The organism is Parabacteroides sp. AF39-10AC (assembly GCF_003635405.1).
GTDB lineage: Bacteria > Bacteroidota > Bacteroidia > Bacteroidales > Tannerellaceae > Parabacteroides > Parabacteroides distasonis.
The window spans coordinates 57,672-114,466 of the sequence record NZ_QTLP01000015.1 but is presented as its reverse complement, the minus strand read 5'-3'; the positions used below and the strand labels follow the sequence as shown (position 1 = coordinate 114,466).

The following is a 56,795-nucleotide window of genomic DNA, read 5'->3' as shown; positions in this document are numbered from 1 at the left end:
TCTTTGTATGAGGTCATTTACCAAATGGTAGGTGGTTTACGTGCGGGAATGGGTTATTGCGGGGCTCATAATATCGAGGAGTTGCATAAAGCTCGTTTTACTCGAATCACCAACGCTGGTGTGCAAGAGAGCCATCCGCATGACGTAGCGATTACGCAAGAGGCTCCGAATTATAGCCGCGGTGAATAGTAATACAAGTTTTACGTTTTATAAAAAACACTAATTTAATGGGATAGCATACTTTTCTTGTCGGCTCTCCGTTAGATTAGTGTTATTTTTGTAATGTATATTCGTGCTATGGTAAAAGAATTTTTGATGAAAAAGTTACTTATTTCATTAGGGGTATTCGCTTGTGTGACAGTTAACGCTCAAATCGCATCCGATTCGGTCGTTATGACGGTCGCTGGAAAACAAGTGCCTTTATCTGAATTTATTTTTATCGCGGAGAAGAATGGAGAGGTAGATTTATCGAGTACAAAGTCCGTCAAAAGCTATGTCGAGCTATTTAAAAATTTTAAGCTAAAAGTAGCGGAGGCGGAATCTTTAGGGATCGACCAGACATCCTCATTCAAAAGTGAGCTAGATGGATACCGGGCTCAGTTGATCGATAGCTATATGTCGGATAAGGAGGGTGAGAAAGCGGCTGCTCGTGCGGTATATGACCGGGGAGATCACTCGGTAGAGTTGACCCACATCTTATTCCGTTTGCCGGAGAAGACGGTCTCCAAAGATACGGTAGCTGTATATCAAGAAGCCATGCGAGTATACGAACGTCTCCAGAAAGGAGAGGATATGGAAACAGTCGGAAAAGCTTTGGCCGAGAAGGATAAGGAGCATGTCGCTTGCGAATATGTACGTTGCTTGCTCCCGATGCAATCCCTAAAAGTGTTTGAGGATGCCGCCTATTCCTTGCCGATTGGCGTGGTGTCTGAACCGGTTCGCACGAAATTAGGATTTCATTTGATAAAAGTCCATAGTCGTAAACCCAATCCGGGGCGGGTACATGTCGCTCATATCTTGATCGCCTTCCCGAAAGATTCCGCTATTCAGGACTCATCGGCTTTTCTGGCAAAAGCGCAAGCTATCTATAAGCAAGTACAAGAGGGTGCGGATTTCGGTGAGTTGGCGAAAGAGTATTCGGGGGATGCGGCTTCCGCTAAAAAAGGGGGGGTATTACCTTGGTTCGGGATCGGCGAGATGGTCCAGCCTTTTGAGCAAGCCGCTTTTGCGTTGAGCAAGCCGGGTGATTTATCCGGGGTGGTGGAAACTCGTTTTGGTTACCATATCATTAAGTTGATCGATAAGAAAGGACGCCCTTCGTTTGAGGAAGAGGAAAAAGCCTTGTCGAGACGTATGGGGCAGGGTGAACGTAACTTCGAGTTATATAAAGCTTTCGACGATCGTATGAAGAAAGAATACGGATACGTTTTCTATCCGGAAGCCTATGCGGAGCTGCAAGCGTTATGTAATGATTGTTTCCCCACGGACGAGGCGTTTTATGAGAAAGCGAAGGATATGAACAAGACGCTTATGCAATTGGATGGAAAGGATTTCCCGCAAGCGGAGTTCGCTTATTATATCCAACGTTGCCCGTTCTCGACAAAAACGTATGCGGGTGATTTTATGCAAGAGGTCTATGATTTGTTTATCCGCGATATCGTAACGACCGCCGAGCGTAAGAATCTGGAGACAAAACATCCGGAGATCCCTCATTTGATGCAGGAGTACCGGGATGGGATTCTGTTGTTTGAGGTCAGCAACCGGGAGATCTGGAGCAAACCCTCCGCCCAGCAGAAGGTGTTGGAAGCGAAGTGGATCGCGGATTTGAATAAAAAATATCCGGTGACTGTCAACTGGAAATTATTGAAGAAACTAAAGAAATAAAATAAAGATAGATATGAGGATAGTCTTCATGTTCCTAGCGTTCGTTGTGTTGTTGGGTGCCTGTAAAGGTTCTCAGCCAGCTGATACTACGGATGTCTTGGTTAGCGTGAAAGGACGTACCCTAAATCGTTCGGAGGTGAATAAGCTAATACCCCGGGGGATTTCCTCCGCAGATAGTCTGTTGCTGGCCGAGAGCTTTACCAAGAAATGGGTAAAGGATGTATTGGTGTACGATGTGGCTTTGCGTAACTTGGGGGATGAGAAAGAGGAGGTCGATAAATTGGTAGAGGAGTACAGGCGTTCCTTGGTTCGTTACCGTTATCAGGAACGATTGGTGGAGGAGAAGCTGAAAACTGATATCCGGGAAAGTGATAAATTAAACTATTACGAGGAAAACCAGAAAAAGTTTATCTTGGATAAAGGCTTGATCAAGGGATTATTCTTGAAAATCCCGGTTGATGCCCCGGGACTTACCGACGTCAAAAAGTGGTACAAATCCACAGATGTGGCCTCTTTAGAAAAAATTGAGAAATATAGTGTGCAAAATGCCACGATTTATGAGTACTTTTACGACAAATGGGTTGATTTCGATGAGGTAATGGATAATATACCGATCCATGTGTCGAATCCGAATGCGTTTCTGAAGGCGAATAAGTATGTTGAGGTGGCGGATAGCAGTTATTGTTATCTGTTGAATATCAAGGAATATTTGCCTTCCGGCAGTGTGGAGCCATATGATTATGCCAGTCCGCACGTCACGGAAATGCTGGTCAACCAACGAAAAGTTGAATTCTTGAAAAAATTTGAAGACGAGTTATATAACGATGCGATCCGGAGCGGTGACGTGGAATTCCATTCCGAGCCGTGATCTCTAATTTTATAAATGGGTAGACATGATGAAAAAGATTTTAAGTGTATTCTTTCTTGCCTGTTGTTCTTGCATTGTAATGGCGCAAGACAATGTGATCGATGAAATTGTGTGGGTGGTAGGAGATGACGCTATTTTACGTTCGGATATTGAGACGCAGCGTTTGTATAATCAAAACGAGGGGGTCCGTTTGGATGGCGACCCGTATTGCGTGATCCCGGAGCAGATGGCGATACAGAAACTATATCTGAATCAAGCAAAGATCGATAGTATCACCGTGAACGAGAACCAAGTGATCCAGAGCGTGGATCAATGGATGAACATGGCTGTGAACCAAATCGGGTCTCGCGAGAAATTGGAGGAATATTTCGGTAAGAAATTTTCCCAGATCAAGGATGAGCGTAAGGAGATGGTGCGGGAGCAGCAGGTAGTGCAACAGATGCAGCATCAATTGATCGGCGAGATCAAGCTGACACCTTCCGAGGTGCGTAAATATTTCAGCCAGTTGTCTCAGGATAGCCTGCCGAACATCCCTACGACAGTAGAGGTGCAAATCGTTACCTTGGAACCGAAGATTCCGTTTGAGGAAACAGACGCTATCAAGGCCCGCTTACGTGATTTCACGGAGCAGGTTAATTCCGGTAAGATGGAATTCTCCACGTTGGCTCGTTTGTACTCGGAAGATCCGGGTTCGGCGTCTCGAGGTGGTGAACTGGGTTTCATGAGCAAGACACAGCTGTTGCCGGAGTTCGCGAACGTCGCGTTCAACTTGAAAGACCCGAAACGTGTCTCCCAGATCGTACAGACGGAGTATGGTTACCATATCATCCAATTGATCGAGAAGCGTGGAGACCGTATCAACTGCCGCCATATCTTATTGAAACCGAAGGTTTCCGATAAGGAGTTGGCGGATGCTACCACTCGTCTGGATTCATTGTACAATGATTTGCAGGCGAATAAGTTCACGTTTGAGGAAGCCGCTACATTCGTCTCTTACGACAAGGATACACGTAATAATAAGGGTTTGATGGTAAACCAAGATTACGAGAGCAGCAATATGGGAACCCCTAAGTTCGAGATGCAAGAACTTCCACAGGAAATCGGTAAGGTGGTATATGACATGAAAGTCGGAGAGATCTCCAAGCCTTTTACCATGTTGACGAACAAGCAGAAAGAGGTAGTAGCTATTGTTAAGCTGAAAGCTCGGACGGAAGGACATAAGGCGAATTTGGCCGATGACTTCCAAGCTTTGAAAGCGATCGTAGAGGCTAAGAAACGTGAGGAATTATTGAACGACTGGATCACGAAGAAACAAAAATCAACCTACGTGCGTATTAGTGACGGTTGGAGGAATTGTGATTTCAAATATCCGGGTTGGATTAAGGAATGAGACTAATTAACAGGTTATTTCTAGCGCTCTTATCGTGTGCTTTATCGGTTGGCGTATTCGCGCAAACGGAAGATAGCACGGTGGTAGCCGCCAAAGATAGTGTCGCTCCCAAGAAGACGAAGGTCTTTTTGGAGCATGCGAATACGCTTTCGTTCGATAAGGAGAGGAACGCCGAGGCTCAAGTACTGAATGGTGATGTTTGTTTTCGCCATGATAGTTCGTATATGTATTGCGATAGCGCATATTTCTTTGAGCAGACCAATTCCTTGGAAGCGTTTAGTAATGTTCGGATGGAACAAGGGGATACCTTGTTCGTGTATGGAAATTACCTGTTTTACGATGGAAATACCCAGATCGCTTATTTGCGGGAGAATGTCCGCATGGAGAATGGGCAGGTTACCTTGTTTACGGATAGCTTGAACTATGAGCGAATCCCGGATATCGGATATTATTTCGACGGAGGTCTGATTGTCGATTCCTTGAATCAGCTCTCTTCTTTTTACGGGCAATATTCGCCTAGTACGAAATTGGCTATCTTCAATGATAGCGTCCGTCTGGAGAATGAGCAATTCACGTTGTATTCCGATACCTTGCATTATAATACGGACTCGAAGATCGCCACGATACTCGGACCATCCATTATCGTGTCGGATAGCGGCACGATCTATTCTTCCAGGGGTTGGTACGATACCGTGAATAATACCTCTTTGCTATTGGATCGTTCTCAGGTGGTTTCCGGCGACCGTATCTTGACGGGCGACTCTATCGCCTACAACCGGGAACTGGGTTTTGGGGAAGCGTTCGGTAATATGAGTCTGCAAGACACGGCGCAGCATGTCATGCTGGAAGGCCAATATGGCTTTTACAATGAGAAGACCGAGTATGCTTTCGCTACGGATAGCGCCCGTTTCTTGGAATTCAGCCAAGGGGATACATTGTTTCTGCATGGTGATACCTTGAAGATGACTACGGTGGACTCCCTTTACCGGGAAGTAAAAGCTTATTACGGCGTCCGTTTCTATCGGACGGATATGCAAGGTGTTTGCGATTCGATGCAGTTTAATACAAGAGACTCTATATTATATATGTATACGGACCCTATCGTTTGGAATGAACAGTATCAGATCTATGGGGATACGATCTTGATATTTATGAATGATAGCTCGATCGATTTCGCTCACGTGAAGCAATTCGCTTTCGCGATACAGCAAATCGATTCTACTGCGTTCAATCAATTAAAGGGAAATGACTTGAAGGCTTATTTCGAGGGACAGGTCGTGAATCAGATCGATGTGTCGGGCAACGCCGAATCGATTTTCTTCCCATTGGAGAAGGACGGTTCGATGGTCGGCATGAACGAGACCAAGAGCGGTTTCCTTACGATCTGGCTAAAAGACAATAAGTTGGATAAACTGAAGATCTGGCCGACTCCAACAGGTACGATGACCCCTATTCCTGATTTGAAGCCCGACCAGAAATACTTGAAAGACTTTTATTGGTTTGATTATATCCGTCCGAAAGATAAGGATGATATTTATCAGGTCGTGAAAAGAAAAGCTCAAGATGCTCCGAAAAGAAGCAATAAATTCGTACATTAGCGTCGTATTCATAATTAATAGGTAAAGCTATGGCACTTTTCTCGTTTTATAACATGCGTAAACCGCGTCAATATGATCATAAGCCTATTTATTGGGACCCCCATAAGGAAGCCTTGGAGGAACGTATAAGTAAGGTCAAACGTGAAATGGGTGTAGAGGAATCGTTGGAGGAATATAAGCCGCATATCAAGGGAACTTTTATTGAAGGCACCTCACATTTGAAGAGAAGCGTGGGGCGGGGCGAGGATTCCCGGGCTCGTAAGTATAAGAATGTGAAACTGGCGGTAGCCTTGGCTGTCTTGGCTGCTTTCTTTTGGTATTTGTTCTGGTAATGAGCGATATCATTCATTTACTTCCGGATCATATCGCCAATCAAATCGCGGCGGGAGAGGTGATTCAACGTCCGGCCTCTGTCGTTAAAGAGTTGGTCGAGAATGCGGTGGACGCTGGCGCTTCCAATATCCAAGTGAACATTAAGGATGCGGGTAAGACATTGATACAGGTGATCGATGACGGGAAAGGTATGTCCGAGACGGATGCTCGCATGGCTTTTGAGCGGCACGCTACTTCTAAGATTTCTACGGCCGAGGATTTATTCTCTTTGCATACGATGGGTTTCCGGGGTGAGGCATTGGCCTCTATCGCCGCTGTCGCCCATATAGAGTTGCGTACCCGGGCTAGGGGGGCGGAGCTTGGTACCTGCCTGTCCATCGCGGGGTCTAACTTGGAGAGTATCGAGCCGGAGGCTTGTAACGAGGGAAGTATCTTCTCGGTAAAGAATCTTTTCTTTAATGTTCCCGCCCGCCGGAAATTCTTGAAGTCGAATGAGACGGAATTCCGGAATATCATCAATGAGTTCGAGCGAATCGCCTTGGTGAATCCGCAGGTGGGTATGTCTCTTTATCATAATGACGCGGAGATATTCAATCTGCCCGAGTCGGGGTTACGTCAGCGCATCATTAATATATATGGTAAGAGTTTAAACCAGAAGTTGCTCTCTCTGGATGCCCAAAGTTCCATGGTGACTATTTCCGGTTTCGTGGGGCGTCCGGACTCGGCGAAGAAGCGAGGGGCATTGCAGTTCTTTTTTGTGAATGGTCGTTATATGAAGCATCCTTATTTCCATAAGGCGATCATGCAGGCCTATGAGCAATTGATTCCTGCCGGGGATATGCCGAATTATTTTGTTTATTTCACGTTGGATCCCTCCTCGATCGATGTCAATATCCATCCGACAAAGACGGAGATTAAGTTTGAGAACGAGCAACCGATCTGGCAGATCTTGATGGCCGCTACCCGGGAGGCGTTGGCTAAATCGAGCGCTATCCCTACGATTGATTTCGACGTGGAGGATGCGATCGATATTCCTGTTTACAACCCGGTCAAGAAAAGTGAGCCTAGTACTTATAAGGCCCCGAAAGTGCAAGTGGATTCCAGTTATAATCCGTTTGACACTACTTCCTATAAAAAACCGGAATTCGATTGGTCTAAATTATATCAAGGGTTTGAGAACGATCGAGTGGCTGCCCAACTGGAGTCCGAGAGTTTCGAGGATGCCCCGATCGAGGAATTGCCGGCCGAGGCTTCGAACCCGGAAAACCTGTTTACGGAGGTAAGCAATCCTTGCTATCAATATAAAGGGCGATATATCGTGACATCCTTGAAATCGGGTCTGGCGATTATTGACCAGCATCGTGCGCATGTGCGTATCTTGTTTGACCAATACCTGTCGAATATCCGTCAGCAGCAAGGTGTATCCCAACAAGTCTTATTCCCGGAGATCGTAGAGTTTACCGCTGCCGAGGCGGCTGTACTGCCTTCCTTATTGGAGGATTTGCGCTTCGTCGGCTTTGATCTGAGCAATCTGGGAAATGACAATTACGCGATCAATGGCCTGCCCGCTGGTATAGAGAACCTTGATCCGGTGAACTTGGTAAAGGATATCGTGGACCGGGCGATCGAGACCGGATGCGAGGTGCATGAGAAGATCTGCGAAGCCATCGCCTTGTCTTTAGCGAAAGCCGCCGCTATCCGTCCCGGCAAATCCTTATCCTCGGAAGAGATGGATCATCTGATCGCCTCCCTATTCTCTTGTCCGGACTCGAACCTGACCCCGGATGGAAAGACGATTATCTCCATGCTGACAGATGAGGAGCTGGAGAGAAGATTTAAGTGCTAGGGATGATTTCGATGACATAGGTTTCACTGGCCGCATTTGCTTGTGCTACAGCTAAATCCTGTGAAACGTGTGAAGGGTGAGCGGCACTACTTGATAAAGATTGCCGTAGCGGGTGTGTTTACGCTCTATATGGAGGGCGGTCAGTACCTTTCCGAAATTGCTTGCCGTGCTACCGCGCATGGCTGCTGGGTTCTTTTCCTTTAATATCTGGAAAATGGAGGCAGCTGATAGTGGATGTACATTTAGGTCTCCCGGACATGCGGCCCGGAAGCAGGCGTGGAACACATCTTCCTCGATCGGACGTTTATAGAAAGCCTCATTCGATCGCATGATCGCCTCCTCCTCTCCGGAGGTGAACCAATGGCGCTCTCCTTTTTGTAACTCGTCTTTCAGCTGGGCGTAGATTTGATCATGCTCGATACCTTCGCAATTAATCTTGCTTTGCACCTCCACGCATAGGAAACGGCGGCTTCCCGTGGGGTCGCTTAATAGGTTCTTCTGGTTCGTAGTGCCAATAAATGAGGCTAGGCGGGGTAGGGGGTGGAAATGCTTGGCGTGTGCCTTGCGTACGTTCATCCCGGCCATCTGCATCCAATTTTTCAGCAAAGCCATTTTACGGTCGGGCAACCGGTCGAACTCATCGAGGTTGATGAGTCCGAACCCATCCATTGCGAGGCCAAGGCGAGCATCCAGCGATGAAATCCCTCCACCCATAACGGTTCTGAGGAGACCCGTCGTGCCAGATCGCTTACCCGGTCTTTCCCGTCCCATTCGGGTAACCGCTCCATATATTGCCGGAAAGGATGATACTCTTTTACTTCTTTTGAATATACGAAACGATTCACATCCCGATCCCAGCAATCGATCCCTGTCCGTCTTGCCTCCATGCAAATGCTATTTAGGTCACGTTGCGTCACCGGATAGAAGCGATCCGCTTCTGATCGTTTGTATCGATATTCAGTCTCCTCGCTCAACAAGTTGAAACGGAACTCAATGATTTCTTGGAGGAAAGTCTCCAGACTCTTTTGAAGGATTGAGTTATTGTCGCTAAATCGTTTAGCTTTACCTTCGGTTTGGTGTGGTATGGTGATTGGCCCGTTCGATTTTAAGAAGCGAAGCCATAGCTGGCCTAAAAAATCCAATACAGTTTTCATGATACTATGTTTTAGAGGTTATTTTTACCGTTTTCTTCTGCGAATATAGGTTGTTAACTTGAAGTTTTCCAAATATTTATATTATCATTTGAAATAAAAGTAATTTGTCCAAAATACTAGGAAGAACTCTTGTTTAGGTGGTATGGATGTAGTACCTTTGTTAAGTACTTATAATCTTTTCACCTATGTGAAAAGAACGTATCACAATCATGAAACGATCGTTTCACATAGGTGAAAAGATCATATCACCCTTGTGAAATGACTAATAGCATACGATGTTCCTATGAATAACCTTTTAATCTCATACTAGATATATGGCAGCAAAATATGACTTTTACAAGACTCCGGTATCGAAGGATAGCATGAAACGTCCTCGTTTTCACGCACGTATCGTATCATCTGGCACGATCGATACGGATGATCTGGCCAAACGTATCCATGGTCGATGTACGGTCACGCCGGCAGACGTGGCCGCCGTGCTTATCTCTTTAAGCGAGGTGACAGCGGAATATTTGCGTGAAGGAAAACGTGTACATATCGATGGGTTGGGGTATTTGCAAGTCACGTTGCAATGCCCGGCCGTACAATCCACGCACGAGATACGTGCGGAGTCCATCCGTTTCAAGTCCGTGGCTTTCCGTCCCGAGGTAGAGCTGAAAGATAGCTTGAAGACGATGACGCTGGAACGAGCCAAGTACAAATCCCATTCCCGCCAATTAGGACCTGAGCGCATCGACCAATTGCTCGCAAGCTATTTTGCCGAGCATGAATATATGACCCGTGTCGCTTTCCAGCGGCTTTGCGGACTGACGAGTAGTACGGCCAGCCGCCGTCTGCATCAATTCGTCGAGGCGGGTAAATTGCGTGATATCGGCACCCGTCACCAGTCGCTTTACGTGCTGGTTAGGTAAATCGTCGATCCGATCCCATTGCTTTCACAGGCTTCACAGGAACTCGTTTGATTTAAGGGGATTGAGTTTGTGTGAAGCCCGTGACGCATGAAACTTATCGGTAAATAGAGATGGTAAATGTTAAATATTAATAAATACGACAAGAGCCTACCTTGCCAAACGGGAACAAATATGTACCTTTGCACCGTTTTTAGTGCGGAGTATACGAAAAAAACAGGCACAACTTATTGATTGTCCGAAAATAATGCGTAACTTTGCGGCTCGAAATAGGAAAAGATTAGATAAATAATAATAACACATTCAAAGTTTAAAAAAAGAAAGAAATGCCTACAATTCAGCAATTAGTTAGAAAAGGAAGGGAAACTTTGGTGGAGAAGGGTAAATCACCCGCATTGGACGCTTGTCCTCAAAGACGTGGCGTTTGCGTACGTGTTTACACTACGACTCCGAAGAAACCTAACTCTGCAATGCGTAAAGTAGCGAGAGTACGTTTGACAAATGGTAAGGAAGTTAACTCCTATATTCCGGGAGAAGGACACAACTTGCAAGAGCACTCTATCGTATTGGTACGTGGTGGTCGTGTAAAGGACCTTCCGGGTGTGCGTTATCACATCGTACGTGGTACGTTGGATACAGCGGGTGTTAACGGCCGTACGCAAAGACGTTCCAAATATGGAGCTAAGCGTCCGAAACCGGGTCAAGCAGCAGCTGCCGCAAAAGGTAAGAAGAAGTAATTAATTACATGCCTTCAAACTGAGATTTAAATTTAAGTATTAAAACAGGTTTGAGTTATTTGGATAGGCTATAAGGTTGAGTAAATGGTTCAGCGGAACCGTTGAAGACAAATTAAAGGCAACCAACGACAAGAACAAATTTTTGAAAACAAAATGAGAAAAGCAAAACCAAAGAAAAGACAGATCCTTCCGGATCCTGTTTTCGGTGATGTAAAGGTTACGAGATTCGTTAACCATTTGATGTATGATGGCAAGAAAAATACTGCCTTCGAAATTTTCTATTCCGCTTTGGAAACCGTTAAGGGCAAATTGCCTAACGAGGAAAAGTCCGCTCTCGAAATTTGGAAAGCTGCGCTTGATAACATTACTCCTCAAGTCGAAGTTAAGTCACGCCGTGTAGGTGGTGCTACATTCCAAGTCCCTACTGAAATCCGCCCGGATCGTAAAGAGTCAATTTCTATGAAGAACCTTATTATCTTCGCACGTAAACGTGGAGGTAAGACTATGGCTGACAAGTTGTCTGCAGAGATTGTAGATGCTTTCAATAACCAAGGTGGCGCATTCAAAAGAAAAGAAGATATGCACCGTATGGCTGAGGCTAACCGTGCGTTCGCTCACTTCAGATTTTAATTTTTAAGGCAATAAAAAGAATATGGCAAACAACGATAAGCAATTGATGTTCACTAGGAACATCGGTATCATGGCTCACATTGACGCTGGTAAGACAACGACTTCTGAACGTATCTTGTTTTACACAGGTTTGACACACAAGATCGGTGAGACTCATGATGGTACTGCTACAATGGACTGGATGGCGCAGGAGCAGGAGCGTGGTATCACGATTACTTCCGCTGCTACGACTACATTCTGGAACTATTTGGGCAACCGTTATAAAATCAACTTGATTGACACTCCGGGACACGTAGACTTCACGGTTGAGGTTGAACGTTCTCTTCGTGTATTGGATGGTGCTGTTGCTACATTCTGTGCCGTAGGTGGTGTTGAGCCCCAGTCTGAGACTGTATGGCGTCAGGCTGATAAATATAATGTACCTCGTATCGGTTACGTTAATAAGATGGACCGCTCGGGTGCTAACTACTATGAGGTAGTACGCCAATTGAAGGACGTATTAGGAGCTAATCCTTGTCCGATCCAGATCCCTATCGGAGCTGAGGAGACTTTCAAGGGTGTTGTCGACTTGATCAAGATGAAGGCTATCTTCTGGCACGACGAGACTATGGGTGCCGAGTATAGCGTAGAGGAGATCCCGGCAGACTTGCAAGCTGAGGCTGAGGAGTGGCGCGACAAGATGCTTGAGGCTTTGGCTGAGTGCGACGACGCTATCATGGAGAAATACTTCGATGATCCTTCTACGATCACGGAAGAGGAGATCATGGTTGCTATCCGCAAGGGTACGTTGGCTATGCAGATCAACCCGATGACTTGTGGTTCTTCTTTCAAGAATAAAGGTGTACAGACTCTATTGGACGCAGTTTGCGCGTTTTTGCCTTCTCCTGAAGATACGCCGGCTATCGAGGGTACGGATCCTTCAGATCCTGATAAAATAATCACTCGTAAACCTTTGTTCGAGGAGCCATTGACGGCGTTGGCATTTAAGATCGCTACCGACCCGTATGTAGGTCGTTTGTGCTTCTTCCGTGTATACGCAGGTTCTATCAACGCTGGTTCTTATGTGTTGAACACTCGTTCCGGAAAGAAAGAGCGTATCTCACGTTTGTTCCAGATGCACTCTAACAAGCAGAACCCGATGGAGGTGATTGGTTGTGGTGATATCGGCGCAGGTGTTGGTTTCAAGGATATCCGTACAGGTGATACACTTTGCGACGAAAACCATCCGATCACATTGGAGTCTATGGAATTCCCGGAACCGGTTATCGGTATCGCAGTAGAGCCTAAGACTCAGAAAGACATGGATAAGTTGGGTATGGGCTTGGCTAAGTTGGCCGAGGAGGATCCTACTTTCCGCGTACAGACAAACGAGGAGACAGGTCAGACCGTTATTAGCGGTATGGGTGAGCTTCACTTGGATATCATCATCGACCGTTTGCGTCGTGAGTTCAAGGTTGAATGTAACCAAGGCCGTCCGCAGGTTACTTATAAGGAGGCTATCACGCAGCCGGTTGAGCTTCGCGAGGTTTACAAAAAGCAATCTGGAGGTCGTGGTAAGTTCGCAGATATCATCGTTCGTATGGAGCCGGCAGACGAGAGCTTCGAGGGTACTTTGCAATTCATCGATGAGGTGAAGGGTGGTAACATTCCTAAGGAATTCATCCCGTCCGTACAGAAAGGTTTCGAGAAGGCTATGAAGAACGGTGTGTTGGCAGGTTATCCGCTTGACAAGTTGAAAGTGACTTTGATCGATGGTTCTTTCCACCCGGTAGACTCAGACCAGTTGTCATTCGAGATCGCCGCTATCCAAGCGTTCAAGAACGCTTCCGCCAAGGCAGGTCCTGTATTGATGGAGCCGATCATGCAGATGGAGGTTGTTACTCCAGAAGAGAGCATGGGTGACGTTATCGGTGACTTGAACAAGCGTCGTGGACAAGTTGAGGGTATGGAGACTAGCCGTACGGGAGCTCGTATCGTGAAGGCTAAGGTTCCATTGGCTGAGACATTCGGTTATGTGACAGCTTTGCGTACGATTACTTCAGGTCGTGCTACATCTTCAATGCAGTTCTCACACTACGCTCAAGTATCCTCTTCTATCGCTAAGCAAGTATTGACAGAGGTGCAAGGTCGCGTTGATTTGATCAAATAATATTTAGAAACATATAATAAATATGAGCCAAAAGATCAGAATTAAATTGAAGTCTTACGATTATTCTCTGGTAGACAAGTCTGCCGAGAAGATCGTAAAGACGGTAAAGGCTACAGGTGCTATCGTTAGCGGTCCTATACCTCTTCCTACGCACAAACGTATCTTTACAGTGAACCGCTCTACTTTCGTTAACAAGAAATCTCGTGAGCAGTTCGAACTCTCTTCTTATAAGAGATTAATCGATATCTATAGCTCAACTGCGAAGACAGTTGACGCTTTGATGAAGCTAGAATTACCTAGCGGTGTAGAAGTAGAAATTAAAGTGTAAGTTTTTAACAATTAGTGAAATGCCAGGATTATTAGGAAAAAAAATCGGAATGACATCCGTTTTCAGTGCCGAGGGAAAAAATCTTCCATGCACTGTTATCGAAGTGGGTCCTTGTGTGGTTACACAGATCAAGACTTTGGAGAAAGATGGCTATGAAGCTGTACAGTTGGGTTTCCAAGAGAAGAAAGAGAAGCACACGACACAGCCTGAGATGGGTCACTTCAAGAAAGCCGGTGTAGCACCTCAAAGACACTTGGCCGAGTTCAAGAATTTCGAAACTGAGTACAAGTTGGGTGACGTGATCACTGTAGACTTCTTGGAAGACGCAGGTTTCGTGGATGTAGTGGGTACATCAAAGGGTAAAGGTTTCCAAGGTGTAGTAAAACGTCATGGTTTTGGTGGTGTAGGTCAGACTACTCACGGTCAGCATAACCGTGCTCGTAAGCCGGGTTCTATCGGTGCTTGTTCTTACCCCGCAAAGGTATTTAAGGGCATGCGAATGGGCGGCCAGATGGGTAACGAACGTGTAACCGTTCAGAATCTTCAAGTGATCAAGGTAATGCCGGAACACAACCTTTTATTGGTAAAGGGATCTGTTCCAGGAGCAAAAGGTTCAATCTTATTAATTGAAAAGTAATGGAACTGAGCGTATTTAATATTAAAGGTGAAGATACCGGAAGAAAGGTAACTTTGAACGATGCGATCTTCGGCATTGAACCCAACGATCATGCTATTTACTTGGACGTAAAGCAGTATTTGGCAAATCAACGTCAGGGAACGCATAAGTCTAAAGAGAGAAGCGAAGTATCTGGTAGTACACGTAAGCTGATCCGTCAGAAAGGTGGTGGTGGCGCACGTCGTGGTGATATCAACTCTCCGGTGTTGGTTGGTGGTGGCCGTGTATTCGGTCCGAAGCCTCGTGATTATGAGTTCAAGCTGAACAAGAAAGTAAAATCTTTGGCTCGTAAGTCAGCATTGAGCTACAAGGCAAAGAACAATGCGATTGTTGTCGTAGAGGATTTCACAATGGAAGCTCCTAAGACTAAAGAATTTATAACAATTGCTAAAAACTTGAAAGTGGCTGATAAAAAGTTACTTATGGTTTTACCGGAGAAGAATAATTTAGTATATTTGTCCGCTCGAAATTTAGAGAAGGCAAGTGTAATAACTGCTTCTGAACTAAATACATACGCTGTGTTAAACGCTGTTAATTTGGTTTTAACGGAAAGTTCAGTCGCTGTTGTTGAACAAAATTTTAAAGCATAAGGAGTAGAATAATGGGAATTATTATTAAGCCTATAGTAACTGAGAAACAAACAGCGATCACAGAGAAATTTCCGAATCGCTATGGTTTTCGTGTTTCTCCTGATGCCAACAAATTGGAGATAAAGAAAGCTGTAGAGGACATGTACAGTGTTACAGTAGTTGATGTTAACACCATCAACTACTCTGGAAAGCGTAAAAGCCGTTATACAAAATCAGGTATCATCAACGGCAAGCAAGCTGCTTTCAAGAAAGCGATCGTAACGTTGAAAGAAGGAGAAACAATTGATTTCTTTAGTAATATCTAAAAAGAGAAATGGGAATACGTAAATTAAAGCCCACGACACCGGGGCAGAGACACAAAGTTATTGGTGCATTTGATAAAATCACTGCAAGTACACCAGAGAAGTCTCTTGTAGTAGGTAAGAAGAGTACAGGTGGACGTAACAACACTGGTAAGATGACAATGCGTTATATCGGTGGCGGTCACAAACAAAAGTACAGAATTATCGATTTCAAGAGAAACAAAGATGGCATTCCTGCGACAGTAAAGTCTATCGAGTATGATCCTAACCGTTCATCTCGTATCGCTTTGTTGTATTACGCTGACGGAGCAAAGAGCTATATCATCGCTCCGAACGGATTGGAAGTTGGCCAAACAGTGGTTTCAGGTAGCGACGCCGCTCCTGAGGTAGGTAATACTTTGCCTATGGCAAATATTCCCGTTGGTACTATTATTCACAATATTGAGCTTCGTCCTGGACAGGGTGCCAAAATGGTACGTTCCGCAGGTGCATTCGCTCAGCTGACTTCAAAGGAAGGCGCTTATGCGATTATTAAGATGCCTTCTGGTGAAACTAGAAAGATTCTTGCGGCTTGTAAGGCTACAATTGGCGCAGTTGGCAACTCAGACCATGCTCTTGAAAAATCAGGTAAGGCCGGTCGCTCTAGATGGTTAGGTCGTCGTCCTCGTAACCGTGGTGTTGTTATGAACCCGGTTGATCACCCAATGGGTGGTGGTGAAGGTCGTTCTTCCGGAGGTCATCCTAGATCCCGTAATGGCTTATATGCTAAGGGCTTGAAGACTAGAGCTCCTAAGAAGCATTCTTCAAAGTATATTATTGAAAGAAGAAAGAAATAATCTGATTAATTAAGTAAACTATGAGTCGTTCGCTAAAAAAAGGCCCGTATATTAATGTAAAGCTTGAGAAGAAAGTTCTGGCAATGAATGAGTCAGGAAAGAAAGCCGTAGTTAAGACATGGGCAAGAGCTTCAATGATTTCGCCTGATTTCGTAGGCCATACTATTGCAGTTCATAATGGAAATAAATTTATTCCTGTTTTCGTAACCGAGAATATGGTAGGTCACAAGTTGGGAGAGTTCTCACCGACACGTACTTTCCGCGGTCACGCCGGTAACAAGAAGAAATAATATCGGTAGTAACAGGAATTCAGGAATCTGAAAATAAAAAGAATCGAATAAAATGGGTGCTAGAAAAAGAATATCAGCTGAAGCAAGAAAAGAAGCCCAAAAGACCATGTATTTCGCGAAGTTGAACAATGTTCCTACCTCTCCTCGTAAGATGCGTTTGGTAGCAGACATGATTCGCGGTATGGAAGTATTCCGTGCGCTTGGTGTTTTGAAGTTTTCTAACAAGGAAGCTGCAGCAAGAGTAGAAAAATTGCTTCGTTCAGCAATCGCAAACTGGGAACAGAAAAATGAACGTAAAGCAGAAGCAGGAGAGTTATGCGTATCTTCAATCAGCGTTGATTGCGCTACTACGTTGAAGAGAATGCGTCCGGCTCCTCAAGGAAGAGGTTACAGAATTCGTAAACGCTCGAACCACGTAACTCTGTTTGTTGATACACTTAGTAAAAACGATAGTCAAAATTAATTTGTAGATGGGACAAAAGGTTAATCCGATTAGTAATCGTTTAGGAATTATCCGTGGTTGGGATTCCAATTGGTATGGCGGTAAGAATTACGGGGATACTTTGCTGGAAGATAGCAAAATCCGTAAATATTTGAATGCCCGTCTTGCAAAAGCTAGTGTATCTCGTATCGTTATTGAACGTACGCTTAAGTTGATCACGATCACTGTTTGTACGTCGCGTCCGGGTATCATCATCGGTAAAGGTGGTCAGGAAGTTGATAAGTTGAAGGAAGAGTTGAAGAAGATCACTGATAAAGAAGTGCAGATCAACATCTTCGAGGTGAAGAGACCTGAATTGGACGCTGTTATCGTAGCAAACAACATCGCACGTCAGCTTGAAGGTAAAATCGCATATCGTCGCGCGGTAAAGATGGCTATCGCCTCTACCATGAGAATGGGCGCCGAGGGTATAAAGATTCAAATCTCTGGTCGTTTGAATGGTGCTGAAATGGCTCGTTCGGAAATGTATAAGGAAGGAAGAACTCCGTTGCACACTCTTAGAGCAGATATCGACTATGCTTTGGCTGAGGCCTTGACAAAAGTTGGTTTGCTGGGTGTTAAGGTTTGGATCTGCCGTGGTGAGGTTTATGGCAAGCGCGATCTTGCTCCTTCTTTCACTGCTGCCAAGGAGACAGGCCGTAGAAACGACAATGCCGGTGGCAACAGAGACAAGAACTTCAAGAGAAAAAGAGCTAATCGTTAAACGTTAGAATTTAAGTAGAGATGTTACAACCAAAGAAAACCAAGTTCAGAAGACAGCAGAAAGGTCGCATGAAGGGCGAAGCTCAACGTGGCAACCAGCTGGCCTTCGGTTCTTTTGGAATAAAGTCATTAGAGAATAAATGGATTACCGGTCGTCAGATCGAGGCTGCCCGTATCGCCGTTACACGTTATATGCAACGTCAGGGTCAGGTTTGGGTTCGTATCTTCCCGGATAAGCCAATCACGAAGAAGCCTGCAGAGGTTCGTATGGGTAAAGGTAAAGGTAATCCCGAGGGATTTGTTGCGCCTGTTACTCCGGGTCGTCTGATTTTCGAGATCGAAGGTGTTCCCTTTGATATCGCTAAGGAAGCGTTGCGCCTTGCCGCACAAAAACTTCCGGTTACAACCAAGTTTGTTGTGAGACGTGATTATGACATGCAAAATCAAAATGCGTAATTGTTATGAAGATTGCAGAAATTAGAGAACTAAGCACGAAAGAGTTGCTAGAGAGAGTAGATGCAGAGGTTGCGGCCTATGATCAGAAGAAGATTAACCATAGCATCTCGCCTATGGATAATCCTTCTCAGATTAAACAGCAACGCAGATTGATTGCGCGCATGAAAACAGAATTGCGCCAGAGAGAACTTAACAACAAATAATTGAGCCTGATGGAAACTAGAAATTTAAGAAAAGAAAGAACGGGCGTGGTAACGAGCAACAAGATGGATAAAAGCATCACGGTTGCCATTAAATGGAAGGAAAAACACCCCATTTATGGAAAGTTCGTTAATAAGACGAAGAAATATCATGCTCACGACGAAAATAACGAATGCAACATTGGCGATACCGTAAAGATTATGGAGACTCGTCCTTTGAGCAAGACTAAAAGATGGAGATTAGTTCAAATAATCGAAAGGGCTAAGTAAGATGATACAACAAGAATCAAGACTAGTAGTAGCAGATAACAGTGGAGCTAAGGAAGCTTTGTGTATCCGTGTTTTGGGCGGTACGAGAAAGCGTTATGCCACTGTAGGTGATGTGATCGTAGTAGCAATCAAAAGCGTAATCCCAGCTAGCGACGTTAAGAAGGGTGCTGTTTCTAAGGCTATCATCGTTCGTACTAAGAAAGAGATCCGCCGTCCGGATGGTTCTTATATCCGTTTCGATGATAACGCTTGCGTATTATTGAATGCCGGTGGCGATATCCGTGGTAGCCGTATCTTCGGTCCGGTTGCCAGAGAGCTTCGTGCAACAAACATGAAAATTGTATCACTTGCACCTGAAGTGCTTTAATCTCGTAAAATTTAAAGTAATGAGTAAATTACATATCAAAAAAGGCGATATAGTATTTGTTAATGCCGGCGAGGACAAAGGTAAGACAGGTCGTGTTTTACAGGTACTTGTAAAAGATAATCGTGCGATTGTCGAAGGTATTAATGTGGTATCAAAGCATACCAAGCCTAATGCGAAGAATCCTCAAGGAGGAATCGAAAAGAAGGAAGCTCCTATTCATCTTTCTAACCTTAACGTGGTTGACCCGAAATCTGGTAAAGCTACACGTATCGGCCGTAAGTTGAATGAGAAGGGTGCTTTAGTGCGTTATTCTAAAAAATCAGGGGAGGAAATTAAGTAATGAGCAATACTGCCAGTCTTAAGAAAGAATACCAAGACAGAATTGTTCCTGCCTTAACGAAGGAGTTCGGTTACAAATCCGTGATGCAGGTACCTGTTTTGAAGAAAATCGTGATTAATCAGGGATTAGGTATGGCTACGGCTGACAAGAAGATCATCGATATCGCTATCAGCGAGTTGTCTACGATCACCGGTCAAAAAGCTGTCGCTACCGTATCTAAAAAGGATATCTCTAACTTTAAGTTGCGTAAGAAGATGCCGATCGGTGTGATGGTGACATTACGTCGTGAGCAGATGTACGAGTTCTTGGAGAGACTTGTTCGTGTCGCTCTTCCTCGTATCCGCGACTTCAAGGGAATTGAGAGTAAGTTAGACGGAAGAGGCAATTATACACTCGGTATTCAGGAACAAATCATTTTTCCTGAAATAAATATCGATAATATTACCAAAATATTGGGAATGAATATTACCTTTGTGACCTCTGCGAAAACAGACGAAGAAGGTTATGCTCTTTTGAGAGAATTTGGATTGCCTTTTAAAAACGGAAAAAAAGACTAAGTAGTTATGGCTAAGGAATCAATGAAGGCCCGTGAGGTTAAAAGAGCAAAGCTTGTTGCTAAGTATGCCGCTAAAAGAGCTCAGCTTAAGGCAGAAGGTAACTATGAGGCTTTGCAGGCTTTACCTAAAAATGCTTCTCCTGTACGTTTGCACAACCGTTGCAAGATTACAGGACGTCCGAAAGGGTATGTACGCCAGTTCGGTATTTCTCGTATCCAATTGCGTGAAATGGCATCTAATGGTTTAATCCCGGGTGTAAAGAAAGCAAGTTGGTAAGAGTTTTTTTAGTTTAAATATTGTCCGGGTGGCCGGATCAATTTAATTAATTATTTATATGACAGATCCTATTGCAGATTATTTGACAAGATTGCGTAACGCAATCAAAGCGAAGCACAGAGTTGTTGAGGTGCCGGCGTCAAATTTAAAGAAAGAGATCACTAAGATCCTTTTCGACAAGGGCTACATTCTTAATTTTAAGTTTGTAGAGGATGGTCCTCAAGGTACGATCAAGATCGCCTTGAAGTATGACCTAGTAAACAAAGTTAATGCGATTAAGAAACTTGAGAGAGTTTCTACGCCCGGTTTGCGTAAGTACACTGGTTACAAAGAAATGCCGAGAGTATTGAATGGTTTAGGTATTGCTGTTCTTTCTACTTCTAAAGGTGTGATGACTGACAAAGAGGCCCGCGATCTGAAGATCGGTGGCGAGGTATTATGTTACGTTTATTAATTAGGAGGGAAGAAGAATGTCAAGAATAGGAAAATTACCAATTCATGTACCGGCTGGTGTTACAGTTACAATTAAGGATAATGTAGTAACAGTTAAAGGCCCTAAAGGTGAACTTGTACAGGAAGTGAATCCTGATATTAACGTTACTTTGGAAGACGGAGTTATCCATTTAACAAGACCTACTGATGATAAGAATCATCGTGCGTTACACGGTTTGTATCGCTCTTTGATCAACAACATGGTTGTTGGCTGCTCAGAGGGATATAAGAAGGAGCTTGAGTTAGTAGGTGTTGGTTACCGTGTTTCAAATACAGGTCAGTTATTGGATCTTTCTTTAGGTTATACTCACAATATCTATTTGCAGTTGCCGAAGGAAGTGAAAGTTGAGACGAAGTCTGAGAGAAATAAGAACCCTCTTATTATCCTTGAATCGGCTGACAAACAATTATTAGGTCAGATTTGCGCGAAGATCCGTTCATTCAGAATGCCTGAACCGTATAAAGGTAAGGGTATTAAGTTCGTGGGTGAAGAGATTCGTAGAAAGTCTGGTAAGTCAGCAGGTAAGTAATCTACGTAAACTGAAATTATCATGACAACGAAGCTAGAAAGAAGATTAAAAATAAAAGCAGGCGTACGCGGCAAAATCTCAGGAACTACTGAGCGTCCGCGCCTGACTGTGTTTAGAAGCAACAAGCAAATCTACGCACAGGTGATAGATGATACTACAGGCAAGACTTTAGCCGCTGCTTCATCTTTGAAATTAGATGTTAAGGCTCCGAAAAAGGAGATCGCTGCTAAGGTTGGTGAATTAATCGCTAAAGGCGCTCAGGAAGCTGGCGTTCAGACAGTGGTTTTCGACCGTAATGGTTACCTGTATCACGGGAGAATTAAAGAATTAGCAGATGCTGCACGTAACGGCGGCCTTAAATTTTAATGAAGATGGCAAATAATAGAGTTAAATCGACCAACGACTTAGAGTTGAAGGACAGACTGGTTGCAATCAACCGTGTAACTAAGGTTACAAAAGGTGGACGTACATTCAGTTTTGCTGCTATCGTTGTAGTAGGAAACGAGGATGGTATCGTTGGCTGGGGATTAGGTAAAGCCGGTGAGGTAACGACAGCTATCGCTAAAGGTGTAGAAGCAGCTAAGAAGAACTTGATCAAGGTTCCGGTACACAAAGGTACGATCCCTCACGAACAATTAGCTAAATTCGGTGGTGCTCAAGTGCTGATTAGACCGGCATCTCACGGTACCGGTGTTAAGGCTGGTGGTGCTATGCGTGCCGTATTGGAGAGCGTAGGTATTACAGACGTTTTGGCAAAATCTAAAGGTTCTTCCAACCCTCATAACTTGGTGAAAGCTACTATCGCTGCGCTAGGTGAGTTGAGAAGCCCGTTCGATGTTGCTCAGAACAGAGGTGTTGCTGTTGAAAAAGTATTTAGAGGTTAATTAGGGAGGATAAGTTTATGGCGACTATTAAAGTAAAGCAAGTTAAAAGTAGAATTAAATGCCCGAAAGACCAAAAGAGAACGCTTGACGCACTAGGGCTGAGAAAGATGAACCAGATTGTAGAGCATGAAGCTAATCCGGCGATCTTAGGTATGGTTGAGAAAGTGAAACATTTGGTTTCTGTAGAAAAGTAATAATTGGTTGAAAAAATAAATTATACGATATGAATTTATCAAATTTAAAACCGGCTGAAGGATCTACCAAGACCAGAAAAAGAATCGGACGTGGTCCGGGTTCAGGATTAGGCGGAACTTCAACAAGAGGTCATAAAGGTGCCAAGTCTAGATCTGGCTACAAGAACAAGATTGGTTTCGAAGGTGGTCAGATGCCTATTCAAAGACGTTTGCCTAAATTCGGTTTCAAGAATATTAACCGTGTAGAATATAAAGCTATTAATATCGATACTTTGCAACAAATGGCAGAGGCTAAGCAATTGACTAAGATTGGTATTAATGAATTGATGGAGGCTGGTTTCATCTCTTCTTCTCAAGTGGTTAAAATTCTTGGTAACGGTAGCTTGACCGCTAAGTTAGAGGTTGAGGCTCACGCTTTCTCTAAGAGCGCAGAGGCAGCTATCCAAGCCGCAGGTGGAACAGTCGTTAAACTCTAAGTCATGAGAGCTGTTGAAACAATCAAGAATATCTGGAAGATTGAGGATCTGAGAAATCGGATCCTCACCACTCTTTTATTGGTGGCTATATACCGTTTTGGTACGTATGTAGTGCTTCCGGGTATCGATCCCAAAGCGTTGACCGCTTTACAGGAGCAGACAAGAGGCGGATTGCTTGCACTGTTGGATATGTTCTCAGGTGGAGCCTTTTCTAACGCATCTATTTTTGCGTTGGGAATCATGCCATATATCTCCGCTTCAATTGTTATGCAGTTGTTAGCCATCGCAGTTCCTTCTTTCCAAAAATTGCAGAGAGAGGGTGAGAGTGGCCGTAGAAAAATCAATCAGTGGACTCGTTACTTGACGATAGCGATCTTGTTATTCCAAGGTCCTACTTACTTGGTGAATTTAAGCGTTCAGCTTAAGGCTGCCGGCGCTGCTTTACCGGGTGGTATTTGGTTCACGATCTCATCTACGATCATCTTGGCTGCGGGAAGTATGTTTATCTTATGGCTAGGTGAAAGAATTACAGATAAAGGTGTTGGAAATGGTATTTCATTTATCATTTTAGTTGGTATTATAGCCCGTCTGCCGCACTCTTTGTTCCAAGAATTCGTTTCTAGAACAAGTGAGAAAACCGGTGGTCTGGTTATGTTCTTATTTGAGATGCTGTTCCTTTTGCTTGTTATCGCTGGTGCGATTTTATTGGTACAAGGTACTCGTAAGGTCCCCGTGCAATACGCAAAAAGGATTATCGGTAATAAACAATATGGTGGCGCACGTCAGTATATCCCTTTGAAGGTGAATGCCGCTAACGTAATGCCTATCATCTTCGCTCAGGCGATCATGTTTATTCCTATCTCAATTGTAGGTTTCTCTAGTACGGGAGAGCAGAGCGGTTTTTGGGCTGCTTTCATGGATAATACGGGATTTTGGTACAACTTCGTGTTTGCGGTGTTGATTATCCTGTTTACGTATTTCTATACGGCTATCACGATCAATCCGACCCAGATGTCAGATGATTTGAAGAGAAACAATGGTTTTATTCCGGGTGTGAAACCGGGTAAGAATACCAAAGACTATCTGGATAGCATTATGGACCGTATTACTTTGCCGGGTGCTTTTTTCCTTGCGTTGGTTGCTATCATGCCCGCTTTCGCTAGAATTGCCGGTGTAAGTATGGAGTTCTCCCAATTCTTTGGTGGTACATCTTTGTTGATTTTGGTTGGTGTGGTGTTGGATACATTGCAGCAAGTTGAAAGTCATTTGCTAATGCGTCATTATGACGGTTTGTTGAAGTCAGGAAGAATTAAAGGCCGTACAGGCTCTGTTGCCGCTTATTAATAGAATGATCTATTTAAAGACAGATGAAGAGATTGAGTTGATGCGTGAGGCTAATCAACTGGTGGGTAAGACACTTGGCGAGGTAGCTAAGCATATTGTCCCCGGAGTCTCCACACTTCAACTTGATAAGATTGCGGAAGAGTTCATTAGAGATAATGGTGCTGTTCCGGCTTTTTTGGGATATGGTGGTTTCCCTAATTCAATATGTGCCTCAGTGAATGATCAGGTGGTGCATGGTATTCCTTCTTCTAAGATGATCTTGAAAGAGGGTGACGTGATCTCTGTGGATTGTGGGACGATATTGAATGGTTTTGTCGGTGACTCCGCTTACACTTTCTGTGTAGGTGAGGTTGCGCCGGAAGTGAAGAAATTGTTGAAAGCGACGAAGGATTCACTTTATTTAGGTATCCAATGTGCTGTTGAAGGTCACCGTTTGGGTGATATCAGTAATGCGATTCAGACTTATTGCGAGTCTCAAGGTTACTCTGTCGTAAGAGAGCTGGTGGGACATGGTATAGGTCGGAAAATGCATGAGGAACCGGAAGTGCCTAATTATGGCAGACGTGGATGCGGACCGTTATTGCGTAACGGAATGTGTATCTGCATCGAGCCGATGATCAACATGGGAAGCAAGAACGTTGCATTTGAGAAAGACGGATGGACGGTTCGCACAAAGGACAGAAAGCCTTCTGCTCATTTCGAGCATTGTATCGCTATACGTCCGGATGGTCCCCAGATCTTATCTTCATTTAAGTTTTTAGAGGAAGTTCTAGGAGAAAACGCAATTTAATTGGATTTATATGGCTAAACAATCAGCAATAGAGAAAGATGGAGTAATTGTAGAAGCATTGTCAAACGCGATGTTTCGTGTAGAATTGGAGAACGGACATGAAATTACCGCTCATATCTCAGGAAAGATGCGTATGCATTACATTAAGATCCTTCCGGGGGATAAGGTAAGAGTAGAAATGTCTCCGTATGATCTATCGAAAGGTAGAATTGCTTTTAGATACAAATAAAATTAAACACGATATGAAAGTAAGAGCATCTTTAAAGAAGCGTACACCTGAGTGCAAGATAGTAAGAAGAAAGGGTCGCTTATACGTAATTAACAAGAAAAATCCTAAGTATAAACAACGTCAAGGATAATTTATTATTTTTGCAAAATAATCTAAGTAAGTAATATGGCTATAAGAATAGTTGGTGTAGACTTGCCACAAAATAAAAGAGGAGAAATCGCTTTGACTTATATCTATGGTATTGGTCGTAGCGCTGCAAAATCCGTATTAGATAAGGCTGGGGTTGATCGTGATATCAAAGTTAAGGATTGGACAGACGATCAAGCCGCAAAGGTTCGTGAAGTCATTGGCGCTGAGTACAAGGTTGAAGGTGACCTTCGTTCAGAAGTTCAGTTGAACATCAAGCGTCTGATGGATATTGGTTGCTACAGAGGAGTTCGTCATCGCCTTGGTTTGCCTTTGAGAGGCCAAAGCACGAAGAACAACGCTCGTACTCGTAAGGGTAAGAAGAAAACTGTTGCAAATAAGAAAAAAGCTACTAAATAATAAGAGTTAATATGGCAAAGAAAACAGTCGCAGCAAAGAAGAGAAACGTAAAAGTTGACGCTTACGGTCAAGCTCATATTCATTCTTCTTTTAACAACATTATTGTGTCTTTAGCGAATAGCGAAGGACAAGTAATCAGCTGGTCTTCCGCTGGTAAGATGGGATTCAGAAGCTCTAAGAAGAATACTCCTTATGCAGCTCAGATGGCAGCACAGGATTGCGCTAAAGTAGCTTATGATCTTGGTTTAAGAAAGGTGAAAGTATTCGTTAAGGGTCCGGGTAACGGTCGTGAGTCCGCTATCAGAACGATCCATGGCGCAGGTATCGAGGTAACAGAAATCGTTGATGTTACACCGCTTCCTCATAACGGATGTCGTCCTCCGAAAAAGAGAAGAGTATAATTAATTATAGTTTCTTAAACATTGAATCCGGAATTGTGAATAGATTGCATATTGACCTTATCCTCTCTGTAATCGCGGCTGCACGGTTCCAGATTCAAACAGAACATTTAAAAAAATAAAAAAATGGCAAGATATACTGGACCAAGAACAAGAATTGCCCGTAAGTTTGGTGAGGCAATATTCGGTGCGGATAAAGTTCTTTCTAAGAAGAACTATCCTCCTGGACAACATGGTAACTCCAGAAAAAGAAAGACTTCTGAATACGGTATCCAGCTTCGTGAGAAGCAAAAAGCAAAATACACTTATGGCGTATTGGAGAAGCAATTTAGAAACTTATTCGAAAAAGCTTCACACTCTAAAGGTATTACCGGTGAGGTGCTTCTTCAATTGTTAGAAGGCCGTCTTGACAATATGGTTTATCGTTTGGGTATGGCCCCGACAAGAGCCGCAGCTCGTCAGTTGGTTTCTCATCGTCACATTACAGTAGACGGAAGTGTTGTAAACATTCCTTCTTACTCTGTAAAACCCGGTCAGGTTATTGGTGTTAGAGAAAAATCTAAATCCATGGAGGTTATTGCCGACGCATTGTCAGGCTTCAACCACAGCAAGTATCCTTGGATTGAGTGGGATCAGTCTTCAATGAGCGGAAAATTACTGCATCTGCCGGAAAGAACTGACATTCCTGAAAACATTAAAGAGCAGTTGATCGTAGAATTGTATTCTAAATAATAATTGATTTCCATGGCGATATTAGCATTTCAAAAACCCGATAAAGTATTAATGTTGGAAGCGGACAATTTCTTCGGAAAGTTTGAATTTCGTCCGTTGGAACCCGGCTATGGTATTACAATAGGTAATGCTTTACGTCGTATTCTCCTGTCGTCACTTGAAGGTTTTGCTATTACATCCATTAAGATCGACGGGGTTGACCATGAATTTGGTACAATCCCGGGTGTTATCGAGGATGTAACAAACATTATCTTGAATCTGAAGCAAGTTCGTTTCAAGCATATCGTAGACGACATCGAGAATGAAAAAGTGAGTATTACTGTTTCGGGTTCGGAAGTGTTCAAAGCCGGTGATATTGGTAAGCAACTGACTGGATTCGAGATCTTGAATCCAGATTTGGTTATTTGCCGCTTGGATCCGACCGCAAGTTTCCAGATTGAATTGACTATTAATAAAGGTCGCGGTTATGTACCCGCAGATGAGAACAGAGACCCGAACGCAGATATGCATGTGATCGCTATCGACTCTATCTTCACTCCGATACGTAACGTAAAATATTCAATCGAGAACTTCCGTGTTGAACAGAAGACGGACTACGAGAAGTTGGTTCTTGAAATAGCCACAGATGGTTCTATTCATCCGAAGGAAGCGTTGAAGGAAGCAGCGAAGATTCTGATTCATCATTTCATGTTGTTCTCAGATGAAAAGATTGCGATCGAGACAGCGGATACTGAAGGCAATGAAGAGTTCGATGAAGAAGTACTTCATATGCGTCAGTTGCTTAAGAGCAAGCTGGCTGATATGGACCTTTCCGTTCGTGCATTGAATTGCTTAAAGGCCGCAGATGTTGAAACATTAGGTGAGTTGGTTAAGTTCAATAAGAATGATTTGTTGAAATTCCGTAACTTCGGTAAGAAGTCGCTCACTGAACTTGATGAACTGCTTGAGAGCTTGAACCTTTCATTCGGTATGGATATCACAAAATATAAATTAGATAAAGAGTAAGTAAACGATGAGACATAATAAGAAATTCAATCATTTAGGTCGTACAAATACTCACCGTGACGCAATGCTTTCGAATATGGCTTGTTCTTTGATCAAGCATAAGAGAATCTTTACTACGACAGCAAAGGCAAAAGCGCTACGTAAGTATGTAGAACCACTTATCACGAAGTCTAAGGAGGATACAACTCACTCTAGACGTGTGGTATTTAGCAATTTGCAAGACAAATTTGCTGTAACAGAGTTGTTCAAGGAAATTGCTCAGAAGATCGGTGATCGTCCGGGTGGTTATACCAGAATCATCAAGACTGGTAACCGTTTAGGTGACAACGCAGCTATGTGCTTTATTGAGTTAGTAGACTATAACGAAAATATGTTGAAGGATACAGCCGCTAAGAAAGCTCCTAAAACAAGACGTTCTCGTAAAAAAGCAACAGCAGCGGTTACTGAGGCTCCTGCAGCTGAAGCAGCTAGCGAGGAAAAAGCAGCTGAATAAGCAAGTTTTTTACAATCATATAAGAAAAGCGATTCGTATCACACGGATCGCTTTTTTTGTTTATTAGCGAATTGATAAATTTGATGAGTTATAAGGAACATTCCTTGCTTGGCTATTGTTATATTTGTGAAAAAGAAAAGTAAGACATCATTGAACAACTAATAAAACAAATATAGTAATATGGAAATTGTAAAAGTAGTAGGTAGAGAGATCCTTGATTCACGTGGCAACCCGACAGTAGAAGTAGATGTACATTTGGCTTCCGGCGCATTTGGTCGTGCGGCTGTACCCTCTGGCGCCTCTACCGGCGAGAACGAGGCTATCGAGTTACGTGATGGCGATAAAAATCGTTACGGTGGTAAAGGTGTTCTTCGTGCCGTGGATAATGTAAATAAGGTAATCGCTCCCGCCATTTTAGGTATGAGCGCCTTGAATCAAAGAGAGATAGACCATAAGTTGCTGGATTTGGATGGTACAAAGACAAAATCAAATCTAGGAGCTAACGCTATGTTAGGTGTATCGCTTGCCGTAGCGAAGGCAGCGGCTAATTATCTGGATCTGCCTTTATATCGTTATATCGGAGGAACAAATACTTATGTGTTGCCGGTTCCTATGATGAACATTATCAATGGAGGTTCTCACTCCGACGCTCCGATCGCCTTTCAAGAATTCATGATCCGTCCGGTAGGTGCGAAGAGTTTCCGTGAGGGGCTTCGTATGGGCGCAGAGGTTTTCCATGCGTTGAAGAAAGTATTGCACGATCGTGGCTTGAGCACGGCTGTAGGTGATGAGGGCGGTTTCGCTCCGGCATTGAATGGTACGGAAGATGCCTTGAATTCTATTATGGCCGCTATCAAAGCCGCTGGATATGAGCCGGGCAAGGATGTGACGATAGCCATGGATTGCGCTGCTTCCGAGTTTTATCACGATGGTGTGTATGATTATACGAAATTCGAGGGTGAGAAAGGCGCTAAGCGTAACGCCCAGCAACAAGTCGCTTATCTGAGTGAGTTGGTGAATAAATACCCGATTGATTCTATCGAGGATGGTATGGACGAGAATGACTGGGCCGGTTGGCAAATGCTAACCTCCACGCTAGGCGGAAAATGCCAGTTGGTAGGTGATGACCTGTTCGTTACAAACGTAGAGTTCTTGAAGAAAGGTATCGAGAAGGGTTGCGCGAACTCCATCTTGATCAAGGTAAATCAGATCGGTACATTGAGCGAGACATTAGACGCTATCGAGATGGCCCACCGTAATGGCTACACATCCGTGACTTCCCACCGTTCCGGTGAGACAGAGGACGCTACGATCGCAGATATCGCCGTAGCTACCAACAGCGGACAGATCAAGACCGGCTCATTGAGCCGCTCCGATCGTATGGCGAAATACAACCAGTTGCTTCGTATCGAGGAGGAATTGGGTTCCTTAGCTGTTTATGGTTATAAGACTTATAAGAAGTGAAAAAACGGGGCAAGCCTACTAATCGATAGCCGGCCTGCCCCTAACATTTAATGATTATAAATCTATTGCCCTAAATAAGAGAGTGAATGTTGTATCTCTTCTCTAGAGACCGAGAAGTTCCTGTTCCCGGCCAATTTATTTAATACGAGTGTGCCTATGTTTTCTGCGCTTTCCTTATCCGGGAACGCAATTACCGTATCAATAGAGGGAATGGTGGGTTGGTAAATCAACACCTTTCCGTTCATCCTAATCTGGTACCCCCAGCCATCCCCCGATTGAAACGTTTGCAACTCCAGTTGCCGCCCGGGAGAAGACCCCATTTCTTCACCCCGGAAAAAAGATAAATAAAACAGTAATACCGGCAGTACCACTAGGCCCGGTACGAACCAAGCCCGTCCTTTCTTAGTACTCATCATCGTCATATTCATTCGGGTGAAGTTCCCAAATATCATCAAATTGAGTGGTACCACTTTTGCCGGATACTACGAATCCTTTCTCGCCAGAGGAGAAAGATGCTGTCGCCGTACGGGCAGTTCCCTTGAATTTAGCCACGTTTTCCCATAGATCGGTGGCCGGATAATATTTCCAAGTGTCGCTACGTAGGCTTCCGCTCTCACCGCAAGTCAGATAAGCGGCTCTATCAATCACGAAAGCAACCCCGTTCGTACGTGTGATCGTATAATCATCGTCATAATCCTCGTCCGAGGAATCCGATATATCCCTAAGTTGGGTCCATGATTCCGTGCTGGGATCGAATTTCCAGAAATCGTCTACATATTCGCCGTTATTTTGTCCGCAACATACATAAGCGATTCCATTTATCACGAAGCTGGTAGCGCCCTGACGCTTTGTCCCGCCGATACTGATCGTTTGCGTCCAGCTATTTGCCGCCGGATTAAAGGCATAAAAGTCTTTTAGGTAATTCCCGTCGTATCCGCATCCGATATACGCTTTACCGTTTACCCCGAAGGCCACGGCTCCATATCGGCCCGAGCCGGGGAAATCCGCTTTCTGTGCCCACGTATTGGTGGTCGGGTTAAATTCCCAGAAGTCATTCAAGTAATTGGTACCGTCGTATCCGGTTCCCAGATATCCCTTTTCATCTACCGCCATAGCTACGGCCGAATTGCGGGTGGTTCCGGGAAAGTCCGCCTTTTGCGTCCAAGTATCTCGTTCCATATCATATTCCCAACAATCCGATAAACGATTTTTTCCGTCGTTTCCGCAAATCAGATATCCTTTGTTACCGATCGTGAAAGAGGAGGCGTAATTTCGCGCCAATCCGTCCATGTCAGAGACACGGTACCACTTACCGATCAAATCATCGTCATCATCATCACTGCAAGCGCTGATGATGACAGGAAGAAAAGCGATCAAGAATACAAGAATCCTTTTGTGTATCATTCTAACTACGTGTTTTGTTTTTACGGAAGCAAAAGAACGAGGGTTTTACGAGACCCACAAATTAAATCGGTAAACATACGGTTTTTATCGGTGAATAAGCGGGATTTATAGGTTAGGGCCTCGAATGGTTTTGAAATCGGTTTCATCTTCAGTATCGGGCCGTTTACAGAGGAAACCGGTGGGTTCATGGGTTTATCTTGCCGGGTTTTGCGCTAAATACGTTCTTTGCCATCGGATTGATAAAAGATTATTCGCTTATTAAATAAGAAGTATGGTTAGAACATTCTTTGCTTTGGGGTGCTTGATGCTCTGTCTGGGACTGTTTTCCTGTTATGACGAGAACGGTACGTATGGCAGCGATCTGGTGGACTCCGCTTTCCGTAACGTTCGTATAGATACCAGCACGGTCGTAGTGACCTCGGTATTGATCGACTCGTTGGAGACATCCGGTAAGAACGTCGCTTTGGTAGGCCGGTACAAACATTCATTATGGGGAGTCGTCTCGTCGCATAGCTTTATCGCTTATGAGAGACCGAGCTATGGGACTGATCCGGACGAGACGGTCGTACTGGACTCGCTAGTCCTGTCTCTCGCTTTCGACGGTCGCTTTGTAGGAGACACGACCCTCCAACAAACCCTCTCGATTTATCAGCTAACGGAGAAGATTGTCTTAAACGATAACGGGTACTTATATAATAATAGCAGTGTCTCTTACGCTCCCGAGGCTTTGGCGGTCTGCTCATTTAAACCGAAGCCGAAGGGGGGGGAGAAACTGGAAGTCCGTCTTCCCGATGCGCTAGGGCAAGACCTCTTGTCCCGTTTTCACGCACAGGATCAAGCGGTGTCCGAGGAGCGCTTTGAGGATTATTTCAAAGGGGTGGCGATCGTGCCGGACTTGGCGGGAAGCGAGTCTCTGCTGACTTTCACGGTAGCCGATTCCTCCGCCGCTTTAGTCCTGCATTATCATTTATCCGATGAGCTTTCCACGGAGAAGGAATTATGGTTCTTCCCAAATACGGATACCCAGTTCAATCATATCGACCATGACCGTAGTGGAACGGATATGGCAGGATATCCGATGAAAGGAGTGGAGATACCTTCGGCCGAACTTGGTAACCGGGGCGTATTATTCGGAGGCTTGGGTTGGTATACCCGTCTGGAATTCCCGTATTTGAATAATCTGATGCAACAAGGCACGCAAGTGGAGATCGAGAGCGCTTTACTTAAGATTTATCCCGAGCAAGGCACTTATTCGGATTACAATACCTTGCCAGACAGCCTCTACCTATATATCGCCGATGAGAATAATGTAGTGACGGATGCCGTGACCGATTATCTCGGTTCCGAGGTTCAACGAGGTACGCTATCGGAAGACAATACGTTTAACGAGAACACCTATTATTATTTCGACGTGACTCAATTCATGCAAGAGGAGCTAGGTGCCTTTGGCATGTATAAGCATAATCTTCAGTTGGTTTTTAATAGTGATGATTACACCGGTACGTTCAAGAACTTGACGTTTAACGATCAGGGAGGACGTAACCCGGTCACTCTACAACTCATTTATAAGGTCTATGAAAGTTACTAGATACCTTCTTTACCCTTGCCTCTTGATGGCGGCAAGCGCATCCGCGCAGAATACGATGACTTCCTCGCCTTACTCGATGTTTGGACTGGGTGAGATGGCTTCCGGTTTATATGGTCAAAATACCTCGATGGCGGGTGTCACTGTCGGCATGCGGGAAGGGATGCTGATGAATATAGAGAATCCTGCCGGATTGACGGCGTTGGATAGTTGTAAGTTGTTCGCTGAGGCATCTGACTTCGTGAAGAATGAGCGATACCGCTCAGACGGGAGCTCTAGCAGCGCATTCACCGGAAATTTCTCCGCTTTCTCATTGGGAGGGCGTATCATGCGACGGTGGTATATGTCCGCCGGGGTAACTCCTTATAGTTTCGTTGGGTATTATTTTAAGTCCTCGCAAGAGTTGGAAGGATCTCCCGGAACCTTTGTAACCAGTATGTTTTCGGGGACAGGCGGGCTTTCCAAGGCTTTCCTTTCTCAGGGATTTTTATTGACCAAGCATCTATCGGTCGGTATGAATCTTAATTTTATCTTTGGAAATATGACGCAGAATGAGATACAAAGTGCGATGACAGTGTCAAGGGAGATGTCCGGCCGCTCTTTTTACGCCGATTTCGGTTTACAATATCATCGTCCGATCGCCCGGGAAACCTTTCTAACGGTCGGCGCCATTTACGGCTATAAGCAACGGATCTCATTGAAAAACACGGTGACGGTGACGGGAAGCAGCACGGAAACCCCCTATAACCAGAAAAGGGTGACACAATATCTACCTCAATATATAGGTATCGGTAGCTCATTGGCGCATAAGAAATGGACGTATGCGTTGGACTATCTGTTCCGGCAATACGGGGTATTGAACTCGGGCGATAGCCGGGTAAAGTTCCGGGATTCGCATGAGCTACGCTTGGGCGTATGCTATTTCCCGAATGGATTTAGCTCCAGCAGTTATTGGAAACGGATGTCTTATAAAGCGGGTGTTTCCGTTTCCACGCCTTACCTGCGGTTGAAAGGGCAATCCGGCGGGGCGTATCGGGTAAGCGTCGGCTTGGGGTTACCCGTCTTGAATGGCCGTATCAATACGGCGTTTTATTACGATCGTCTCCAATTGCAAGGGAATGCGTTGCGAAGGGATATCATGGGCTTTACGGTGACCTATACATTAAGCGAGAAGTTTTATCAAGTGAAACTTTAGTTACTCTTGAAGAGACAGTTTATTCATCAAGGCTGGCAGGTACGAGTCGCTGATAGGGATCAGTTCCTCCCCGATACGTATCCGCTTACGCTCTATATAATTAATGTGGGAGAGGGATACGATGTAAGAGCGATGTACCCGGCAAAAACGATTCCTGTCCAGAAACTCCTCGAACCGCTTCAAGCTGACTTGCGTGAGCAGGGGCTTGCCATTGATACGGTGTACCTTTACATAATCGCCGTACCCCTCGAGGAAAAGGATCTCTTCCCGGCGGAGGCGAATGATCTTGCTGCCTTCCCGGACGAAGATGGGGCGTTCTGTTTGCTCCTTGCTCAGCGCTTGGTGGACATCGGCCAAAGCCTTGTCCAGTTTCTCGAAATATCCCATGAGCGTGTTCAGGGTCGAGGTGTCTCCGTCGAAAGTGATACATTTCAGCATAGTGTTTTTTACCTTTATTTGTTGTACCGCAAAATAACAGGAAAGTTCGGTGAAGAAAGGTTAAGCACCGATTAGTGGTATAATCGGGTCGGTGAATCGCCTTACGTGAGGGGGTGAAAAGACATTATTCCTCCTCCCTCAGAATCCATTTCTTGAAGATCGGGGTCTTGGTTTTGCTAATGATAATACGTTCGGGGACAGGTAAGGTGAGGTTGACGGACAGGCGGCTCCCGAACCAAAGATCTATATCCTTGATGGCGTTGCGTGAAATGATGAATTGACGGTTGGCCCGGAAGAAAAGCCTCTCGTCCAGTTGCTCTCCCAATGCGTCGAGGGTACGGTCTACGGGATGTTGTTTTCCGTCGAAGGTATAGGCGGTAACTTTCTCGTTGGCCGTATAGAAATAAAGGATCTCCTCAACTGGTAACGGATAGAATTTATCGGCCAGCATGATCAATAAGCTCTTGATCGTGTGGCGACTCTGGATTGTACGGTTCGTTTGCCGGATATGCGCCAGCCTTTCCTCGGTATCGAACAGCCGTAATTTATTCAAGGCCCTTTCCAGCGAGGCCAGCGTGACAGGTTTCAGTAAATAATCGATACTGCTTACTTGAAAAGCCTGTAACGCATACTCATCATAAGCGGTCGTGAAGACTACCGGAGCATCTATCTCCACCTGTTCGAATATCTTGAACGCCGATCCATCCGCTAAATGGATATCCATGAAGATGATATCCGGATGAGGCGATGTCCGGAAAAACTCCACGCTCTCTTCGATACTCTCCAGCTCGGCGATCACTTCGATCGGGGTAACCGTATTTTGCGCTAGGATCGCCTTTAAGCTATTAACGGCGGTAGTCTCATCTTCTATAATAACTGCTTTCATGAGTGAATGGGTTTATTAAGTAAAGGAAGCGTGACCTTGAAATATTCCTTGCGGTTGGAGATCTGGATGTCCTTTCCGGTAAGCATCCGGTAGCGCCCCCATAGGTTCTTCAATCCGATACCGCTACCTTTGCTATCTTCCGACTTAGGATGTATTTTATTGGATATGATTAGTTTGTCCTCATGGGTGGTATAGATATCGATCTGTAGCGGGTATTGCTTGCTGATAACGTTGTGCTTTACGGCGTTCTCGATCAAGGGGAGTACGCTCAATATCGGCAGATACCAAAGTAAGTAAGGGGTATCCGCTTGGATGGAGAAGAATAGTTTTCCCTCGTAGCGCACGCTCAGCAGATAGGTATACGCCTTTACGAATTGAAGTTCTTCCGCTAGCGTAACCAGCTCTTTCTTGTTGCTTTGCAAGATATACCGGAAGACGTTGGATAGCTCATCCAGATAAGCCAACGTCTGTTGTTTTTCTCCGCTCTGTATCAAGGCGTTCAATCCATTTAAGGAGTTGAAGAAGAAATGTGGGTTGATTTGTCCCATCAAGGCGTTATAGGAATTCTGTAACTTCTCGGTCTTCAATTGTTCATATTCCAGTTTCATTTGTTGCTTGCTGCTTAACAGGCGGATTAGTACGGAACTTAGCATAACCGTAAGGAAGACGAAAAGATGCTCCGTCATGAAAGAGTTAGGGACCGTGAAAGGCTTGGGAGGTACCGGTATGCCCCGGCGTTCGGCAGACCTGATGGTTTGCGTAGCCATCCTGCCCCGGTCGATGCGGATCATGATATCCTGGGTAGCTGGCTGGGGCCCATCTTCCCCAAGCCATTCTACGAAAATGGCCGTGTACAAAACCGGCGATAGATGAAACATGCCGTAGGCGATGCTGATACAAGTTACGCAAACCAGCAATACCCTTTTATACTCTTTCCTGCGGAAAAGCTTGTCCCCGAGCTTATACATCAAGCTGTTGACAATAAATAAGATGAAGGAGAACACGAAGAACCAGATTAGCAAATAATACATGGTGCGATCCGGAGGCTGGATACCCATGCTCGGGTTTCCGGTCTCGAACTCATATTTACGCATCAGAAGGGCGAAGTTCACGAAAATACTAAGCAAGACGGATATCGTGAAGCCGATCAATAAGTCGTTTCTTTTTAATTGTAACATAGATAAACCCTTTGTCTGCTTACAAAGATAGGGCTTCCTTATCCGAGCGGGAAAAGGAATCGACGAAACGGATAAAAATATCGGTGAATCGCCCGGGCTTCCGAAAATAATGTACCTTTGCCGGAAATTAGGATCTCTGTCGCTATGACGAAATGGTTTGTCTACATATTTCTGGCCAGTGTCTGCCTGTTGCTTTCCTGTGGCGGTAAATCCGTCCGGGAAAAATTTGCGGAGGCGGACCGGTTGGTAAACGAGAATAACTTAGATAGCGCTGCCTGGCTGCTGGAGGAACAAATAACGCTTTCCGCTCTTTCGGATAGCGATAAGGCAGAGTATGGACGGAGGCTCGCTTGGCTTCATCTCTTGCAGGGGCGCAGCTTAGTGAACGACTCGCTCATCGACTACTCAGTGGATTATTATAAGGAGCATGCCTCGGAGCCTTTACTTTCCGCTTATTTCGTAAAGGCTATTTATATGGGTGATTCCCGGAAGGGGTTGGAACAAAGACGTGCTTTGTACCGAGAGGCGATAGATTCCGCTTATTCCCGTTCGGATTCGACCTACCTTGTACGTTTTTATGACCGATTGACTTCCTTGAGCTTTGGTGAGGGGTTGTATCGGGAAACGATCGCAGACTCGAAGGAATGGGAAGCCTCGCCAAAAGCTGGATTTAAGGAGATGGCCTATTATATGGCCGGGTTGAGTTATAGCCGCTTGCGAATGAGGGACTCGGCGGATTATTATCTTCGTTTGGCCGCGGACTCGGCCTTGGCTAAGAATATCGAATGGTATGCCCATCATTTTGCCCGTAATTATGCGGATTTCTTGTATGATTTTAATCCCAAGGCTTCTATCAGCTATTTACGTTTGTTGGAAGAACGATATCCGGAGCGAGAGACCCCGGGATCCTATGTTATGCCTTGGATCAATCTAGGGGAATTGGATTCTGCCCGGAAGTATATCGAGAAGAATACGTTAGGCTTGGAACTTAGTCACAGTGATGATATAGCCTCGCATGCGCTGAATTATGCCTATCAATTTATATTGGGCGTAAAGGAAAATAAACCGGTGGATATTTCCCGATTAGGGCAATATTGCGATTCTTTGTATACCGTGAAATCCCAAACGGAGAAGGCTGAGCGGGAACGATTGGTCGATCAAAATCGTTTACGCCGAGAAAATCTTCGCTTGGAGATGAGCCGGCAGCGTACGTTCTCTATCTTGGTGATCGTTTCTTTGCTTTCCATATTGGTAGCTGGTGGAGTTTTCTTATATATCCGTAACCGAAGGAACCGTTTGATTGATATGGAGGAGCGTTTGGAAGCCTTGCGTCAGCTCTTGAATGAGTCCAAGCAATCCGTAGCGGAGGAGGAGAAACCCGATAGTGCCTTTTTCCGTAAGGTCTTGTTGCAGCAATTGGGTGTTATCCGCTTGATGGCGACTACTCCCACGCAACAAAATAAGGAATTGCTCCAGCAAATGACTCGTATCACGAATGAGGATGTCCCGGTAGATACGCTTTTGGTATGGGATGACCTGTATCCGATTATCGATGCGGTCTATGATAATTTCCATACGCATCTGGTCCGATTGTCTGATGGGCGTTTGCTGGAAAAAGAAATCCAGCTTTGTTGCTTGCTATGCGCCGGCTTCTCTACCAAGGAAATCAGTGTAGTCACCCAACAAAGCGTCCGTACGATCTATCAGCGCAAGACGGACATCCGCCATAAGCTGGGTATGGACGAGAAAGAGGATATCATCGGCAATATAAGTGCTCAAACGGCAAATATAAACTTTTCTCTCTAAGTCGTTTGCTAATACTTTGTAAATCAGTGTATATGCATAATGCCTTGCACTTTAGTTTCTTGCCTGTATAAATCGATTTTAGCTGTTTCCCTCCTTACATTTGTCTCGAATCAAATTTGAATTTTATGAGAAGACAAGTATTATTTGTGGGATTGATTTGCGTTGCCTTTTTGGTAAACGCACAAGAGGAGAAAACGATCGATTTGGATGAGGTTACCATTCAAGCCTCTTCGATTATAAGGAAGAAAGACCGTCAACTTATATTCCCCTCTAAAGACCAAGTGCGGCGCTCGATGGATGGCTTGGATTTGACAAGGCGGATGTCCTTACCTCGTCTATGGGTAGATCCGAATACGAAAAGTATCTCTATGGCGAATGGAAACGTTCAGTTGCGTATAAATGGCGTGTTGGCTTCTTCCTTAGAAGTCGCAGCCCTCTCGCCGGAGGATATCAAACGGGTGGAATATCACGATAACCCCGGCTTGCGATATGGGGAAGGAGTCGATATCGTCTTGGATTATATAACGATCAAGCGGACTTCCGGTGGAAATCTCGGCGTGGATTTAAGCCATCAATTAAACACGTTTTGGATGGCAGATTATATATATGGTAAGTATAACCGAGGACGTTCGGAATTCTCTTTATCCAGCTTTGCGAACGGACACCGGTATAAAGAGGCATGGCAAGACCGGACGGAAATCTTTCATACCCCAGATGGTACCTTCCAGCGAACACAGGAAGGAATCCCCGGGAGGGATTATGAGATGTATTGGACTACGACGGCGAATTATAACTACACGAAGGATGATGATTATTTCTTGAACGCTAAGCTGAATTTTTATTATTATGACTATCCGCATAACTATAGCAATGCCCTTTTAAGGAATAGCGAGAGCAAGATGACGACCGATCTTATCGATAATAATAAATCCTTGAATACCCGTCCCTCGCTCGACTTGTATTATTTCCGGAAATTACCACGTAAACAATCATTGGCTGTCAATGTCGTGGGAACTTATTCGAATACCGATAGCCGTCATACCTACCGGGAAGAACTGGAAAGTATTCCTTTGACAGATATTTATACGAAAGTAGATGGAAAGCGCTATTCGGTAATCGGAGAGGGTATCTACGAGAAAGAGCTAGAGACCGGTCGTATTTCCGCCGGTTTGAAACATACGCAGGCTTATACGGACAACGTATATTCCGGTTCCGGTGATTATACGACCCATATGACGGAATCTGAATCGTATATGTATGCGCAATACGTAGGAACTTGGAAGAAGTTGGTTTATAACGTAGGTTTGGGCGCCTCCCGTAATTATCTATCGCAAGAAAACTCGGGCTCTTATAATCGGTGGTATTTCCGCCCGCAGGTAACACTTACTTATACTATCAATGAGGTATTATCCGCTCGTTATCGGTATACCCTGCGCAATGTAAACCCATCCTTGTCTGAGTTGAGTAACGTGGAGCAATGGATTGATTCCTTACAGGTTCGTAGAGGTAATCCGGGTCTATCCCCTTTCTTATATCATAACAACGCCGTGGAATTTCATGTGAATACGGCAAAGGTCAAGGCCGGCTTTACTTTCTCTTACCAATACCAGCCCCGCATGGTCATGGAAGAGACCCTGTATGACGTTAGCCGGGGACTTTTTATCCGTACCTACGATAACCAACGGAGTTTCCATCGTTTTACGCCGGAACTGTATTTGAATTATTCACCCTTCGGCGATTATCTGCGCATGAATATCTCCGGAGGCTTGAACCATTTCCAATCGAATGGAAATAGCTATTCGCATACATACACGGATCCCTTCTATGTGATCTCTTTGAATAGCGATGTGAAGAACTTTAATTTTAACCTGTTGATTTATAAGAGAAGCTATAGTTTTTCGGGTGAGACCAGTCGTGAGGCCGATCGTTTTAATAGGTTGGGTATCGGTTATAGAATCGGGAAGGTTCAGTTAAGCGCTTCTTTCTCTACCCAATTTACCTCATCCGCCCGTTACCGGAGTAAGAACCATTCAGCGATCGCTCCCTATGTGACCGATCAGCGTTTTGGTGATATTTATCCGGGCTTCGAGATTGGATTCTCTTACCACTTAGATTTCGGTCGCAAATACAAATCCGTGGATCGTAAGTTATATAATTCAGATAATGAATCGGGTATATTGAATAGTCGGAAGTAAGTTACATCTATATTGTCGATTACGTGTTCGCGGCTTTCAGTATGCAATATATCATAATTGGGTAGGATATAGTTCTCTATCATTCCTACCCGTTTCATGCGTGCGAACACCTCTTGATAAGGCTGCCCCAATTTGCGTGCGGTTCCTTCTATACAAAAGGAAGCGAACGCTAGCTCTATTTCTGTTTGCGATAGTTCGATTTGTTTATCCATTTTTCCATGTCGCTTAGATGAATTTGCTTTAAATGTACGTAAAAAGCGGCTCATGCGATAAAATCCGTGGATGAAATTATCTATAATAGAGGATTCCGTAGTGGTAGTACTAAAATGATATTTGTCTTTGTATAACTGAGAAGTATTTGCTAACTTTGTTATCTATAACCAGAAAAAGGATAGGGTTATGACTATAGAGGAGAAGCAACTGGAATTTATGATTTATTGCATAGAGAGTACCGCGGAACGATTAGGGCGTTATGGTTCGGATGTATATAATAAACTGAAGGAACTAGGAGCGATCAATGGCTATATCCGCTCTTATTACGATACCTTGCATACGCAAGGGAAATCATATATCGTAGACTCCATCTTAGAATATATTTACTATCGTGATCCTCAATGGCTCCCGGACGGATATAAACCCTTCCGTAGTATTGAAGAGAAAGGGAAAACACTATGTTGACGGTTTATCATGGTTCCACTTGCCGCATAGAGGAGCCTTTGGCTGGGGTTTGCCGGCCTAATCTGGATTTTGGAATCGGGTTCTATGTTACGGACTTGAAAGAACAGGCAGTTCGTTGGGCACTTCGTACAGCAGAGGTACGTCATAAGGATGAGGCTTGGCTGAATGTTTATTCTTTGGATATGGATGTCTGTCGTGTCTTGCCATATCGCTATTTATGTTTCGAAACTTATGATGCTGATTGGTTAGACTTTGTAGTGGCCTGTCGTCAAGGTCGAAATTTGTGGTCAGCTTATGACATGATAGAAGGAGGTATAGCGGATGACCGTGTGATTCGTACGATTGACCTTTATATGCGTGGGGATTATACACGCGAGGAGGCCTTGGCTCGTCTTATCCATCAAGAGCCTAATAACCAGATTTGCATAATTAACCAAGAGATCATAGATCGTTGCCTCTGCTTTACGGAAGCGTTTCTTTTACCTAAAACATCTGCTCCACTTGTTGTCCCTGGTGCGGCTGATACGGTTATGCAGGGTAAATATAGGGGAGTTATCGAACTGCTTGCGTCTCGTTTGCGTATTTCTACCGATAAAGCATTAGACCTTTTTTATAATAGTGATACTTATAAATGCCTAACATTACGGAACGGAGATTTGCTTTTAAAAAGCGATCTCTACATTCTTGACGAAATCATACGAGAGCTGCAAGATAAACAGGGCTAGTGTCTTAACTTGCGTGCGGTTCCTTCTATACAAAAGGACACTTGTTCGTATTCTTCCTTTATAACCTTCTTATTCTCTAAAAGATAAGCTTGTATTCTTCGTTTGGCGGCGGCGAACGATCATTCGCTGCCGCCGAATATATATTCACTGCCGCCGAACGAACGTTCGCTGTCGCTGAATAAAGTATATATTAGGTAGTGCGGAAATTTACATAGGGTTCAAGAAACATTTGTTTTGGTTTGTTTCGGCTTTTGTCCTTATGGATTGGATGAGGAATTCTAAATATTCGCATGGATGTTTGCGGGATTCATGGGAAATTCCGTACTTTGTACCGAGCCGTTAGAGTGGAAGCTCGGCGGGTTCGTTTTCGTGGAAAAGGCGTTAAAAGATATTATTCCCACTTCTGAAATCCCCAATTTCGTGCCCGGGAATAATAACAACAGACGCCCATGCTTGTTATAGTTACTTCGAGAGGAGCATCTTATAATGAAGCGTGGGGCTGCTGTTTGTTATCCGGGCAGGGTATGGGGATACCTAGAGGTGGGTGACAATGGCTAAGCCTCGCGCTTTTTCTTTGTGTGGATGATAAGGAGCGGTTGATGATTGTAGGGCAAATCAATTATTAATTCAAATAGAATGAGTATGAAAAAACTTTTCTTTCTTTTTGCTTTTCTCGTAGGACTTGGGATAAGTAGTAGTGTATATGCGCAATTGGTGAAGGAGGTAACACTGACCTCTGCCAATACGCTGGCATCCGAGCTAGGAGCGGATGTGGGCAAGGTAACGAGCTTGAAAGTAAATGGGCTACTGAGAGCGGAGGACTTTAAGACGATGAAGGAGCAGATGGGTATGCTTCAAGTGCTGGATATGAGTGGGGTGACGGAGTTGCCTAAAATGGGTGGCGCTTGGGCAGATTTACGCTATATCCCAGCTAATTCTTTCCAAAACAAGTTGACGCTCCGAAAAGTGGTATTTCCGGGAGTACTTCAAATTATAGAGCGGGAGGCCTTCTCTGACTGTAGTACCTTGACAGACTTGGATTTCTCGAAAGCTACGCAATTGCAGAGGATAGAATATAATGCCTTTTATAAATGTAGTGGTTTGCTGAGCTTGGATTTATCGACGTGTGTGAATTTAGTGGAAATAGGGTCTTCTGCTTTTAGGTTTTGTAGCAATTTAGTGACGGTAAATTTGACGGGATGCGTTAAGCTGACGAGTTTGGGGAGTTGGGTATTTGGCGAGTGTTCCTCTTTGCAAACGGTGGAGTTATCTGGTTGCTCGGCATTGAAGACGATTCAAGGGTATGCGTTTTATGCCTGTCGTAATTTGACACGTGTTGCGTTGGATGGCTGTACGGTATTGGAGACGATAGAATTTTATGCATTTAATGGGTGTTATCAATTATCTGGTTTCGATTTCTCTCAATTGACAGCCTTAAAAGATATAGGCGAAAGAGCTTTTGAAGGTTGTGCCTTGGCTGGTGATATCGCTTTTGCTTCTGGAATCACCCAATTGGGTAGATCTGCCTTTTCTAATTGTCGTAATATCACTAGCGTTGATTTCAGTAAAAGCACACAGCTCGCAGTTATTTCTTCTGGAACGTTTAGTTCTTGTCAAAGCTTGAAAAAAGTAGATCTGAGTAATTGTGTATCCTTGAATACGTTGAATCTAGCTGCTTTTGAAGGGTGTTCTTCTTTGGAGGAAGTCGTAATCAATAACGGTTTCTATACCTCTATCGATGGAGTCCTTTTTGTGGTGGACAAGGCTACTTTATTACTCTATCCGGCGGGAAAGAAGAATGAGGCTTATACGATTCCTTCTACGGTGAAGACGCTTGGTGAGCGTTCGTTTCCTTATAACGAATCATTGATGGAACTGACGATCCCGGAATCTGTGTTGACTATAAAAGGAGAGGCTTTTTATAACGGATCTTTCTCGGGAAGAGGAGCGAAAGTAATCATGAAGGCTGAGAAGCCGATCGGCTTGTCGCAATCGATCGGTTTGGAGAATGCGTTGGTATATGTACCGAAAGGCTTTGCTAAGGCTTATCGTGAGGCTGCTTTTTGGAAAGAAAGCAAGATTGTAGAGATCGATGCGGATCCTGTAGTAGTGACCTTGGATGCGGCCGGTTCGCTGGGTGCGAAATTGACGGAACTGAATATTCCATTGGCTACTATCTTAGATTTGCGTATCATCGGTCCGATGAACGCTAGTGACTTCGAGGTCATTAAGCAAATAGAGCTGTTGCAAAAGGCTGATTTGAGCAAGGCTACGATGGAAGAGGATCGATTACCGAATTATGCGTTTGGAGGGTTGCGTTATTTGGAAGATGTTATTCTTCCGAATACGATAAAGGAGATAGGTAATTCTGCGTTCTCTGGTTTATCCGCATTGCGGAAAGTGAATATGCCCGAGTTTGTAGAAAGGATAGGGGAGTCTGCGTTCTCGGACTGTTACAGCTTGCAAAAGATTGATTTATCGTTATTGTCTCACTTGAAGGCGATCGGTTACTCTACTTTCTCTTCCAGCTCATGCGTACCCGTTTCATTGAAACTTCCGGATGGATTGGAGCGGATTGACGGTTACGCTTTTAATAATACTGGTGTTACTTCCGTGGACTTCTTGAATACGTCCTTGTCTTATATAGGCAACAATGCATTCTATGCATGTCCGATCACCGGCACATTATCTTTCCCCGGTACCTTACGATCCATAGGCAATTCTGCTTTCGCTTCCGCAAAGGTCTCATCTATCAAGTTGAAGTCTACAGAGATGGTACGTTTGGATGGAGCTGATGTTTTTAAATCCGTAGATAAGACCACCTGTAAAGTTTACGTCCCGAAAGGCATGAAGGATACTTATAAAGCAAACACCTATTGGTCTCCATTCGGAAATAACATTGTGGAGTTTGGGCAGTTGATTACGTCAACTTCTAATAATGAAAATTATGGATGGGTAGAAGGTAGCGGTGCCTATGAAGAGGGGGAAATAGTGACTTTGAAGGCGGTTTGTCAGGATGGAAATTGGGAAGATTATTATTGGGCTAAATATGTTAATTTGTTCTTTGGCTGGTATGATGGTGAGACAAAAGTCTCCGATGATACTATATATACTTATAAGGCAGGTAAGGAGGACAAAGCATTTGTCGGTAAATTCGTGCGTATAAGTTTCCCTAATACATCAGACCTTCTTCAAATGGTAAGAAATGATAGTAAATCCATTACGGTGAGGGTGGAGATGCCTGCCGATGATCCTCGATTGTTTGCTGGTTGGTATGAGAATGATCAATGTGTTTCCAAGGAAGAAGAGTTGACGGTGCAAGTTGGTATGGTAGACCGATCCTTGGAGGCTCGTTTCTTCGACGATGGACTTATGGTTGTTAACGGTGGTAATGTCATCGTAAATGATCAGAATAAGGTGGATGGACCTGCTGTAATTTTGCATCACGGTAGCCTCACCGTTGAGGGTAATGAGATTTGGAAACCGAAGAGCTTTGCTTACTATCGGGATGCCTCCTTGCTGGTGGATGCTGAGATACAGACCGAGGCGATCTCCTTCAATTGGAACGCTAGGAGTAACTATTGGCATTTCGTATCCTTTCCCTACGACTTGAAGATGTCCGAGATCAAGCTGACAAGCAGCGACGCTCGCTTTGTCGTACGGGAATACGATGGCAAGTCTCGTGCCGATAAGGGAGTGGGCGAGTCGTGGCGACAGCTTTCCGATTCGGAGACCTTGAAGGCGAATACGGGATATATCATCCAGTTCAACAGTAACGATGGGTTACCCGATGCATTTACCACCAAGACCGGTGATATGAAAGCTCTCTTTAATCGGGCGAGCGTGACGATTCCGTTGAATACCTACGCTTCGGATAATGCCATGAATGCCAATTGGAACTTCGTGGGGAATCCGTATCCCGCCTATTATAGCGTGGAGCGATTGTTCGCTGATGGATTGGACGCTACGGTGACGGTTTGGTCTCCCGATTTGAATAACTACGAGTATTATACGCAGGATGATAAGGATGTCTATCTGGCACCGCTTACGGCCTTCTTCGTACAAAAGAAGACTTCCAACTTAGTATTCAATCCGGAGGGCCGTGTGGCTGCCCTGCCGAGGGAAACGCAAGCAGCTTCAGCGTTACGTAGTGTGGATAACCGTCAAGTTGTCAACCTGCTGTTGGCAGGCGAGAAGGCAAGCGACCGTACCCGTGTGGTATTCAACGAGGCTGCCTCGCTGGAGTATGAGATCGGTCTTGATGCTGCCAAGTTCGGCAGTCCGAATGCGGAGGCCGCCTCTTTCTATAGCTTGGATACGCAAGGGAATCGATTGGCTATCAACGAGCGTCCGGTAGCGGATGGCGTGGTACGCCTTGGATGTGTCCTGCCTGCTAAGGGAAGCTATACGATCTCATTGAAAGAGAGGATTGGCAAAGGTATTCAGTTAGTGGATAAGCAGACGGGTGCCGTATGCGACCTGAACCAAGAGGCTTATACCTTCGAGGCCGAGGCTGGAACCCTCTCTGACCGCTTTGAGCTGAGAAGCGATGTGGTGACTTCTGTTGAGGCAATCGATGCGTCGATTCGCTGGAACGTGCGAGAAGGCTTGTTGATCGTGTCCGGCTTGCGTGATGTGGAAACTTTGAGTGTATGCGATGCGGCGGGTCGTATTCATTTCGCTGGTAAAGTGACGGATGGTGAGGTACGTATGGCCCTACCTCAGTCTGGTATTTATTACATGACATGGACGACAAAAGCGGGCGAGCGTCAGACTTGTTCCATTAAATGGTAATCGCTATGAGAAAACGATTGTTTCGATATATTACGATGGCTTTGTCTCTTTGGATCTTCCTCGGAGGATCCATCGGGCAAGTCTATGCGCAGGATGAGTTCAATCCGACTCCTCCACCGGAGCCGGGGAAACTAACGCTCTTACTCTCCACGGATCCCCACGGATCCGCTTATTTGGAGCAAACGAATCCCTCCGGCATTTATGATACGGGTACGGAAGTAACGGTACGGGCCTATCCGCATACGGATTATGAGTTTGTGGCTTGGCAGTCCGCTGATGGAGAAGAATTGTCCGGCCTCTCGGAATATACCTTCACCCTTACGGAGAAAAACGCTCGCTTGATTGCCAAGCTACGTTTTAACCCGAAGGAGAATCCATCGGAGCCGGGAGATGGTTATTATAATCTGATTACGACCGTCGCTCCTTCCATGGCCGGATGGGTAGAACAGAGTGGCCAAGGTATTTATGAGAATGGCAAAGAGGTGACACTTATCGCCCATGCTTATCCCGATTATGTGTTCGACCATTGGGAGAGCGATGGGAAGAATGTATCGGAAGAGACAACCTATCGCTTCACCATGCCGGGCAAGCATGTGTACCTGCGGGCCGTGTACGACTGGAAGCCGCAAAGTCCTATCGAGCCGGAGATCGGGTATTGCCTTTACGTAAACACTTCCGATCCGGAGGCCGGCTATGTATCGCAAAGCGGAAACGGTATCTATGAGTTAGGGGATGAGGTGACCGTGATCGCCTCGCCTACGAAAGACTATGACTTTATCGGCTGGTATGATGAGGCGGGTATGTGCCTGTCTACCGACATCTCTTATACGTTGACTATTAGTAAGCGAACCACTACGATCGAGGCTCGTTTCAAGAAGAGAGAGGCACCGGTGGATGAGGTGGAGATCGTACCCGGGCCGAATCCGGATGATCCTTCATCTACGGAGAAAGGCGGCGAGGTGGAAGTGATAGGCGAAGCCATTCCCGGCCAAACGGTCGAGATCATCGCGATGCCAAAACCGGGTTATGCTTTTGAAGGTTGGTATTTGGATGGCGTGTTTATCCCGGAAGCGGAGATGAGCCATGAGATCTTGATCGGTAAAGATATGGGTAAGCTAGAGGCTAAATTTCGGGAATTACCCGTTGACTTGGAAGTAGAGGGTGGAGAGAACGGTTGGGCGGAAGTGACTCGCTATCGAGGCGATGTCATTAACTTGAAGGCCGAGCCGATCGTAGACCATACCTTTATGGGATGGTACTTGCTGGATCAGTTATTGTCGAAAGCCTTGCATTATGATTTCGATGTCAATATCCTACGTGCGGTCTTGCCCGCTATTCGTGCGGTGTATACCAAAGGTACGGTGGCCAATGAGACGATCGCTAGGGAGGAACTAGTCACGATCGCTTTCTCCGGGAACCAACTCTGCGTGACTGCTCGCCAAGCGATCCGTAGATTGATGGTTTATTCGTTCGAGGGGGACTTATTAGGTACTAACGGCCAAATGGAACAAGGTGATATCTATCGCTTATCCATACGTAGCCCCTTACTTCTCGTTATCGAGGCAACGGATGGTACTCGTATCGTCTGTAAATTGTCCTCCGGACGGTAGTCCGTGGCGTGATTTGGATATATGATTCTTTCAATGCCCATTCTAAGGTTCTTATAATGCCCATCGTAAGCTCCTTTGAATGGGCATTGTTAGATGCTTACGATAGGCATTGTAAGAAACGATAAACAAAAAGCCATCCGGCATTCCGCTGGATGGCTTTTCGTATGGCAATAGAATCGGAGAGATTAGACTCTCTTTTCTTTGATTCTTGCTTTCTTACCGGTAAGGGCACGCAAGTAGTACAATTTAGCACGACGTACTTTACCGACTTTGTTAACCGTGATGCTTTCGATAAACGGAGATTCGATCGGGAAAATTCTCTCTACACCTACGTTCTCAGACATCTTACGAACTGTGAAACGTTTTTTGTCGCCGTGACCGGAGATACGGATAACAACACCGCGATACTGCTGGATACGCTCTTTGTTACCCTCTTTGATACGGTAAGCTACCGTGATCGTATCACCACTCTTGAATGAAGGAAGTTCCTTCTTCGTAGCGAACGCTTCTTCTGCAATCTTAATTAAATCCATTGTTTATAGCTTTTTAATTGTAATTTATAATGAAACGCAATTTAACGGGCTACATTTCCCGACAGAGATTACGTAAAGCGGGTGCAAAGTAACGAAATAAATATTTGATTCGCAATAGATAGATGCTTTTTTGCTCGCTATTTGATTAAATCTTTTATGTCTACCAAGGATTCAAACCATTGACATCCACCAGCGATTCCCGTTCCTCCTTCCACATTGCTGTAGATCCGGACAGGCTCGGCCAGACCTACATTCGTAAGTCCGCCCATGATACCTTCATTCTCGATGTTTTGTAAAGATAGCAGATATTGGTAATAGGGTTCGGACAGGGAATATAAACGAATATGGCGTTTGGTATAATATTTAGTATCGGACCTGAGTTGTTCTTTTACTTGCAATGTGTATTCCTTTCCGTCGAACAGCTCGTCGGAAAATACCCGTCCCCGCCAATTTACCATCGAGGAGCCGAAAACCTCATCCAAGATACCTTGTTGCTGCGTGAATACGGGATCTACGGAGAAGTCCAACAGGACACCAAGATGGTCGTCATCTCCCCATATCTGTAGAGAATAGTAATTTGATTTACCCGGGGTATCTTGGAAAGTGATTTGATAGATAAGCACATCGTTTTCTTCTATGTAGGAGATATTCCCATCTCCATCGACAAGGGTACCGCCGTTGCCGGTAGCTTCTTTACGGGGAATTATGCGCAGGCCTTTGATTTCGGTCTTGGAAGGAATCTTATCTTCCGCCGAGGCTGTTCCATATTCCGGGGTGGAAGCTACAATCTTTACGGTTTGTCCGGGCTGTGGAACCGTATTCGATATATAAAGCGTATCTGTTACCCATCCACCTCGATCCTCTCCGAGCCAACGAGAAGATTTCCAATAGGAATATTCTTTCCAAGGCATCTCCTCCTTGAAGATCCCGTCTATGTATAATTCCACCTTGGCGTTTCGAATCGTCACGTCCGGCTTGCTCTCTGAGTGAAACCATGTGCGGGATATGCTGGCCATTACGACTGTATCCGGCGAGAAGGCCGAGTTGATCACCATTTTCGGTGTAGTACGATATTCCTCTAGGTCAAACTTCCTGTAGCAGGAGGTTAGGAGCAGGCTGGATAATAAGATTGATAAATAGAATATAGGTTTCATGTTCTTTAGAATTTATAAGTATATGATATAGACGGAATGATCGGTAAGAGCGATAACGTCTCGAAATAATGGCTGTAGTTTATCCAAGACCGCTTATGGATAGTTATCGGGTTCATCTGGCAATAAGCGTTATATACGCTGATATTCCAGATACCGAGATGGCCGTTCTTTTTAGGTCGATAAATATTAATCCCCAGATCTAAGCGGTGGTAAGCGGGGAGACGTACGTTATTACGCTCCGTGAAATAGTCCAAGCCTCCTTCCGGTAAGAGCGGAGGGACAGGAGTGAGGCCCAAATCCTCGTAATTCTCGAATGCCACCGTAACCCGGTTTCCGGTCATGAAAGTCCAGCTTCCGGTCAGTTCCAATTTCTCGTTGATCTTCCAGTTTGCGACGATATTCAGCTTATGGCGGTTATCGTATTTCGCGGGGAAACGTTTGCCATTATTAATCTCGTCGAACTGCCGGTCGCTCCACATTAGTCCGTATCCGATCCATCCTGTTATACGCCCCGTCTCTTTCCGGGCGATAAACTCCGCTCCGTAGGCCCACCCCTTACCGGCGGCCAGTTTCTCCTCCCAACCGACGAACGAGGGTAAGAAGTTGTAACCATCTTTATAATCCAGTAGGTGATTCATCCATTTATGATAACCTTCCACCGCGAAGGAATAGTCTTTGTGTAAATTGTAATAAGCGCCGACGGATACTTGATCACTCTCCAATGGCTTCAGCTTCTTGCTGACCGGCATCCACATATCGGTAGGGAGACTCATATAACTTTCGCTGATCTGATGTACGTATTGATTCATCCGGGCGTATGAGGTCTTAAGGCTTAGATTCCTCGTGAGCAGGAAGCGTACGGATAAACGAGGGTCTAAGGAGACATATGTCTTCTTTTGTATATTATACATGTTCAGGCGTAATCCGGCGTTAACCCGGACAATGGGAGATATCGCCCAGTCATCTTCGGCGAAAACAGCCAACTCATTCGCTGAAAGGCGCTCGTCTCCGGTAGTTCGTTTGGTCGGAGACAAATTCTCGGAGGTCTTTTCCTCGATATATTCCGGGCTGAAACGATGGTAAAGATAGTCGGTGCCATAACGGATATGATGTGCCGGGGTAGGAATATAGTCGAAGTTCGCATGGACTCCGAAATCATTGATACCGTTTCGGGTTGAGGTCTCGATAAAACGTGAAGAATAATCTTTGTCACCCTCGGTTCCGTAGTATTGTGAAGTCTCTTGTTTTAGTTTGGATTGATAATGGGAATAAGCCAAGGTGACGGTACCGAACATCTTGTTGTTAAACACATACGACCAGCCGGAAGATAATGCGATGTTACCCCAGCGCATCTTTCCAAAGTCCTTGTTCTCGAAAGGGGTTATATCATCACCTACGGAGAACTCGGAACTTCCTCCTTTTAGGAAATCCTGTCCGAAATAGAAATTAACGTAAGCTTGGCTCCGGTCATTGATATGGTGGTTCACTTTTAGGTTCAGATCGGTAAAAGCATAGCGTGCGCTGAATTTCTCCCCCTTCTTTTTCTGAATTTTATTGTAGATCGCCAAACCCGGTGCGGACAAGGCATCCAGCCAAGAGCGACGGAAGGAGGCGTTGAACGAAGTCCGGTCTTTAATGATCGGCCCTTCGAAATTTAAGTTACCGGAGGTCAATCCCAGCATGGTGCTACCATGGTACACTTTCATATTGCCATCTTTAGTATGCACATCCACTACGCTGGAAAGCCTTCCCCCATAGCGGGCGGGGAAAGCGGATTTATAAAAATCCACATCTTTCAAAGCCTCGGCGTTGAAAGCGGAGAAAAGTCCTCCGAGATGATTGACCTGATACAGTTGGATTCCGTCTATCATATACAGGTTCTCGTCTCCATTCCCCCCACGGACATACATCCCGGCTAATCCTTCCGTTCCGGCTGATACGCCGGGTTGGGTTTGCAGGGCTTTGATCACATCGGCCTCACCGAATAAGGTCGGGATGGTCTTGATCATCTTCCGGGTTATTTTAATCGTTCCCATCTGAGGGGCTTGTATCGGGTTTTGTGTGTCATTACTACCGGTAACGACAACTTCGGCCAATGCTTCACCGCTTTCCAGCAGAATTTCCATCACGGTATCCCGTTCGAGCGGTTGGAATGTATGTGAGAAACGTCCGTATCCGATGTAGGAAGTCTCCAGACGGACTACCCCGACCGGTAAGGTTAGACTGAAGAAACCGTGGTTATTGGTAGCCGTGCCCCTTTGTGTGCGGGAGTCATAAACGGAGGCCCCGATTAGATACTCCGTAGTCGCTTTATCCCGTACGAATCCGCTGATGGTTACTGAGCGGGGGCGTTTCTTCAAGATGATGTGGGTACCGTTTATCTGATAAGACAGAGGGAGCTTTTGGAATAGCCGGGTAAGGCATTCCGATATGGATTGGTTATCAGATTTGAATGTAATCCGGGAAATGCCTTTGAGAATAGAAGGATCGTAGGAGAATGTCATGCCTGTTTGATGCTCTATTTTTTTCATGATTTCTTGGATCGGCTCTTGTTTAGCCTCGATACTGAGAGTCGGCGCTTGTCCCCAAGCGCTTGATTGAAAGCCGAAGATAATCAAGATTATGAGTAGTATTAGCTTCATGAAGTACTTCATTTTTTATTACGAGACAGGAAAGATAGTAAAAACCCCTATCACAATTCACGTTACTATTGCGATATTTTCTTATTTTTGGAGAGTAATAATGATAATGTTGTGATGAGACAGATTGGTATCTTGCTTTTGTGTTGTATTTCCCTTTTATCGGGTGGAGCTCAAACAGTCCCGAACCTTTATCGTTCGGTGGATCAGGAAAAGATGAATCATTGGGTTGATTCCGTGTTTGACGCTATGAGTTATGATGAACGGATCGGGCAGTTGTTTATGATTATAGCGAACCCTAAATCCGATAATCGGAATATGCAACGGCTCATGCGTTACGTGAACGAGATCAAGATCGGGGGTATCTTGTTCCATAAAGGGGATCCGGTGACGCAGGCGGAGGTGACCAATCGTTTGCAAAAGGCTTCCCGGATTCCGATGTTGGTCTCTTTGGATGGGGAGTGGGGACTTTCCATGCGATTAAGCGGAACCACCCGTTTCCCGAAAAATATGATGCTAGGCGCTATCGAGGACAATGCCTTGATCGAGGAATATGGAAAAGAGGTGGGACGGCAGTGCCGGGAAATGGGAATTCATATAAATTTCGCTCCGGATATGGACGTGAATAGCAATGTGGATAATCCCGTGATCGACCTGCGTTCGTTTGGCGAGAATCCGGAGGCTGTGTCGGAGAAAGGTATTGCTTACGCAAGAGGATTGGAAAGTACGGGCATCTTGTCTGTCTCCAAACATTTCCCCGGACATGGAGATACTTCTGAGGACTCGCACGAGACATTACCCGTCGTGCGCCATAACCGGGCCCGCTTGGATAGCGTGGAACTTCTTCCTTTTAAACGTTATATATATGATGGGTTCGCCGGGATAATGACGGGACATCTTTATGTTCCGGCATTGGACAAAAGTCATAAGCCGGCTTCTTTCTCTAAGGCGGTAGTGACGGATCTATTACAGAAAGAACTCGGTTTTCAAGGTCTGTGCTTTACGGATGCTTTAGCGATGAAAGGGGCTTCCACAAAGAAAACGGATAATCCTTCGGTGAAGGCTTTGCTTGCGGGGAATGATATCTTGCTCGCTCCGGCCGCTCCAATCAATGATTTTACGGCCGTGAAAGAGGCTATCGAGGAAGGGGTATTGGATCTGGAAGCGATCGAGGCCAAGTGCTTGAAAATATTAAGGTACAAATATATCGCTGGATTGAATGCCTATAAGCCGGTCGAAACAAAAGGCTTATCGAAACGTTTGAACTCTCCGCATGCGGCATGGATGGCGGCGAAATTGAATTCGGAGGCTATTACCGTTTTGAAGAATGAGGATACGATCTTACCTCTTAAACAGTTGAATAAGAAAAAGATCGCGGCACTCTCGATTGGAGACGGGGTTGGTAATGAATTCCAGAAAATGCTGGGCGAATATGATTCGATCGCTTGCTTTAGCATCGGACGGCGTTCTACGGCTGCCCAAGTCCAGCAGGTTTATAATAAATTGCAAAAATACGACGTGATCATTTGTGGCGTACATACGATTCGCATTCCCGAGAGTTTAGCGTTGAGGCAGTTGGCCGCGAAGAAAGAGTTGGTCTATGCTTTCTTTACCTTACCATATGCTTGTAAGGAATATAAGAAGTCGATCGAGAAGGCGAAGGCGGTCGTGTTGGCTTACGAGGGCACTCCCTTAGCGCAGGAATATGCGGCCCAAGTGATATTCGGTGGTATTGCGGCGAAAGGGAAACTTCCGGTTTCGATTCCGGGATTGTATTATGCGGGTACTGGTATTTTTACGGAAAAGACTCGTTTGGGGTATCACCAGCCGGAAGAGGTGGGAGCGAATCCGGACCGTCTGGATGTAATTGAGTCGATCGTTAAAGAGGGATTGGATGAGAAGGCTTATCCTGGATGCCAAGTGTTGGTGGCGAAGGACGGCGTGATTATCTATAATAAATCGTTCGGTTATTTTGATTACGAAAGTAGGCAGCCGGTCACGGAGTCATCGGTCTATGACTTGGCCTCGGCGTCAAAGGCGGCGGGAACTTTATTGGCGGTCATGAAAGCGTATGATGAGAAGAAATTCACCTTGAACAATAAGATCTCCGATTTTATACCGGAGTTGAAGGAGTCTAATAAAAAGGATTTATCGATAAAAGAGTTACTGTACCATCAATCGGGAGTGACTCCAACTATTAATTTCTATCTGGATGCCATTGATAAGGATAGTTATAAAGGCAGTTTATATAGTTCGGCGAAGAACGCTACGCATCCGGTTCGTTTTGACGCTAAAACGTATGTCCGGAATGATTTTAAATATCTTCCAGATGTAGTATCAGATACACGGAAACCCGGATTTACGACTGAGGTAGCCCGTAATTTCTATGTGAGTGATTCCTTTAAAGATACGATCCTTCAAGATATCAAGAAATCCCGTTTGGGTACGAGAGGTAGGTACGTATATAGTTGCGTGAATTTCATTATGCTGAAAATGATGGTGGAAAATCTGATGAAATCTCCGATGGACCAGCTTCTTCGGGATGATTTCTACAGCGGGTTAGGGGCTTGGCATACCACTTATAATCCGTTGAAGCGAATGGACACCTTGCAAATTGTACCTACGGAACAAGATGGGTTTGTCCGCCGTCAATTGCTTCGCGGATATGTGCATGATGAGGCGGCCGCTTTTCAAGGGGGTGTTTCTGGAAACGCTGGATTATTTTCGAACGCGAATGATCTGGCGAAGGTGCTCCAATTGATGCTAAACCAAGGGACTTATGGCGGCGAGCTCTATCTTTCTTTGGAAACCAGCCGTTTGTTTACACAAAGCAAGAGCCCGACTTGCCGTAGAGGGCTAGGATTTGATAAGCCGGTGATTGGTAATCCGAAAGCCTCGCCTTGTGGGGCTTTGGCTCCCGCCTCGGTCTATGGACATACAGGATTTACGGGTACTTGTTTTTGGATAGATCCGGATAACCAGCTTATTTATATATTTTTGAGTAACCGGGTGAATCCTAGCCGGGCAAATAATAAACTGGGATCGCTTGATATACGTACTCGCATACAGGATGCGATCTATAAGGCGATTGATAGGAAAAGCCAAAAAGATTCGTAATTTTGTGACAGTTTTAACAGATAGGTATTAATTAAAAAGCAGGTATATGTTATACGGACACGGTGATGATTTTTATAACGCAAAGAACGAGGTAAAGATAAACTTTAGCTCGAATGTGTGGCACGGAGCTAATTTAGATAAACTGAAGGAACATTTGATCGAGCATTTTGAAAAGTTGACTCGTTATCCGGAGCCGGATGCCGCAACTTTGAAAAGATTGTTGGCCCGCCGGTATGAGATCAAGGAGGAGAATATCGTAGTGACGAATGGTTCGATCACCGCTTTTTATTTGTTAGCGCAAGCTTGGCGAGGTGCGAAATCCATGATCGCTATTCCTTCTTTCTCTGAATATGAGGACGCTTGCCGTTTGCATGAGCATGAGATCTCTTTCTTCCCGACATCGGACGATTTATCAGAGTTATCCTTGGAGGGACAGGATTTCTGTTGGATTTGTAATCCGAATAATCCGGATGGAAAGCTGATCCACCGTACGGAGCTTCTCCGTTTGATCTCGGCGAATCCGCAGACTACCTTCATTATTGATCAGGCATACGTGGCTTTTACGACGGAAGACATGCTAAAGCCGAGTGACGTGAAAACGCATAAGAACTTAATCCTTGTCCAGTCTATCTCGAAGGCTTATAATATCCCCGGCTTGCGTATCGGTTATCTGGTCGCTTCTCCGGAGATCGCGGAGAAAGTGAACAAGTATATCATACCTTGGTCGGTAAATGCTATCGCTATCGAGGCAAGTAAATATATCTTGATCCATCCGGCGCAATTTACGTTGCCGATCCGTAAATGGCAGCGTGAGACCGCGGATTTTATTTACCAATTAAGTAAATTGGATGGCTTGGAGGTAATCCCGACCTCTACGACTTTCTTCCTTGTCCGTTTGAAGAAGGGTACAGCCGCTGATTTAAAGCAATTCCTTTTAGATAATTACGGAATCTTGATCCGTGACGCTTCGAATTTCCGGGGCTTGGATGAGACTTATCTACGGCTCTCTACCCAGAAAGCTGATGAGAACCAGCTTTTACTTGAGGGGGTAAAGATTTGGTTGGACCAACGATAAACGACTATGAAGGGGAG

63 protein-coding genes (1 of these 63 only partly in view) are annotated in these 56,795 nt (G+C 44.9%); 52 read left to right on the top strand and 11 right to left on the bottom strand.

Features of this window, described 5'->3' with window-relative positions; translation table 11 throughout:
- From guaB to mutL, 7 genes are all read left to right on the top strand, one after another.
- Positions 1–189, top strand: the 3' portion of a protein-coding gene (gene guaB / locus DW033_RS14795) for an IMP dehydrogenase (protein WP_005853938.1). It extends 1,287 nt beyond the left edge of the window; only the last 189 of its 1,476 coding nucleotides appear in the window; its start codon lies beyond the left edge, outside the window; its stop codon occupies positions 187–189.
- 108 nt (positions 190–297) lie between these two features.
- The gene (locus DW033_RS14790; protein WP_121961095.1) at positions 298–1,884 is read left to right on the top strand and encodes a peptidylprolyl isomerase; all 1,587 of its coding nucleotides are present in this window, start codon (positions 298–300) and stop codon (positions 1,882–1,884) included.
- Between the two features lie 13 nt (positions 1,885–1,897).
- On the top strand, positions 1,898–2,752 hold the full coding sequence (locus DW033_RS14785; protein WP_005867108.1) for a hypothetical protein: 855 nt from the start codon (positions 1,898–1,900) through the stop codon (positions 2,750–2,752).
- A gap of 25 nt (positions 2,753–2,777) precedes the next feature.
- Positions 2,778–4,142 carry a peptidylprolyl isomerase gene (locus DW033_RS14780; RefSeq protein ID WP_009017967.1) on the top strand — a complete coding sequence of 455 codons (1,365 nt, stop codon included), beginning with the start codon at positions 2,778–2,780 and terminating at the stop codon, positions 4,140–4,142.
- Positions 4,139–5,740, top strand: a complete 1,602-nt coding sequence (locus DW033_RS14775; RefSeq protein WP_122297444.1) for an OstA-like protein — start codon at positions 4,139–4,141, stop codon at positions 5,738–5,740. Before DW033_RS14780 ends, DW033_RS14775 begins: the two co-directional genes overlap by 4 nt.
- Positions 5,741–5,769: 29 nt before the next feature.
- The gene (locus DW033_RS14770; protein WP_005867110.1) at positions 5,770–6,072 is read left to right on the top strand and encodes a hypothetical protein; all 303 of its coding nucleotides are present in this window, start codon (positions 5,770–5,772) and stop codon (positions 6,070–6,072) included.
- Positions 6,072–7,919 (top strand): DNA mismatch repair endonuclease MutL, encoded by a 1,848-nt coding sequence (gene mutL, locus DW033_RS14765; RefSeq protein WP_005867111.1) that lies wholly within the window; start codon positions 6,072–6,074, stop codon positions 7,917–7,919. The genes DW033_RS14770 and mutL overlap by 1 nt, the downstream gene beginning before the upstream one ends.
- Positions 7,920–7,970: 51 nt before the next feature.
- On the opposite strand, the gene DW033_RS24920 is transcribed toward mutL, so the two are convergent.
- On the bottom strand, positions 7,971–8,588 hold the full coding sequence (locus DW033_RS24920) for a DUF3874 domain-containing protein (RefSeq protein WP_229045792.1): 618 nt from the start codon (positions 8,586–8,588) through the stop codon (positions 7,971–7,973).
- Complete coding sequence (locus DW033_RS24915) at positions 8,519–9,073, bottom strand: hypothetical protein (protein WP_122382872.1); 555 nt, start codon at positions 9,071–9,073, stop codon at positions 8,519–8,521. Before DW033_RS24915 ends, DW033_RS24920 begins: the two co-directional genes overlap by 70 nt.
- Before the next feature lie 314 nt (positions 9,074–9,387).
- Here DW033_RS24915 and DW033_RS14750 point away from each other — a divergent pair, with 314 nt between their 5' ends.
- The 35 genes from DW033_RS14750 to eno all read left to right on the top strand — a co-directional run bounded on the left by DW033_RS14750 (position 9,388) and on the right by eno (position 29,766).
- A complete protein-coding gene (locus tag DW033_RS14750) occupies positions 9,388–9,984 on the top strand; it encodes an HU family DNA-binding protein (RefSeq protein ID WP_009017970.1) in 597 nt (198 codons plus the stop codon).
- Positions 9,985–10,307: 323 nt separating this feature from the next.
- Positions 10,308–10,718: a 30S ribosomal protein S12 gene (gene rpsL / locus DW033_RS14745; RefSeq protein ID WP_005853956.1), complete on the top strand. Its 411-nt coding sequence runs from the start codon at positions 10,308–10,310 to the stop codon at positions 10,716–10,718.
- A 153-nt stretch (positions 10,719–10,871) separates the two neighbouring features.
- Positions 10,872–11,348 (top strand): 30S ribosomal protein S7, encoded by a 477-nt coding sequence (gene rpsG / locus DW033_RS14740; protein ID WP_005853957.1) that lies wholly within the window; start codon positions 10,872–10,874, stop codon positions 11,346–11,348.
- A 22-nt stretch (positions 11,349–11,370) separates the two neighbouring features.
- Positions 11,371–13,497 (top strand): elongation factor G, encoded by a 2,127-nt coding sequence (gene fusA / locus DW033_RS14735; RefSeq protein ID WP_005853959.1) that lies wholly within the window; start codon positions 11,371–11,373, stop codon positions 13,495–13,497.
- Between the two features lie 22 nt (positions 13,498–13,519).
- Positions 13,520–13,825 carry a 30S ribosomal protein S10 gene (gene rpsJ, locus DW033_RS14730; RefSeq protein ID WP_005853961.1) on the top strand — a complete coding sequence of 102 codons (306 nt, stop codon included), beginning with the start codon at positions 13,520–13,522 and terminating at the stop codon, positions 13,823–13,825.
- Positions 13,826–13,844: 19 nt separating this feature from the next.
- Positions 13,845–14,462: a 50S ribosomal protein L3 gene (gene rplC, locus DW033_RS14725; protein ID WP_005853963.1), complete on the top strand. Its 618-nt coding sequence runs from the start codon at positions 13,845–13,847 to the stop codon at positions 14,460–14,462.
- On the top strand, positions 14,462–15,091 hold the full coding sequence (gene rplD, locus DW033_RS14720; RefSeq protein WP_005853966.1) for a 50S ribosomal protein L4: 630 nt from the start codon (positions 14,462–14,464) through the stop codon (positions 15,089–15,091). The genes rplC and rplD overlap by 1 nt, the downstream gene beginning before the upstream one ends.
- 11 nt (positions 15,092–15,102) lie before the next feature.
- A complete protein-coding gene (gene rplW / locus DW033_RS14715; protein ID WP_005853968.1) occupies positions 15,103–15,396 on the top strand; it encodes a 50S ribosomal protein L23 in 294 nt (97 codons plus the stop codon).
- A gap of 8 nt (positions 15,397–15,404) precedes the next feature.
- Positions 15,405–16,229 (top strand): 50S ribosomal protein L2, encoded by an 825-nt coding sequence (gene rplB / locus DW033_RS14710; RefSeq protein WP_005853970.1) that lies wholly within the window; start codon positions 15,405–15,407, stop codon positions 16,227–16,229.
- Between the two features lie 20 nt (positions 16,230–16,249).
- Positions 16,250–16,519: a 30S ribosomal protein S19 gene (gene rpsS / locus DW033_RS14705; RefSeq protein ID WP_005634738.1), complete on the top strand. Its 270-nt coding sequence runs from the start codon at positions 16,250–16,252 to the stop codon at positions 16,517–16,519.
- Between the two features lie 52 nt (positions 16,520–16,571).
- Positions 16,572–16,982 (top strand): 50S ribosomal protein L22, encoded by a 411-nt coding sequence (rplV, locus tag DW033_RS14700; RefSeq protein WP_005853972.1) that lies wholly within the window; start codon positions 16,572–16,574, stop codon positions 16,980–16,982.
- Positions 16,983–16,989: 7 nt separating this feature from the next.
- Complete coding sequence (rpsC, locus tag DW033_RS14695) at positions 16,990–17,724, top strand: 30S ribosomal protein S3 (RefSeq protein WP_005853974.1); 735 nt, start codon at positions 16,990–16,992, stop codon at positions 17,722–17,724.
- Positions 17,725–17,744: 20 nt separating this feature from the next.
- Positions 17,745–18,179, top strand: a complete 435-nt coding sequence (gene rplP, locus DW033_RS14690; RefSeq protein WP_005853976.1) for a 50S ribosomal protein L16 — start codon at positions 17,745–17,747, stop codon at positions 18,177–18,179.
- 5 nt (positions 18,180–18,184) lie between these two features.
- Positions 18,185–18,382 carry a 50S ribosomal protein L29 gene (gene rpmC, locus DW033_RS14685; RefSeq protein WP_005853979.1) on the top strand — a complete coding sequence of 66 codons (198 nt, stop codon included), beginning with the start codon at positions 18,185–18,187 and terminating at the stop codon, positions 18,380–18,382.
- Positions 18,383–18,391: 9 nt separating this feature from the next.
- The gene (gene rpsQ / locus DW033_RS14680) at positions 18,392–18,649 is read left to right on the top strand and encodes a 30S ribosomal protein S17 (protein WP_005853980.1); all 258 of its coding nucleotides are present in this window, start codon (positions 18,392–18,394) and stop codon (positions 18,647–18,649) included.
- A 1-nt stretch (position 18,650) separates the two neighbouring features.
- Entirely contained in the window at positions 18,651–19,016 is a 366-nt protein-coding gene (gene rplN / locus DW033_RS14675) for a 50S ribosomal protein L14 (protein WP_005853982.1), read from the top strand.
- 19 nt (positions 19,017–19,035) lie between these two features.
- The gene (gene rplX, locus DW033_RS14670; RefSeq protein ID WP_005853984.1) at positions 19,036–19,356 is read left to right on the top strand and encodes a 50S ribosomal protein L24; all 321 of its coding nucleotides are present in this window, start codon (positions 19,036–19,038) and stop codon (positions 19,354–19,356) included.
- Complete coding sequence (gene rplE, locus DW033_RS14665; RefSeq protein ID WP_005853986.1) at positions 19,356–19,913, top strand: 50S ribosomal protein L5; 558 nt, start codon at positions 19,356–19,358, stop codon at positions 19,911–19,913. The genes rplX and rplE overlap by 1 nt, the downstream gene beginning before the upstream one ends.
- A 6-nt stretch (positions 19,914–19,919) precedes the next feature.
- On the top strand, positions 19,920–20,189 hold the full coding sequence (gene rpsN, locus DW033_RS14660) for a 30S ribosomal protein S14 (RefSeq protein ID WP_005853988.1): 270 nt from the start codon (positions 19,920–19,922) through the stop codon (positions 20,187–20,189).
- A gap of 58 nt (positions 20,190–20,247) precedes the next feature.
- Positions 20,248–20,643 (top strand): 30S ribosomal protein S8, encoded by a 396-nt coding sequence (gene rpsH, locus DW033_RS14655; RefSeq protein ID WP_005634758.1) that lies wholly within the window; start codon positions 20,248–20,250, stop codon positions 20,641–20,643.
- A 16-nt stretch (positions 20,644–20,659) separates the two neighbouring features.
- A complete protein-coding gene (gene rplF, locus DW033_RS14650) occupies positions 20,660–21,211 on the top strand; it encodes a 50S ribosomal protein L6 (RefSeq protein WP_005853990.1) in 552 nt (183 codons plus the stop codon).
- Positions 21,212–21,232: 21 nt separating this feature from the next.
- Positions 21,233–21,577 (top strand): 50S ribosomal protein L18, encoded by a 345-nt coding sequence (gene rplR / locus DW033_RS14645; protein ID WP_005853992.1) that lies wholly within the window; start codon positions 21,233–21,235, stop codon positions 21,575–21,577.
- Entirely contained in the window at positions 21,577–22,095 is a 519-nt protein-coding gene (gene rpsE, locus DW033_RS14640) for a 30S ribosomal protein S5 (protein WP_008773758.1), read from the top strand. Before rplR ends, rpsE begins: the two co-directional genes overlap by 1 nt.
- Positions 22,096–22,112: 17 nt before the next feature.
- Positions 22,113–22,289, top strand: coding sequence for a 50S ribosomal protein L30 (gene rpmD / locus DW033_RS14635; protein ID WP_005853996.1), 177 nt, complete (start codon positions 22,113–22,115; stop codon positions 22,287–22,289).
- 29 nt (positions 22,290–22,318) lie between these two features.
- The gene (rplO, locus tag DW033_RS14630; RefSeq protein WP_005853999.1) at positions 22,319–22,765 is read left to right on the top strand and encodes a 50S ribosomal protein L15; all 447 of its coding nucleotides are present in this window, start codon (positions 22,319–22,321) and stop codon (positions 22,763–22,765) included.
- Between the two features lie 3 nt (positions 22,766–22,768).
- Positions 22,769–24,109 (top strand): preprotein translocase subunit SecY, encoded by a 1,341-nt coding sequence (secY, locus tag DW033_RS14625; RefSeq protein ID WP_122382871.1) that lies wholly within the window; start codon positions 22,769–22,771, stop codon positions 24,107–24,109.
- A gap of 4 nt (positions 24,110–24,113) precedes the next feature.
- Positions 24,114–24,899 carry a type I methionyl aminopeptidase gene (gene map / locus DW033_RS14620; RefSeq protein ID WP_005867121.1) on the top strand — a complete coding sequence of 262 codons (786 nt, stop codon included), beginning with the start codon at positions 24,114–24,116 and terminating at the stop codon, positions 24,897–24,899.
- 10 nt (positions 24,900–24,909) lie between these two features.
- Positions 24,910–25,128, top strand: a complete 219-nt coding sequence (infA, locus tag DW033_RS14615; RefSeq protein WP_005854007.1) for a translation initiation factor IF-1 — start codon at positions 24,910–24,912, stop codon at positions 25,126–25,128.
- A gap of 13 nt (positions 25,129–25,141) precedes the next feature.
- The gene (ykgO, locus tag DW033_RS14610) at positions 25,142–25,258 is read left to right on the top strand and encodes a type B 50S ribosomal protein L36 (protein WP_005645768.1); all 117 of its coding nucleotides are present in this window, start codon (positions 25,142–25,144) and stop codon (positions 25,256–25,258) included.
- Between the two features lie 35 nt (positions 25,259–25,293).
- Positions 25,294–25,674, top strand: a complete 381-nt coding sequence (gene rpsM / locus DW033_RS14605; RefSeq protein ID WP_005854010.1) for a 30S ribosomal protein S13 — start codon at positions 25,294–25,296, stop codon at positions 25,672–25,674.
- Positions 25,675–25,685: 11 nt separating this feature from the next.
- On the top strand, positions 25,686–26,075 hold the full coding sequence (gene rpsK / locus DW033_RS14600; protein WP_005634781.1) for a 30S ribosomal protein S11: 390 nt from the start codon (positions 25,686–25,688) through the stop codon (positions 26,073–26,075).
- A gap of 123 nt (positions 26,076–26,198) precedes the next feature.
- Positions 26,199–26,804, top strand: coding sequence for a 30S ribosomal protein S4 (gene rpsD / locus DW033_RS14595; RefSeq protein ID WP_122382870.1), 606 nt, complete (start codon positions 26,199–26,201; stop codon positions 26,802–26,804).
- A gap of 12 nt (positions 26,805–26,816) precedes the next feature.
- Entirely contained in the window at positions 26,817–27,809 is a 993-nt protein-coding gene (locus tag DW033_RS14590) for a DNA-directed RNA polymerase subunit alpha (RefSeq protein WP_005867125.1), read from the top strand.
- 7 nt (positions 27,810–27,816) lie between these two features.
- On the top strand, positions 27,817–28,302 hold the full coding sequence (gene rplQ / locus DW033_RS14585; RefSeq protein ID WP_005867127.1) for a 50S ribosomal protein L17: 486 nt from the start codon (positions 27,817–27,819) through the stop codon (positions 28,300–28,302).
- Positions 28,303–28,482: 180 nt separating this feature from the next.
- Positions 28,483–29,766, top strand: a complete 1,284-nt coding sequence (eno, locus tag DW033_RS14580; RefSeq protein ID WP_005867129.1) for a phosphopyruvate hydratase — start codon at positions 28,483–28,485, stop codon at positions 29,764–29,766.
- 62 nt (positions 29,767–29,828) lie between these two features.
- Here eno and DW033_RS14575 read toward each other — a convergent pair whose 3' ends face one another.
- Positions 29,829–30,182, bottom strand: coding sequence for a DUF4907 domain-containing protein (locus tag DW033_RS14575; RefSeq protein ID WP_008778715.1), 354 nt, complete (start codon positions 30,180–30,182; stop codon positions 29,829–29,831).
- The gene (locus DW033_RS14570; protein ID WP_122382869.1) at positions 30,169–31,170 is read right to left on the bottom strand and encodes a kelch repeat-containing protein; all 1,002 of its coding nucleotides are present in this window, start codon (positions 31,168–31,170) and stop codon (positions 30,169–30,171) included. Before DW033_RS14570 ends, DW033_RS14575 begins: the two co-directional genes overlap by 14 nt.
- A 271-nt stretch (positions 31,171–31,441) precedes the next feature.
- Between DW033_RS14570 and DW033_RS14565 the strand changes: the two genes are divergently transcribed.
- Together DW033_RS14565 and DW033_RS14560 are read left to right on the top strand one after the other, a co-directional pair.
- A complete protein-coding gene (locus DW033_RS14565; RefSeq protein WP_036633109.1) occupies positions 31,442–32,758 on the top strand; it encodes a DUF4270 family protein in 1,317 nt (438 codons plus the stop codon).
- Positions 32,745–33,950 (top strand): hypothetical protein, encoded by a 1,206-nt coding sequence (locus tag DW033_RS14560; RefSeq protein ID WP_122382868.1) that lies wholly within the window; start codon positions 32,745–32,747, stop codon positions 33,948–33,950. Before DW033_RS14565 ends, DW033_RS14560 begins: the two co-directional genes overlap by 14 nt.
- Here the strand turns inward: DW033_RS14560 and DW033_RS14555 are convergent, their stop codons facing one another.
- From DW033_RS14555 to DW033_RS14545, 3 genes are all read right to left on the bottom strand, one after another.
- On the bottom strand, positions 33,951–34,388 hold the full coding sequence (locus DW033_RS14555) for a LytTR family DNA-binding domain-containing protein (protein WP_008773747.1): 438 nt from the start codon (positions 34,386–34,388) through the stop codon (positions 33,951–33,953).
- Positions 34,389–34,512: 124 nt separating this feature from the next.
- Positions 34,513–35,274 carry a LytTR family DNA-binding domain-containing protein gene (locus DW033_RS14550; protein ID WP_122382867.1) on the bottom strand — a complete coding sequence of 254 codons (762 nt, stop codon included), beginning with the start codon at positions 35,272–35,274 and terminating at the stop codon, positions 34,513–34,515.
- Complete coding sequence (locus DW033_RS14545; RefSeq protein WP_005867144.1) at positions 35,271–36,452, bottom strand: sensor histidine kinase; 1,182 nt, start codon at positions 36,450–36,452, stop codon at positions 35,271–35,273. The genes DW033_RS14550 and DW033_RS14545 overlap by 4 nt, the downstream gene beginning before the upstream one ends.
- Positions 36,453–36,569: 117 nt before the next feature.
- Here DW033_RS14545 and DW033_RS14540 point away from each other — a divergent pair, with 117 nt between their 5' ends.
- Positions 36,570–38,258: a LuxR family transcriptional regulator gene (locus DW033_RS14540; protein WP_227154221.1), complete on the top strand. Its 1,689-nt coding sequence runs from the start codon at positions 36,570–36,572 to the stop codon at positions 38,256–38,258.
- A 125-nt stretch (positions 38,259–38,383) separates the two neighbouring features.
- Positions 38,384–40,453: an outer membrane beta-barrel protein gene (locus DW033_RS14535; protein ID WP_122382866.1), complete on the top strand. Its 2,070-nt coding sequence runs from the start codon at positions 38,384–38,386 to the stop codon at positions 40,451–40,453.
- Here DW033_RS14535 and DW033_RS14530 read toward each other — a convergent pair.
- Positions 40,360–40,665 (bottom strand): DUF3791 domain-containing protein, encoded by a 306-nt coding sequence (locus tag DW033_RS14530; protein ID WP_005867147.1) that lies wholly within the window; start codon positions 40,663–40,665, stop codon positions 40,360–40,362. The genes DW033_RS14535 and DW033_RS14530 overlap by 94 nt on opposite strands.
- 187 nt (positions 40,666–40,852) lie before the next feature.
- Here DW033_RS14530 and DW033_RS14525 point away from each other — a divergent pair, with 187 nt between their 5' ends.
- The 4 genes from DW033_RS14525 to DW033_RS14510 all read left to right on the top strand — a co-directional run bounded on the left by DW033_RS14525 (position 40,853) and on the right by DW033_RS14510 (position 48,260).
- Positions 40,853–41,131, top strand: coding sequence for a DUF3791 domain-containing protein (locus DW033_RS14525; protein ID WP_005867148.1), 279 nt, complete (start codon positions 40,853–40,855; stop codon positions 41,129–41,131).
- Entirely contained in the window at positions 41,125–41,856 is a 732-nt protein-coding gene (locus DW033_RS14520; RefSeq protein WP_005867149.1) for a DUF3990 domain-containing protein, read from the top strand. The genes DW033_RS14525 and DW033_RS14520 overlap by 7 nt, the downstream gene beginning before the upstream one ends.
- A 642-nt stretch (positions 41,857–42,498) precedes the next feature.
- Positions 42,499–46,650: a leucine-rich repeat domain-containing protein gene (locus DW033_RS14515; protein ID WP_122382865.1), complete on the top strand. Its 4,152-nt coding sequence runs from the start codon at positions 42,499–42,501 to the stop codon at positions 46,648–46,650.
- Between the two features lie 5 nt (positions 46,651–46,655).
- Positions 46,656–48,260, top strand: coding sequence for an InlB B-repeat-containing protein (locus tag DW033_RS14510; RefSeq protein ID WP_229103457.1), 1,605 nt, complete (start codon positions 46,656–46,658; stop codon positions 48,258–48,260).
- 185 nt (positions 48,261–48,445) lie between these two features.
- Here DW033_RS14510 and rplS read toward each other — a convergent pair whose 3' ends face one another.
- From rplS to DW033_RS14495, 3 genes are all read right to left on the bottom strand, one after another.
- Positions 48,446–48,793, bottom strand: a complete 348-nt coding sequence (rplS, locus tag DW033_RS14505) for a 50S ribosomal protein L19 (RefSeq protein WP_005854040.1) — start codon at positions 48,791–48,793, stop codon at positions 48,446–48,448.
- Between the two features lie 137 nt (positions 48,794–48,930).
- Positions 48,931–49,947: a DUF4249 domain-containing protein gene (locus DW033_RS14500; RefSeq protein WP_034532066.1), complete on the bottom strand. Its 1,017-nt coding sequence runs from the start codon at positions 49,945–49,947 to the stop codon at positions 48,931–48,933.
- A 5-nt stretch (positions 49,948–49,952) separates the two neighbouring features.
- The gene (locus DW033_RS14495) at positions 49,953–52,589 is read right to left on the bottom strand and encodes a TonB-dependent receptor domain-containing protein (protein WP_122382864.1); all 2,637 of its coding nucleotides are present in this window, start codon (positions 52,587–52,589) and stop codon (positions 49,953–49,955) included.
- A gap of 114 nt (positions 52,590–52,703) precedes the next feature.
- Between DW033_RS14495 and DW033_RS14490 the strand changes: the two genes are divergently transcribed.
- A complete protein-coding gene (locus tag DW033_RS14490; protein ID WP_122382863.1) occupies positions 52,704–55,703 on the top strand; it encodes a glycoside hydrolase family 3 N-terminal domain-containing protein in 3,000 nt (999 codons plus the stop codon).
- 46 nt (positions 55,704–55,749) lie between these two features.
- Entirely contained in the window at positions 55,750–56,778 is a 1,029-nt protein-coding gene (locus tag DW033_RS14485) for a histidinol-phosphate transaminase (RefSeq protein WP_122382862.1), read from the top strand.
- Positions 56,779–56,795: the final 17 nt, after the last annotated feature.

Coding starts and splice junctions, on each gene's coding strand:
- DW033_RS14790 (WP_121961095.1), top strand. CDS start 298: ATGGTAAAAGAATTTTTGATGAAAAAGTTACTTATTTCATTAGGGGTA.
- DW033_RS14785 (WP_005867108.1), top strand. CDS start 1,898: ATGAGGATAGTCTTCATGTTCCTAGCGTTCGTTGTGTTGTTGGGTGCC.
- DW033_RS14780 (WP_009017967.1), top strand. CDS start 2,778: ATGATGAAAAAGATTTTAAGTGTATTCTTTCTTGCCTGTTGTTCTTGC.
- DW033_RS14775 (WP_122297444.1), top strand. CDS start 4,139: ATGAGACTAATTAACAGGTTATTTCTAGCGCTCTTATCGTGTGCTTTA.
- DW033_RS14770 (WP_005867110.1), top strand. CDS start 5,770: ATGGCACTTTTCTCGTTTTATAACATGCGTAAACCGCGTCAATATGAT.
- mutL (WP_005867111.1), top strand. CDS start 6,072: ATGAGCGATATCATTCATTTACTTCCGGATCATATCGCCAATCAAATC.
- DW033_RS24920 (WP_229045792.1), bottom strand. CDS start 8,588: ATGGATGGGTTCGGACTCATCAACCTCGATGAGTTCGACCGGTTGCCC.
- DW033_RS24915 (WP_122382872.1), bottom strand. CDS start 9,073: ATGAAAACTGTATTGGATTTTTTAGGCCAGCTATGGCTTCGCTTCTTA.
- DW033_RS14750 (WP_009017970.1), top strand. CDS start 9,388: ATGGCAGCAAAATATGACTTTTACAAGACTCCGGTATCGAAGGATAGC.
- rpsL (WP_005853956.1), top strand. CDS start 10,308: ATGCCTACAATTCAGCAATTAGTTAGAAAAGGAAGGGAAACTTTGGTG.
- rpsG (WP_005853957.1), top strand. CDS start 10,872: ATGAGAAAAGCAAAACCAAAGAAAAGACAGATCCTTCCGGATCCTGTT.
- fusA (WP_005853959.1), top strand. CDS start 11,371: ATGGCAAACAACGATAAGCAATTGATGTTCACTAGGAACATCGGTATC.
- rpsJ (WP_005853961.1), top strand. CDS start 13,520: ATGAGCCAAAAGATCAGAATTAAATTGAAGTCTTACGATTATTCTCTG.
- rplC (WP_005853963.1), top strand. CDS start 13,845: ATGCCAGGATTATTAGGAAAAAAAATCGGAATGACATCCGTTTTCAGT.
- rplD (WP_005853966.1), top strand. CDS start 14,462: ATGGAACTGAGCGTATTTAATATTAAAGGTGAAGATACCGGAAGAAAG.
- rplW (WP_005853968.1), top strand. CDS start 15,103: ATGGGAATTATTATTAAGCCTATAGTAACTGAGAAACAAACAGCGATC.
- rplB (WP_005853970.1), top strand. CDS start 15,405: ATGGGAATACGTAAATTAAAGCCCACGACACCGGGGCAGAGACACAAA.
- rpsS (WP_005634738.1), top strand. CDS start 16,250: ATGAGTCGTTCGCTAAAAAAAGGCCCGTATATTAATGTAAAGCTTGAG.
- rplV (WP_005853972.1), top strand. CDS start 16,572: ATGGGTGCTAGAAAAAGAATATCAGCTGAAGCAAGAAAAGAAGCCCAA.
- rpsC (WP_005853974.1), top strand. CDS start 16,990: ATGGGACAAAAGGTTAATCCGATTAGTAATCGTTTAGGAATTATCCGT.
- rplP (WP_005853976.1), top strand. CDS start 17,745: ATGTTACAACCAAAGAAAACCAAGTTCAGAAGACAGCAGAAAGGTCGC.
- rpmC (WP_005853979.1), top strand. CDS start 18,185: ATGAAGATTGCAGAAATTAGAGAACTAAGCACGAAAGAGTTGCTAGAG.
- rpsQ (WP_005853980.1), top strand. CDS start 18,392: ATGGAAACTAGAAATTTAAGAAAAGAAAGAACGGGCGTGGTAACGAGC.
- rplN (WP_005853982.1), top strand. CDS start 18,651: ATGATACAACAAGAATCAAGACTAGTAGTAGCAGATAACAGTGGAGCT.
- rplX (WP_005853984.1), top strand. CDS start 19,036: ATGAGTAAATTACATATCAAAAAAGGCGATATAGTATTTGTTAATGCC.
- rplE (WP_005853986.1), top strand. CDS start 19,356: ATGAGCAATACTGCCAGTCTTAAGAAAGAATACCAAGACAGAATTGTT.
- rpsN (WP_005853988.1), top strand. CDS start 19,920: ATGGCTAAGGAATCAATGAAGGCCCGTGAGGTTAAAAGAGCAAAGCTT.
- rpsH (WP_005634758.1), top strand. CDS start 20,248: ATGACAGATCCTATTGCAGATTATTTGACAAGATTGCGTAACGCAATC.
- rplF (WP_005853990.1), top strand. CDS start 20,660: ATGTCAAGAATAGGAAAATTACCAATTCATGTACCGGCTGGTGTTACA.
- rplR (WP_005853992.1), top strand. CDS start 21,233: ATGACAACGAAGCTAGAAAGAAGATTAAAAATAAAAGCAGGCGTACGC.
- rpsE (WP_008773758.1), top strand. CDS start 21,577: ATGAAGATGGCAAATAATAGAGTTAAATCGACCAACGACTTAGAGTTG.
- rpmD (WP_005853996.1), top strand. CDS start 22,113: ATGGCGACTATTAAAGTAAAGCAAGTTAAAAGTAGAATTAAATGCCCG.
- rplO (WP_005853999.1), top strand. CDS start 22,319: ATGAATTTATCAAATTTAAAACCGGCTGAAGGATCTACCAAGACCAGA.
- secY (WP_122382871.1), top strand. CDS start 22,769: ATGAGAGCTGTTGAAACAATCAAGAATATCTGGAAGATTGAGGATCTG.
- map (WP_005867121.1), top strand. CDS start 24,114: ATGATCTATTTAAAGACAGATGAAGAGATTGAGTTGATGCGTGAGGCT.
- infA (WP_005854007.1), top strand. CDS start 24,910: ATGGCTAAACAATCAGCAATAGAGAAAGATGGAGTAATTGTAGAAGCA.
- ykgO (WP_005645768.1), top strand. CDS start 25,142: ATGAAAGTAAGAGCATCTTTAAAGAAGCGTACACCTGAGTGCAAGATA.
- rpsM (WP_005854010.1), top strand. CDS start 25,294: ATGGCTATAAGAATAGTTGGTGTAGACTTGCCACAAAATAAAAGAGGA.
- rpsK (WP_005634781.1), top strand. CDS start 25,686: ATGGCAAAGAAAACAGTCGCAGCAAAGAAGAGAAACGTAAAAGTTGAC.
- rpsD (WP_122382870.1), top strand. CDS start 26,199: ATGGCAAGATATACTGGACCAAGAACAAGAATTGCCCGTAAGTTTGGT.
- DW033_RS14590 (WP_005867125.1), top strand. CDS start 26,817: ATGGCGATATTAGCATTTCAAAAACCCGATAAAGTATTAATGTTGGAA.
- rplQ (WP_005867127.1), top strand. CDS start 27,817: ATGAGACATAATAAGAAATTCAATCATTTAGGTCGTACAAATACTCAC.
- eno (WP_005867129.1), top strand. CDS start 28,483: ATGGAAATTGTAAAAGTAGTAGGTAGAGAGATCCTTGATTCACGTGGC.
- DW033_RS14575 (WP_008778715.1), bottom strand. CDS start 30,182: ATGATGAGTACTAAGAAAGGACGGGCTTGGTTCGTACCGGGCCTAGTG.
- DW033_RS14570 (WP_122382869.1), bottom strand. CDS start 31,170: ATGATACACAAAAGGATTCTTGTATTCTTGATCGCTTTTCTTCCTGTC.
- DW033_RS14565 (WP_036633109.1), top strand. CDS start 31,442: ATGGTTAGAACATTCTTTGCTTTGGGGTGCTTGATGCTCTGTCTGGGA.
- DW033_RS14560 (WP_122382868.1), top strand. CDS start 32,745: ATGAAAGTTACTAGATACCTTCTTTACCCTTGCCTCTTGATGGCGGCA.
- DW033_RS14555 (WP_008773747.1), bottom strand. CDS start 34,388: ATGCTGAAATGTATCACTTTCGACGGAGACACCTCGACCCTGAACACG.
- DW033_RS14550 (WP_122382867.1), bottom strand. CDS start 35,274: ATGAAAGCAGTTATTATAGAAGATGAGACTACCGCCGTTAATAGCTTA.
- DW033_RS14545 (WP_005867144.1), bottom strand. CDS start 36,452: ATGTTACAATTAAAAAGAAACGACTTATTGATCGGCTTCACGATATCC.
- DW033_RS14535 (WP_122382866.1), top strand. CDS start 38,384: ATGAGAAGACAAGTATTATTTGTGGGATTGATTTGCGTTGCCTTTTTG.
- DW033_RS14530 (WP_005867147.1), bottom strand. CDS start 40,665: ATGGATAAACAAATCGAACTATCGCAAACAGAAATAGAGCTAGCGTTC.
- DW033_RS14525 (WP_005867148.1), top strand. CDS start 40,853: ATGACTATAGAGGAGAAGCAACTGGAATTTATGATTTATTGCATAGAG.
- DW033_RS14520 (WP_005867149.1), top strand. CDS start 41,125: ATGTTGACGGTTTATCATGGTTCCACTTGCCGCATAGAGGAGCCTTTG.
- DW033_RS14515 (WP_122382865.1), top strand. CDS start 42,499: ATGAAAAAACTTTTCTTTCTTTTTGCTTTTCTCGTAGGACTTGGGATA.
- DW033_RS14510 (WP_229103457.1), top strand. CDS start 46,656: ATGAGAAAACGATTGTTTCGATATATTACGATGGCTTTGTCTCTTTGG.
- rplS (WP_005854040.1), bottom strand. CDS start 48,793: ATGGATTTAATTAAGATTGCAGAAGAAGCGTTCGCTACGAAGAAGGAA.
- DW033_RS14500 (WP_034532066.1), bottom strand. CDS start 49,947: ATGAAACCTATATTCTATTTATCAATCTTATTATCCAGCCTGCTCCTA.
- DW033_RS14495 (WP_122382864.1), bottom strand. CDS start 52,589: ATGAAGCTAATACTACTCATAATCTTGATTATCTTCGGCTTTCAATCA.
- DW033_RS14490 (WP_122382863.1), top strand. CDS start 52,704: ATGAGACAGATTGGTATCTTGCTTTTGTGTTGTATTTCCCTTTTATCG.
- DW033_RS14485 (WP_122382862.1), top strand. CDS start 55,750: ATGTTATACGGACACGGTGATGATTTTTATAACGCAAAGAACGAGGTA.